Source organism: Brevibacterium sp. LE-L (assembly GCF_050214925.1).
Taxonomy (GTDB): domain Bacteria; phylum Actinomycetota; class Actinomycetes; order Actinomycetales; family Brevibacteriaceae; genus Brevibacterium.
This window is the reverse complement of the sequence record NZ_CP189759.1, coordinates 2,582,438-2,640,108: the sequence shown is the minus strand read 5'-3', so window position 1 is coordinate 2,640,108 and position 57,671 is coordinate 2,582,438. Positions and strand designations below refer to the sequence as shown.

The 57,671-nt window shown below is 65.0% G+C and carries 48 protein-coding genes and 2 tRNA genes (2 of these 50 running past the window's edge); 37 read left to right on the top strand and 13 right to left on the bottom strand.

Translation table 11 applies throughout. The features are described from left to right. The 5 genes from ACQE2J_RS11915 to ettA all read left to right on the top strand — a co-directional run. Positions 1-830, top strand: the 3' portion of a protein-coding gene (locus tag ACQE2J_RS11915; RefSeq protein WP_135538615.1) for a dynamin family protein. Its footprint begins 868 nt before the window's first position; the window shows 830 of its 1,698 coding nt (coding positions 869-1,698); the start codon falls outside the window, past its left edge; it ends in the stop codon at positions 828-830. Beyond that, positions 827-2,407 carry a GTPase gene (locus ACQE2J_RS11910; RefSeq protein ID WP_135538613.1) on the top strand — a complete coding sequence of 527 codons (1,581 nt, stop codon included), beginning with the start codon at positions 827-829 and terminating at the stop codon, positions 2,405-2,407. Before ACQE2J_RS11915 ends, ACQE2J_RS11910 begins: the two co-directional genes overlap by 4 nt. Positions 2,408-2,578: 171 nt before the next feature. Beyond that, positions 2,579-3,250 (top strand): single-stranded DNA-binding protein, encoded by a 672-nt coding sequence (locus ACQE2J_RS11905; protein ID WP_135538611.1) that lies wholly within the window; start codon positions 2,579-2,581, stop codon positions 3,248-3,250. Positions 3,251-3,327: 77 nt separating this feature from the next. After that, positions 3,328-3,936, top strand: a complete 609-nt coding sequence (locus tag ACQE2J_RS11900) for a DUF6993 domain-containing protein (RefSeq protein WP_135538609.1) — start codon at positions 3,328-3,330, stop codon at positions 3,934-3,936. A 47-nt stretch (positions 3,937-3,983) separates the two neighbouring features. Next, a complete protein-coding gene (gene ettA, locus ACQE2J_RS11895; protein ID WP_425119528.1) occupies positions 3,984-5,666 on the top strand; it encodes an energy-dependent translational throttle protein EttA in 1,683 nt (560 codons plus the stop codon). A 161-nt stretch (positions 5,667-5,827) separates the two neighbouring features. Here ettA and ACQE2J_RS11890 read toward each other — a convergent pair whose 3' ends face one another. Together ACQE2J_RS11890 and ACQE2J_RS11885 are read right to left on the bottom strand one after the other, a co-directional pair. After that, positions 5,828-6,076 carry a hypothetical protein gene (locus ACQE2J_RS11890; RefSeq protein WP_135538605.1) on the bottom strand — a complete coding sequence of 83 codons (249 nt, stop codon included), beginning with the start codon at positions 6,074-6,076 and terminating at the stop codon, positions 5,828-5,830. Next, complete coding sequence (locus ACQE2J_RS11885; protein ID WP_135538603.1) at positions 6,073-6,981, bottom strand: acyl-CoA thioesterase; 909 nt, start codon at positions 6,979-6,981, stop codon at positions 6,073-6,075. Before ACQE2J_RS11885 ends, ACQE2J_RS11890 begins: the two co-directional genes overlap by 4 nt. A gap of 83 nt (positions 6,982-7,064) precedes the next feature. Here ACQE2J_RS11885 and ACQE2J_RS11880 point away from each other — a divergent pair, with 83 nt between their 5' ends. After that, positions 7,065-7,619 carry an acyl-CoA thioesterase gene (locus ACQE2J_RS11880; protein WP_425119527.1) on the top strand — a complete coding sequence of 185 codons (555 nt, stop codon included), beginning with the start codon at positions 7,065-7,067 and terminating at the stop codon, positions 7,617-7,619. Continuing rightward, on the top strand, positions 7,616-8,284 hold the full coding sequence (locus ACQE2J_RS11875; RefSeq protein WP_135538601.1) for a hypothetical protein: 669 nt from the start codon (positions 7,616-7,618) through the stop codon (positions 8,282-8,284). Before ACQE2J_RS11880 ends, ACQE2J_RS11875 begins: the two co-directional genes overlap by 4 nt. A 78-nt stretch (positions 8,285-8,362) precedes the next feature. Here ACQE2J_RS11875 and ACQE2J_RS11870 read toward each other — a convergent pair whose 3' ends face one another. From ACQE2J_RS11870 to pepN, 3 genes are read right to left on the bottom strand one after another with little or no spacing between them, the layout of a single operon-like run. Further along, on the bottom strand, positions 8,363-8,767 hold the full coding sequence (locus ACQE2J_RS11870) for a globin (protein WP_135538599.1): 405 nt from the start codon (positions 8,765-8,767) through the stop codon (positions 8,363-8,365). After that, positions 8,751-9,911, bottom strand: a complete 1,161-nt coding sequence (locus ACQE2J_RS11865; RefSeq protein ID WP_426936387.1) for a mechanosensitive ion channel family protein — start codon at positions 9,909-9,911, stop codon at positions 8,751-8,753. The genes ACQE2J_RS11870 and ACQE2J_RS11865 overlap by 17 nt, the downstream gene beginning before the upstream one ends. Before the next feature lie 12 nt (positions 9,912-9,923). Then, positions 9,924-12,590, bottom strand: a complete 2,667-nt coding sequence (pepN, locus tag ACQE2J_RS11860) for an aminopeptidase N (protein ID WP_426936386.1) — start codon at positions 12,588-12,590, stop codon at positions 9,924-9,926. Between the two features lie 194 nt (positions 12,591-12,784). On the opposite strand from pepN, the gene ACQE2J_RS11855 reads away from it, so the two are divergent. The 3 genes from ACQE2J_RS11855 to ACQE2J_RS11845 all read left to right on the top strand — a co-directional run bounded on the left by ACQE2J_RS11855 (position 12,785) and on the right by ACQE2J_RS11845 (position 15,076). Then, on the top strand, positions 12,785-13,390 hold the full coding sequence (locus ACQE2J_RS11855) for a DsbA family protein (RefSeq protein WP_135538593.1): 606 nt from the start codon (positions 12,785-12,787) through the stop codon (positions 13,388-13,390). A gap of 75 nt (positions 13,391-13,465) precedes the next feature. Then, on the top strand, positions 13,466-13,939 hold the full coding sequence (locus ACQE2J_RS11850; protein WP_135538591.1) for a ribose-5-phosphate isomerase: 474 nt from the start codon (positions 13,466-13,468) through the stop codon (positions 13,937-13,939). A 24-nt stretch (positions 13,940-13,963) separates the two neighbouring features. Next, positions 13,964-15,076, top strand: a complete 1,113-nt coding sequence (locus tag ACQE2J_RS11845) for an alcohol dehydrogenase catalytic domain-containing protein (protein WP_425119525.1) — start codon at positions 13,964-13,966, stop codon at positions 15,074-15,076. On the opposite strand, the gene ACQE2J_RS11840 is transcribed toward ACQE2J_RS11845, so the two are convergent. Then, positions 15,057-16,193: a PQQ-dependent sugar dehydrogenase gene (locus ACQE2J_RS11840; RefSeq protein ID WP_167854369.1), complete on the bottom strand. Its 1,137-nt coding sequence runs from the start codon at positions 16,191-16,193 to the stop codon at positions 15,057-15,059. The two genes, ACQE2J_RS11845 and ACQE2J_RS11840, sit on opposite strands and share 20 nt — an antisense overlap. 203 nt (positions 16,194-16,396) lie before the next feature. After that, positions 16,397-16,470: transfer RNA gene (locus ACQE2J_RS11835), tRNA-Pro, on the bottom strand. Positions 16,471-16,634: 164 nt separating this feature from the next. On the opposite strand from ACQE2J_RS11835, the gene ACQE2J_RS11830 reads away from it, so the two are divergent. The 7 genes from ACQE2J_RS11830 to ACQE2J_RS11800 all read left to right on the top strand — a co-directional run bounded on the left by ACQE2J_RS11830 (position 16,635) and on the right by ACQE2J_RS11800 (position 24,061). Then, positions 16,635-16,708 (top strand) — tRNA-Gly (locus ACQE2J_RS11830). A 139-nt stretch (positions 16,709-16,847) separates the two neighbouring features. Beyond that, positions 16,848-18,227, top strand: a complete 1,380-nt coding sequence (locus ACQE2J_RS11825) for a hypothetical protein (protein ID WP_135538585.1) — start codon at positions 16,848-16,850, stop codon at positions 18,225-18,227. A 226-nt stretch (positions 18,228-18,453) separates the two neighbouring features. Further along, positions 18,454-19,809 (top strand): trigger factor, encoded by a 1,356-nt coding sequence (gene tig / locus ACQE2J_RS11820; RefSeq protein ID WP_426936385.1) that lies wholly within the window; start codon positions 18,454-18,456, stop codon positions 19,807-19,809. A gap of 204 nt (positions 19,810-20,013) precedes the next feature. After that, a complete protein-coding gene (locus ACQE2J_RS11815; protein ID WP_135538843.1) occupies positions 20,014-20,610 on the top strand; it encodes an ATP-dependent Clp protease proteolytic subunit in 597 nt (198 codons plus the stop codon). A gap of 26 nt (positions 20,611-20,636) precedes the next feature. After that, a complete protein-coding gene (locus ACQE2J_RS11810) occupies positions 20,637-21,281 on the top strand; it encodes an ATP-dependent Clp protease proteolytic subunit (protein WP_135538581.1) in 645 nt (214 codons plus the stop codon). 198 nt (positions 21,282-21,479) lie between these two features. After that, positions 21,480-22,763, top strand: coding sequence for an ATP-dependent Clp protease ATP-binding subunit ClpX (gene clpX, locus ACQE2J_RS11805; protein ID WP_135538579.1), 1,284 nt, complete (start codon positions 21,480-21,482; stop codon positions 22,761-22,763). 11 nt (positions 22,764-22,774) lie between these two features. Next, positions 22,775-24,061 (top strand): MFS transporter, encoded by a 1,287-nt coding sequence (locus tag ACQE2J_RS11800; protein WP_425119520.1) that lies wholly within the window; start codon positions 22,775-22,777, stop codon positions 24,059-24,061. Positions 24,062-24,374: 313 nt separating this feature from the next. On the opposite strand, the gene ACQE2J_RS11795 is transcribed toward ACQE2J_RS11800, so the two are convergent. The 3 genes from ACQE2J_RS11795 to valS form a co-directional block, all read right to left on the bottom strand. Then, entirely contained in the window at positions 24,375-25,577 is a 1,203-nt protein-coding gene (locus ACQE2J_RS11795) for an IS110 family transposase (RefSeq protein WP_135541428.1), read from the bottom strand. 364 nt (positions 25,578-25,941) lie between these two features. Further along, a complete protein-coding gene (locus tag ACQE2J_RS11790; protein WP_135538575.1) occupies positions 25,942-26,634 on the bottom strand; it encodes an AIM24 family protein in 693 nt (230 codons plus the stop codon). A gap of 278 nt (positions 26,635-26,912) precedes the next feature. Next, positions 26,913-29,558 (bottom strand): valine--tRNA ligase, encoded by a 2,646-nt coding sequence (gene valS, locus ACQE2J_RS11785; RefSeq protein WP_426936384.1) that lies wholly within the window; start codon positions 29,556-29,558, stop codon positions 26,913-26,915. A gap of 254 nt (positions 29,559-29,812) precedes the next feature. Here valS and ACQE2J_RS11780 point away from each other — a divergent pair, with 254 nt between their 5' ends. The 6 genes from ACQE2J_RS11780 (at position 29,813) to ndk (ending at position 37,726) form a co-directional block, all read left to right on the top strand. Next, positions 29,813-31,027, top strand: coding sequence for an acyltransferase (locus ACQE2J_RS11780; RefSeq protein ID WP_426936383.1), 1,215 nt, complete (start codon positions 29,813-29,815; stop codon positions 31,025-31,027). Between the two features lie 62 nt (positions 31,028-31,089). Next, positions 31,090-31,845 carry an SDR family oxidoreductase gene (locus tag ACQE2J_RS11775; protein ID WP_135538570.1) on the top strand — a complete coding sequence of 252 codons (756 nt, stop codon included), beginning with the start codon at positions 31,090-31,092 and terminating at the stop codon, positions 31,843-31,845. A gap of 282 nt (positions 31,846-32,127) precedes the next feature. Further along, complete coding sequence (ileS, locus tag ACQE2J_RS11770) at positions 32,128-35,391, top strand: isoleucine--tRNA ligase (protein WP_426936382.1); 3,264 nt, start codon at positions 32,128-32,130, stop codon at positions 35,389-35,391. Beyond that, entirely contained in the window at positions 35,388-36,863 is a 1,476-nt protein-coding gene (locus ACQE2J_RS11765) for a bifunctional folylpolyglutamate synthase/dihydrofolate synthase (RefSeq protein WP_425119516.1), read from the top strand. Before ileS ends, ACQE2J_RS11765 begins: the two co-directional genes overlap by 4 nt. Further along, positions 36,860-37,225 carry a DUF4233 domain-containing protein gene (locus ACQE2J_RS11760; RefSeq protein WP_425119515.1) on the top strand — a complete coding sequence of 122 codons (366 nt, stop codon included), beginning with the start codon at positions 36,860-36,862 and terminating at the stop codon, positions 37,223-37,225. Before ACQE2J_RS11765 ends, ACQE2J_RS11760 begins: the two co-directional genes overlap by 4 nt. 81 nt (positions 37,226-37,306) lie before the next feature. Further along, positions 37,307-37,726 carry a nucleoside-diphosphate kinase gene (ndk, locus tag ACQE2J_RS11755; RefSeq protein WP_425119514.1) on the top strand — a complete coding sequence of 140 codons (420 nt, stop codon included), beginning with the start codon at positions 37,307-37,309 and terminating at the stop codon, positions 37,724-37,726. A 143-nt stretch (positions 37,727-37,869) separates the two neighbouring features. Here the strand turns inward: ndk and ACQE2J_RS11750 are convergent, their stop codons facing one another. Continuing rightward, positions 37,870-38,517, bottom strand: coding sequence for a vitamin K epoxide reductase family protein (locus ACQE2J_RS11750; protein WP_135538560.1), 648 nt, complete (start codon positions 38,515-38,517; stop codon positions 37,870-37,872). Positions 38,518-38,817: 300 nt separating this feature from the next. On the opposite strand from ACQE2J_RS11750, the gene ACQE2J_RS11745 reads away from it, so the two are divergent. Beyond that, a complete protein-coding gene (locus ACQE2J_RS11745) occupies positions 38,818-41,886 on the top strand; it encodes an Rne/Rng family ribonuclease (protein ID WP_135538558.1) in 3,069 nt (1,022 codons plus the stop codon). Positions 41,887-42,008: 122 nt separating this feature from the next. On the opposite strand, the gene ACQE2J_RS11740 is transcribed toward ACQE2J_RS11745, so the two are convergent. After that, positions 42,009-43,319 carry an SPFH domain-containing protein gene (locus tag ACQE2J_RS11740; protein ID WP_240689658.1) on the bottom strand — a complete coding sequence of 437 codons (1,311 nt, stop codon included), beginning with the start codon at positions 43,317-43,319 and terminating at the stop codon, positions 42,009-42,011. Between the two features lie 142 nt (positions 43,320-43,461). On the opposite strand from ACQE2J_RS11740, the gene ACQE2J_RS11735 reads away from it, so the two are divergent. The 12 genes from ACQE2J_RS11735 (at position 43,462) to ACQE2J_RS11680 (ending at position 53,889) form a co-directional block, all read left to right on the top strand. Beyond that, positions 43,462-44,991: an alanine/glycine:cation symporter family protein gene (locus ACQE2J_RS11735; protein WP_135538556.1), complete on the top strand. Its 1,530-nt coding sequence runs from the start codon at positions 43,462-43,464 to the stop codon at positions 44,989-44,991. Positions 44,992-45,101: 110 nt separating this feature from the next. Beyond that, positions 45,102-45,419 carry a chorismate mutase gene (locus ACQE2J_RS11730; protein ID WP_240689656.1) on the top strand — a complete coding sequence of 106 codons (318 nt, stop codon included), beginning with the start codon at positions 45,102-45,104 and terminating at the stop codon, positions 45,417-45,419. 253 nt (positions 45,420-45,672) lie between these two features. Then, entirely contained in the window at positions 45,673-45,981 is a 309-nt protein-coding gene (rplU, locus tag ACQE2J_RS11725; protein ID WP_135538553.1) for a 50S ribosomal protein L21, read from the top strand. A gap of 15 nt (positions 45,982-45,996) precedes the next feature. Beyond that, positions 45,997-46,248: a 50S ribosomal protein L27 gene (gene rpmA / locus ACQE2J_RS11720; protein ID WP_135538551.1), complete on the top strand. Its 252-nt coding sequence runs from the start codon at positions 45,997-45,999 to the stop codon at positions 46,246-46,248. Positions 46,249-46,348: 100 nt separating this feature from the next. Next, a complete protein-coding gene (gene obgE, locus ACQE2J_RS11715) occupies positions 46,349-47,917 on the top strand; it encodes a GTPase ObgE (RefSeq protein WP_135538549.1) in 1,569 nt (522 codons plus the stop codon). Next, positions 47,914-49,080 (top strand): glutamate 5-kinase, encoded by a 1,167-nt coding sequence (gene proB, locus ACQE2J_RS11710; protein WP_135538547.1) that lies wholly within the window; start codon positions 47,914-47,916, stop codon positions 49,078-49,080. Before obgE ends, proB begins: the two co-directional genes overlap by 4 nt. A gap of 3 nt (positions 49,081-49,083) precedes the next feature. Further along, positions 49,084-50,373, top strand: coding sequence for a glutamate-5-semialdehyde dehydrogenase (locus ACQE2J_RS11705; RefSeq protein WP_135538545.1), 1,290 nt, complete (start codon positions 49,084-49,086; stop codon positions 50,371-50,373). Between the two features lie 175 nt (positions 50,374-50,548). Continuing rightward, on the top strand, positions 50,549-50,710 hold the full coding sequence (locus ACQE2J_RS11700) for a hypothetical protein (RefSeq protein ID WP_167854366.1): 162 nt from the start codon (positions 50,549-50,551) through the stop codon (positions 50,708-50,710). Between the two features lies 1 nt (position 50,711). Continuing rightward, the gene (gene nadD / locus ACQE2J_RS11695) at positions 50,712-51,317 is read left to right on the top strand and encodes a nicotinate-nucleotide adenylyltransferase (RefSeq protein ID WP_135538543.1); all 606 of its coding nucleotides are present in this window, start codon (positions 50,712-50,714) and stop codon (positions 51,315-51,317) included. Next, positions 51,310-52,881: a hypothetical protein gene (locus tag ACQE2J_RS11690; RefSeq protein WP_135538541.1), complete on the top strand. Its 1,572-nt coding sequence runs from the start codon at positions 51,310-51,312 to the stop codon at positions 52,879-52,881. Before nadD ends, ACQE2J_RS11690 begins: the two co-directional genes overlap by 8 nt. Before the next feature lie 37 nt (positions 52,882-52,918). Further along, positions 52,919-53,296: a ribosome silencing factor gene (rsfS, locus tag ACQE2J_RS11685; protein ID WP_240689652.1), complete on the top strand. Its 378-nt coding sequence runs from the start codon at positions 52,919-52,921 to the stop codon at positions 53,294-53,296. Continuing rightward, positions 53,293-53,889: a histidine phosphatase family protein gene (locus ACQE2J_RS11680; RefSeq protein ID WP_135538536.1), complete on the top strand. Its 597-nt coding sequence runs from the start codon at positions 53,293-53,295 to the stop codon at positions 53,887-53,889. The genes rsfS and ACQE2J_RS11680 overlap by 4 nt, the downstream gene beginning before the upstream one ends. Before the next feature lie 47 nt (positions 53,890-53,936). Here ACQE2J_RS11680 and ACQE2J_RS11675 read toward each other — a convergent pair whose 3' ends face one another. Then, positions 53,937-55,118 (bottom strand): glycosyltransferase family 4 protein, encoded by a 1,182-nt coding sequence (locus ACQE2J_RS11675; protein WP_205683317.1) that lies wholly within the window; start codon positions 55,116-55,118, stop codon positions 53,937-53,939. A 122-nt stretch (positions 55,119-55,240) separates the two neighbouring features. Here ACQE2J_RS11675 and ACQE2J_RS11670 point away from each other — a divergent pair, with 122 nt between their 5' ends. Beyond that, a protein-coding gene (locus ACQE2J_RS11670; protein ID WP_135538533.1) for a DUF4040 family protein crosses the window boundary here: on the top strand, positions 55,241-57,671 show its 5' portion. 602 nt of this gene lie beyond the right edge of the window; only the first 2,431 of its 3,033 coding nucleotides appear in the window; it begins with the start codon at positions 55,241-55,243; the stop codon falls past the right edge of the window.

Genomic DNA, 57,671 nt, shown 5'->3' with positions numbered 1-57,671 from the left:
GTGTCCGCGAGCTCGCCGACTTCGCACAGTCGCAGGAACAGGCGCACGCCGCACTGGCGGGATCCCTCGAGGAGAGTTTCCGCTCGGCCGATGCGGGGCTGGCCGAAGTGTTCTCGGACGGCCGTGTGCTCCACGGCGAGGTCAACGCTCGTTGGCAGGACTTCGTGGGTACGGGGCAGCTGTTCCGCGGCCTCGAGCCGACGATGGCGCGGATGCGCGATCGCATCTCGGCGGCCGTGACCGGCAAACACGATGCGGCGACCCCGCTGCATGTCGCGATCCTGCGCAGCGCCGCTGTGTCGCTGCGTGAGCAGGCCATCGCTGTGGTCGACGACGTCAACACCGAATGGCGCAATACCGCGGCAGGTGCGGCCCTCATCGAGGATCAGGCCGAACTGCGGCAGGTCGCCAGCGATCTTGAGGAGTCAGTGAAGGCCGCCGTCAGCGCGTGGTCGGACGACGTCAACGCGCTGGTGCGCGACATCGGGCAGGGAAAGAAGTCCAAGGCCCGGATCCTCTCCTTCGGAGTGGCGGGTGTCTGCGCGGTCGTCGAATATGCGGCGTTCTCGGACCCGCAGCGTCCGCTCGGCAAACAGCAGAGCGAACGCCAGGGTGCAGGAGTCGCCGTCAACTTGGCTGAAACGATCTTCGGCGAATCCGAAGCCGCCGGCATCATCGCCTCGATCCGCCAGCGCTTCTTCGACGCTGCGACTGGAATCGTGAGAGGCTGCCGGACCCCGTTCGACAACGCTCTGAGAATATCCGCGGTACCGGCGCGGCAAGCGGGCGCGCTGCGCGCCTCCGGTGAACGACTTGAGGTGGCATTGTGAACAGTTCTGCACAGACCGAGATCCGACGACTGGCCGAAGGGATCCGGCATTCGCTGTCGCTCAATGAGGACAAACTCGCCGGAGACGTTCGAGCCGATGCCCAAAATCTGCTCGACCGGGCCGAGGACCGATTGGGCCTGGGCGAGGACTTCACCGTTGTCGCCTTCGCGGGATCGACCGGTTCGGGCAAGTCTTCGCTGTTCAACGCGGTGGCAGGTCTCGAGATCGCCCGCGTGGGGGTTCGGAGGCCGACGACGTCACGGCCGACAGCCTGCGTGTGGGGAGACGGCGGAAACGACGTCCTCAACTGGCTGCATGTTCCCGAACGCAGCCGCACCTGGCGCGAATCCGCCCTCGACGGTGACGACCAGCGCCGACTGCACGGACTCATCCTCCTCGACCTGCCCGATCACGATTCGACCGCGGTCGAGCATCGGGTCGAATCCGATCGTCTGGTCGGCCTCGTCGACGTTGTGTTCTGGGTCGTCGATCCGCAGAAGTACGCCGATTTCTCCCTGCACTCGGAGTATCTGACGAAACTCGCCGAGAACAGCGCAAATATGGTCGTCGTCCTCAACCAGATCGACAAGCTCAGTCCGGAAGAGCAGAAGGCGGCGGCCGACCATCTGCGACAGCTGCTCAATGAAGACGGTCTCAGCGAAACGAATGTGCGCGTCTCCTCAGCAGCGACCCGTGAGGGCATTCCCGAGCTGCGCAGCATCCTCGCCGATACCGTCGACTCGAATGAAGCGGCCGCCGAACGACTGCTGGCGGATATGCAGGCCATGGCCAAACGGATCCGGAAGGAACTCGGCGAGCCCGTCGCCCCTCCGGACGAACTGCCAGGAGCTTCCCGCCTCGTCGAGACGATGTCCGATGCCGCCGGCGTCGACGCCGTGGCGCAGACGGTTCACGATGATTACATTCGTCGTGCCTATCGCAAGACCGGGTATCCCGTTCTCGCGTGGATGCAGCGCAATGCTCCGGATCCACTCGGCGCCAAGCACGGACAGGACCGTGACGAACTCGTCCGCGCCTCGGTCCCGGCGACCACCAAGGCGCAGAGTGCGCACGTGCGATTGATGGCCCACGAACTGATCACCGAATCGGTGTCCACGATGCCCCGAGCGTGGCAGAACGACGCCGCCGAAGCGGAGAAGAGAAGCACAGACGAGCTCTCCGACAACCTCGACTCGGCCATCACCGCTGTGGAGATCACCCGGCGTCGTCCCGGTTGGTGGTCGCTTGCACACACCCTGCAGATCGTCTTCTTCATCGCCACGATCATCGGAATCGTCGGTGTCGTCGCCTCCGCCCTGGCCGCGGCGATCGGTTCCGGAACGCTGCCGGCTTGGTGCTGGGTGGTGAGCATCGGACTGCTCGTGATCGGTGTGATCGGCTCCGTGATCACCTCGCTGATGGCGAAATCGGCGCGGAACAGAGGGGCCAGCGAAGCGGGTGCCGAAGTCGACGCCAGACTGCGGGACGCGGTCGGTCAGGTTGCGCAGAGCTCCTACCTCGAACCGGTGAAGGCTGTCATCGGTGAGCATCGGCGGGCATACGAAATGCTCACCTGAGACTTCAGCGCACAATGAGTGCGACTCGGTCTCCTGTGCCCTGTGGATGGAAAAGCGTCATCCACAGGGCATTTTCAATCTCTGGACGGGGGAGGACGGTTCCGGGCTGACTGGAGGACCACGCGACCGCCGAGGATCGCGTGCCGCCATCCAGTCGAAGAGGAGACACCGATGTCCGCCATTCCAATCACCGTCACCGGCACCATCGCCACCGAACCCACTGCTCGCACGCTGCCGTCCGGGCGGGCCTGTGCGTCCTTCCGCCTTGCCGTCAATCACTGGAGAGTCGACAGAGGCACCGGGGAATTCATCAACGACGGCACCTCCTGGTTCGGCATCGACTGCTACGGAGATCTGGCCAGCAATTCCTCCATGTCGCTGGGCAAAGGCACCGCGGTCATCGTCACCGGCAGTCTGCGCAACCGCGAGTGGGAAACCGAAGAGCGAAGCGGCGTCGCCCCGACCGTCGTCGCCGACCACATCGGTCCCGACCTGCGCTACGGAACCGCGCACTACCGGAGGGCCAAGGGACAGGACCGGACAGAGAATCAGCCGTCGAAAGCGCCGGAGGACACCGGCACGGCTGAGAGCGATGGCTGGGAGGGCCTCGGTTCTCCTTCTGCAGCCGAGGTGGCGACTGCTGCTCGCACGACCGGTGCCGGTGAGCGCCCATCGTCCGATGCCGACACCTCGGTCGCTGAGGGGGAGGCGTCGGCGGCTGAAAGCGATGGAGCCGACCAAGAGGGAACGGGCAGCAGCGCTGCGACGGGCGACAACGACGGGCCCAGCGCGGACGATACCGCGATCGCGGCAGTGACCGCTGCCGCGGCGGCGCCGTTCTGATCGATTCGCTGCCACCGCCAGCCGCCTCGATCGGTTAAAGTGAGACTGTCAATCGTCCCCTCTCGCCGAGGTTTCAGATGCGTCTTGTTCCTGTGCTGGGTGCCGCAGCACTGACTCTGGCATTGTCGGGCTGCTCCCTTCTGGGCTTCGGCGGCGACGACGCCAAACCCGAACCGAAGACGACTCACGCTGCTCCCGTGGCCGAGGTGGACAAGGTGCTCAAGGCACTCAAACCGATCACGGGGGACAAGGACTCGGTCCCGTCGACGAAGAAGTTCTTCACCACGATGCTCGACGCCGGTTACGAGCCCGATCAGCTCGAAGCCACACTCGACGCCTCGCCATTGGGCAACGATGTCCCATCGAAGATGTTTGGAGTCAAGACCGACAAGGGCTGTGTCGTCGGAGAGATCCGGTCGGGGAAGGCGACGGCAGAACTCGTGGAGCCCACAGAGTCGACGGGTTCCTGCCTGTTCGGCGAGGTCGACAGGCCGAAGGGGGTCAAGGCTCCGAAGGGGGAGAAGCGGGACGAAGAAGGTGACTCCAACGGCAAGGGCCACCTGCCGGGGGAGGATATCAACGGCAAGGACGAGCAGACAGAGACTCCGCAGCCGAGCGAGGACTCTCCAAGCTCCGACGGCAGTTCCGGTTCCTCGGACGAGGCCCCTTCGCTCGGCGGCGGCTGAACGCCAATTAACGCTTGAGCGCGCGGAAACGATAGCCTGAGGACACTATGGCCGAATTCATCTACACCATGCACAAAGCGCGCAAAGCGCACGGTGACAAAGTCATCCTCGACGATGTATCGATGTCGTTCTACCCAGGAGCGAAGATCGGTATGGTCGGCCCCAACGGCGCCGGCAAATCGACGATCCTCAAGATCATGGCGGGACTCGAGCAGCCCTCGAACGGCGAAGCTCGACTCAGCCCCGGTTATTCCGTGGGCATCCTTCTGCAGGAACCGCCCCTGAACGAAGAGAAGACAGTCCTCGGCAACGTCGAAGAAGGCGTCGGCGAGATCAAGGCGAAGGTCGACCGCTTCAATGCGATCTCCGAGGAGATGGCCAGTCCCGATGCGGACTTCGACGCCCTCATGGAAGAGATGGGCAAGCTCCAGGAAGCCATCGACGCGGCCGACGCGTGGGATCTCGACTCGCAGCTCGAACAGGCGATGGACGCTCTGCGCTGCCCGCCGCCGGATGCCGAGGTCTCGGTGCTCTCCGGCGGTGAGCGCCGCCGCGTGGCCCTGTGCAAGCTCCTCCTCGAGAAGCCGGACCTGCTGCTTCTCGACGAGCCGACGAACCACCTCGATGCCGAATCCGTGCTGTGGCTCGAGCAGCACCTGAAGACCTACCCGGGAGCGGTCATCGCGATCACTCACGATAGGTACTTCCTCGATCATGTCGCCGAATGGATCGCCGAGATCGACCGCGGTCACCTCTACCCCTATGAGGGCAACTACTCGACCTACCTGGAGAAGAAGCAGGAGCGCCTCCAGGTCCAGGGCAAGAAGGACGCCAAACTCTCCAAGCGGCTGAAGGACGAACTCGAGTGGGTGCGTTCGAATCCGAAGGCGAAGCAGACGAAGTCCAAGGCACGTCTGGCCCGCTATGAGGAGATGGCCGCAGAAGCGGAGAAGACCCGCAAGCTCGACTTCGAAGAGATCCAGATCCCTGCCGGTCCCCGCCTCGGAGATGTCGTCATCGAGGCCGAAAACCTGCAGAAGGGCTTCGACGGTCGTCAGCTCATCGATGGTCTGAGCTTCTCGCTGCCGCGCAACGGCATCGTCGGTGTCATCGGCCCCAATGGCGTCGGTAAGACGACGCTGTTCAAGACGATCGTCGGGATTGAAGAGCTCGACGGCGGCGATCTCAAAGTCGGCGACACCGTCAAGCTCTCCTATGTCGACCAGTCGCGCGGCGGAATCGACCCGGACAAGAGCCTGTGGGAAGTCGTCTCCGATGGACTCGACTTCATTCAGGTCGGTGCGGTGGAGATGCCTTCGCGTGCCTATGTCTCAGCGTTCGGATTCAAAGGTCCGGACCAGCAGAAGAAGGCCGGCGTCCTCTCCGGCGGTGAGCGCAACCGTCTCAACCTCGCACTCACCCTCAAACAGGGCGGAAACCTCCTTCTCCTCGATGAGCCGACTAACGACCTCGACGTCGAAACCCTGGGTTCCTTGGAGAACGCGCTTCTCGAGTTCCCGGGCTGTGCCGTGGTGGTCTCCCACGACCGGTGGTTCCTCGACCGTGTGGCCACACACATTCTGGCGTGGGAAGGCACCGAGGAGAATCCGGCGAACTGGTACTGGTTCGAAGGCAACTTCGAGTCGTACGAGAAGAACAAGGTCGAACGCCTCGGTGAGGATGCGGCGCGACCGCATCGGGTCACGCACCGTCGTCTCACCCGCGACTGAGCCTCACCGGCCGCAGCCGCCGATTCTCCACAGAAGTGCCTCCGCCCGGTGGCGGGGGCACTTCTGTGTCCGGTCAGCGCTGATCGAATGATTCTGCTGCTCTGTTCGGCTCTCAACCGGCGTGCGCAGATCGTCGACTGGCCGCTGACCGAGTGTACGGTTCAGCGTTCGGATGGGCGCAGAAGCGCTCCGAGACCCTTGAACAGGAGGCGGATGAGAACTGTGCCGATGACCCCGCTGATGACCGACAGGATCGCGCAGACCCCGATAGGCAGATCGGTTCTGCCGTTGAGCGCGGCGAGGGTGAGGAGCGCGATGACGATGAACAGGGCCACGTTCACCAGGCGGCTGAGGATCGTGCCGATGACGTCCATCATCGTCGGGTCGCTCGGCATCGGATCGTTCTTCACCGGCTCTCCTTGACCCGGACCATGCCCTCCTGCGCCACCGTGGCCAGCAGCGTCCCGTCCTGGGAGAAGATCCGTCCGTAACCGAGACCCCGTCCGCCCTGTGCCGCCGGTGACTCCTGAACGTAGAGCATCCACTCGTCGACCTTGACCCGACGATGCCACCACATGGCGTGGTCGAGGCTGGCGACCCGCAGACCGGGGCTCCTCCACGTCAGCCGGTGATGACGGAGAACAGGTTCGAGGAGGTTGAAGTCGCTGGCATAGGCCAAAGCTGCGGCATTGAGGACGGGGTCGTCGCCGAAGGGGGCACTGGCCCGGAACCATGAATGCTGCTCGGTGATCGAAGGATCGGAGACCCCTGAGGTGTGCAGGGACGGTTCGACCGGGCGGACTTCGAAGGGACGTTTGCGCAGCCAGTCGGTGACGACCGCCGAATCCTCGTCGCCGATGTAGTCGAGCAGCTCCGGGCAGTCCTCGGGAGCCGGCAGACCTGTGGGCATCAGCTCGGCGTGGTCGAGACCGGGCTGTTCGTCCTGGAACGAGGCGCTCAGCGAAAGGATCGGCGCGCCCTTCTGATAGGCGTGGACGCGCCGGGCCGAGAACGAACGGCCGTCGCGCAGGCGCTCGACACCGAATTCGATCGGTTCGCTGACATCCCCGGCACGGAGGAAATAGCCGTGCAGGGAATGGATGAGCCGGTCGGAGGGCAGAGTCGCTGCCGCCGCGATGACGCACTGGGCCAGCACCTGACCGCCGTAGACACGACCATCGGGTTTGTACTGGCTGTGGCCGATGAAGAAGTCCGTTTCGCTCGACGCCGAGGTGAACTCGAGCCGCTGCAGATCGAGGATGTCATGCAGCGTCGCCACGTTGGTCTCTGCTTCGGTGGATGCTTCTTCGGTCATAGCTCTCTCCCTGCAACGCCGGTGACTTTTTCGCGTACGGTCCACGATCCTATCGCGTGGGACACCGAGTCGATAAAGGTGGCATGATGGGAAGCATGCACTCAGGCGCCACCGATCCACTGCTCGATGACTTCACCCGTGTACTGCTGGAGCTGAGATGGGGCGATATGGATGCCTACGGGCATGTCAACAATGTCACCCAGCTCAGGCTGCTCGAAGAGGCTCGTGTACGCGCGCTGGGATCGCCGACCCACAGCTCCGATGCTCCGACGACGCCCGGCCGGCACGGAGTGTCCGATGCTGTCAGCGGGGTGAAGATCCCGACGATCTTCGCTGACGCATCGGCGACGACCGAGCTGCTTGTGGCCTCCCACGCGATCGAATACCGCGCACCGATGCCCTACCGCACCGGACCCGTCGCGGTCGATCTGGTCATCAGCGAAGTCAGGGCCGCCTCGGTGACGGTCGGCTACACCATCTGCGAACCCGACGGTTCGCAGGTCTACACGGTCGCCGAGACCGTCATCGTCTTCATCGACATCGCCAGCGGCCGACCGCGTCGCCTCAACGAAGCCGAGACCGCAGCGATGGAATCCGTCCTCGGCACCGCCGTTCCGCTGCGGAGGGCACGCCGATGACCACATTGCAGATCGCCGACCCGCTGGCGATGCGGGATCTCGCCTCTTTCACCACCCTGGCCCACCGTGCCGATTCCGACGGTGCGATGCGGCTGCAGGTCGTCTCCAACGTCCTCGCCGCCTCCGTGGCGCCGCTGTTCCCCCACGGATTGGGCGATTCGACGCCCCTGGTCCTGGCCATGCGGACTCTGCGCCTGCATGATTCCGAGCTCGACGGACTGGACGAAGCAGTGCCGCTGTCGAACCTGCTCGACCGCTTCGCTCGGGAGGAGAACGGCACGGCTCTGCCCGTGCCCCCGAACTCCGTGCTCGTCTCGTGGACGGGCATCGCGCCTCCGCGCGGAGGATGGCAGACAACGGACACGATTTCGGTGGGCGGTCTGCACGAGACCGCAGCACAGGGTGTGGCCGAGATCAGCAGCGGAGCGCCGGAAGGTTCAGGGGCTCACGCGGTCAAGGCGCTGCGCTCCCGAATCTGGTCGCGCGAAATGTTCGGCGACCAGGGTACGGCCGTGCCCAGCGGGCTCGCCTTCGCGGCCACGGCCCTGCGTTTCATTCCTGCGGCAGGACGCGATGATGACCGCGAACTGACCATCATGGAATCCGCGGGATGGCTGCGTCTCGTCACTCCGGGCGGGCACCTGCTCACTCGGATCCGCGGCTGAGCCGAATCGTGCCCACCCGCCTTCGACGCTGAGCCGGCGCTCGCTGAGCGGCGCCTTCGACGCTGAGTCGGAGCTCGCTCAGCGGATGTTCGGATTGGCCGTATTCACCATCGCCGTCGCGGCTCGCTGGAAGTAGTCCCAGAAGATCTCGTCGTAGAGCGGGGCCAGAGCGACATCGTCGAGTGCCGCACGCATGCAGCGCAGCCACCGGTCACGGGCATCGAAGTCGATCGGATAGTCGAAATGACGCATCCGCAGCCGCGGATGCCCCCGTTCCTCCTGATACGTCGAAGGACCCCCGAAGTACTGTTCGAGGAAGGTCTGCAGGCGATGCTTCGCGCCCTCGAGCTCGTGGCCGTCAGGGTACATGGCGATGAGCTGAGCATCCGCGTCGACGTGCTGGTAGAACACATCGACGAGACGGCTGAAGGTTTCGTGGCCTCCGACGGCGGCGAACACCGAATCGTCAGTCGTCTGCGTCATCGTTCGATCCTTCGCTCGGGGAGTCTTCCTGGACGGTGCTGCGGATCTCCTGGTCGCTGGGCAGCGCCGAGGGCTTGTCCTCGGCGGTCGCAGTCGACTTCGTCGGTGCGGCACCGACGGTGCTCTGCGCACGCTGGGCAGATGAGTCCGCGCCGGTCGTGGAAGCAGCGGTGGTGGCGGCATCCTCGGTGGTCGGCAGTGTGCGCAGGACCGTCTCCTGCATCATACCGATCTGTCCGCCGCGCTCGGCCAGCTGGGTCATGAGTTCGGCGCGGAATGCGCGTTCGACCATCCACTGCAGGTTCGGTTTGGTTTTGACCATTGTGCGGATGACTCGGTACGAACCGGACAGGGACTGGACACCGGCGATCTCCGGGTCTTCGAGCATCGCCTTGGCGATCTCGGGGTCCTGCTTCAGCTTGTGGGTGATCTGTGCGGCCATCTCGCGGAAGTCGTCCATCGAGGTCCGGTAGTCGATGGGGATGTCGAGGACCGCGCGAGCCCAGCCCTGCGACAGGTTGCCCACGCGCAGGATCTCACCATTGCGCACATGCCACAGGGTGCCGGTGAGGTCACGGACCTGAGTGCGGCGCAGACCGACGTCCTCGACCTCGCCGACGGCCTCACCGAGGTCAACGGTGTCACCGATGCCGTACTGGTCCTCGATGACGATGAAGAACCCGGAGAGGTAGTCGCGGACGAGCTCCTGGGCACCGAAGGCGATGGCGACACCTGCGATACCGGCAGAGGCGAGGATCGGGGCGATGTTGAAGCTGAGCGCGTCGAGGATCATCAGCGCAGCGATCACACTGATGAGGATCGTCGTCACCGACGACAGCATCCGTCCCACGGTCCTCGCCCGCTGCGCACGGCGCTGCTTGATCGTCTGCTGATCGATCCCGGTGTGCTGCGCTTCCATCGCCGTGGCCGAGAACTTCGCGAGACCGGCACCTTCGGCCTTCTCGCTGCCGACCGTGCCCTTGGCCACCGCCGTCGTGAAACGACGGATGAAGAGACGCACGATGAGATTGACGATGATGGCACCGACGATGATGACGGTGATCCGCAGCGGGGCTCCGAGGAGGAAGGACCAATCGAAGTCACCTGCGGCTTGAACTGTGGATTCCAATGGATCAGAAGTCATGGTGCCCCGAGACTAACGCGCGAGGTTCAACGATCCCTTGGAAGCGCTGGACACCCGCTGAACCCGCAGCGCCCTCTCGGCATCGGCGAGGTTCTCTCGCATCAGCCTCAGCAGGCCCTTCGGAGCCGAAGGGTGGTCATCGAGCCAGCGTCGGGTCGCCTCGACTGTGTCGGAACTCACCGGCGGGAACAGACGCACTGTCATCGTCTGAGCCATCTCCAGGGTTCGAGTCTCCCACCAGCCTGCGACGCGGGCGAAGTACTCGTCTGCGAAGGGACCCAGCGGAGCCGCCGCGGCGATGCTCTCACCCGACGACGTCTGCAGACCCGTGGCGAATCCCAAAGCGAGCGCGCTGAGTTCGGAGTTCGGCAGATCCGCCTCCTCGACGAGGCGGGTGAACGCCCACGATTTCGCCTCCGTCGTCGGCCGGGAGGCACGAGCGGTTGCGGCCCGCCGGACTCCGGTGGCGCTGGGATCCTTGCGGCTCATCGCCTCGAGCGCAGCCTCATCTGCGCCGTCATGGGCGCAGAGGGCGACGAGAATGTCCCAGGACAGGTCCGTGTCGATGGCGATCCCGTGAACCCTCTCGGTCTCAGGCAGCAACCAGGACCGCAGCCGGTCGAGCTGGCCGGTCGTGGTTGCGTGCTTGACGAAGCCCTGGACGAACTGGAACGCCTGATCGGTGCCTTCGTCCACGGTTTCGAGGAGTTCGAAGAAGCGATCGGCCAGCCGGGCGTGCATCGCCTCGCGCTGCTGCGGAGGCAGATACGCCGAGACCGCGGTCTCGAGCTGGCGCATCTGCGTGAGCAGACCAGAGGAATGCGTGATCGCCCCCAGATGGGCGGTGATGGTGTCGATGTAGTCATGGACGGGCCGTTCACCGTCGCGGACCTCATCCCAGAGAGTGGCGAGGATGAGCAGCTGGGTGAGCGAATCGTCGAAGTCACTCAGACGCTTGGCAGCGGTGTCCATGCTGTGGGCGTCGAAGCGGACCTTCGCGTAGCTGAGGTCGGCGTCATTGACGACGATGACGTCGGGACGGGCCAGCCCCTCGGCCTCGACCACCTCGGCGGATTCGGAATCGATGTCGAGGGAGAAGGAATGGGTGCGCACCATGCGGCCGGTCTCGGACTCGGAATAGAAGCCGATGGCAAGACGGTGGGGCCGCAGCGACGGGGTGGGCTGTCCTGCGATCTCCCACGGACGCTGTGTCACCTGCAGACGCGTGATGACTTCGCTGTTGCCTTCAGCCGCGGGGTCGGACTCGGTCTCGACGGCAGCTTCGAGGAGGTTGACGCCGGATTCCTCGAGCCACAGCTTCGACCAGCTGGCCAGATCCCGCCCCGAGGTGGCCTCGAGCTCGTCGAGGAGGTCGGAGAGTTCCGTGTTCGACCACGCATGTTTGTCGAAGTAGCGTCTGAGTCCGGCGAAGAACTCCTCCCGCCCGACCCAGGCCACCAGCTGCTTGAGCACCGAAGCGCCCTTGGCGTAGGTGATGCCGTCGAAGTTGACCTCGACATCGGCGAGGTCTTCGATGGGCGCGACGATCGGGTGGGTGCTCGGCAGCTGATCCTGTCGGTACGCCCACGACTTCTCGATCGTGGCGAAGGTCGTCCATGCGTCGGCGAACTCCGTCGCCTCGGCGGTGGCCAGCGTCGACATGAATTCGGCGAAGGACTCGTTGAGCCACAGATCGTTCCACCAGCGCATGGTCACGAGGTCGCCGAACCACATGTGGGCGAGTTCATGGAGGATGGTCACCGTGCGTCGTTCGACCAATGCCTCGGTCGGCCGCGACCGGAAGACGTAGTTCTCCAGGATCGTCACGGCCCCGGCGTTCTCCATCGCTCCGGCATTGAACTCCGGCACGAAGAGCTGGTCGTACTTCTCGAACGGGTAGGCGATCCCGAACTCCCGTTCGAAGAACTCGAAGCCGGCCTTTGTGATGCGGAACAGTTTGGCCGAGTCGAGGTGCTCGAGCAGCGAAGCCCGGCAGTACAGGCCCAAGGGCACGATCGAACCGTCCGAGGACGTCAGCTTCGAATGCACGGACCGGTAGGGGCCGGCGATGATGGCAGTGATGTAGGACGAGATCGGCGTGGTGGGAGCGAACTGCCACACGGCCGTCCCCTCGATGGGCTCCTCGTCGAGCTCGGCGAAGGTCTCCTTCGGGCTGCTCGGCGTGGGGGTGGGGGAGTTCGAGACGACCGTCCACTTCTCGGGAGCGATGACGGTGAAGGAGTACGGGGATTTGATGTCGGGCTGCTCGAAGACGGGGAAGACGCGGCGGGCGTCGGGGACTTCGAATTGGGAGTACAGGTAGACCTCGTCGTCGATCGGGTCGACGAAGCGGTGCAGGCCCTCACCGGTATTCATGTAGTAGAAGCGGGCATCGACGATGAGTTCGTTCTCAGCGGCCAGGCCGGGCAGAGTGATGCGCGCCGGTCCGACCACCTCGGCGAGGTCGAGGTCGACGTCGTTGAGACGCACGCGCTCGACACTGGCGGTGATGGCGTCGATGAACGTCGACGAGTCCGGCACCGCGGTGAAGCGGATCCGCGAGCGGACGCGGAAGCTCTCACCGACTCCCGTGAGGATCAGGGTGTGATCGTAGCTCGTGACGTCCACGAGGGCGGAACGTTCGCGGGCTTCATCGCGGGTGAGGTTGTATTGCGGCACAGTGTGGCGACCTTCGCTTCGGGAACCGGGTGTACTGGGTCATTCTTTCATGGACACGTCATCGGGCAAGGACCTCGGCTCCGATGCCCGTGATTCGATCGCGTTCCCCGTACCCGCTCGGCCTTGATAGATTGAACAGCGCAACGTCGGGTGGCCGGCTTCGGTGCCCACGACCGAATGGAAGAGGAGAGACAGTGAGCAAGGAAACACTCGATCTGTGGTTCGATACGGCCTGCCCCTGGGCCTGGATGACCTCCCGCTGGGGCCTCGAAGTGGCCAAGGTGCGCGATGTCGAGGTGAGGTTCCGGCCCATGAGCCTCAACTTCCTCAACCGCGACAAGGACATCGACGCTGACTACCGGGCACTGATGGACCGGGCGCTGGCGCCGATGCGCATCGTCACCGCCGCGATCGCCGAACACGGAGAAGAGGTGGCCGAGCCCCTCTACACCGCCATCGGCACCCGTATCCATCCGGGTGGGGAGAAGGACTTCGAGCAGGCCGTCTCCGAGGCCCTCACCGAGGTGGGGCTGCCCGCCGAGCTCATGAAATACGGCGAGACCGACGACTATGACGCGGCTCTCCAGACATCCCACGATGAAGCGCTGGCTCTTGTCGGCGATGATGTCGGAACGCCGATCTGCCGTGTGGCCGGCACCGCGTTCTTCGGACCGGTCGTCACCCCGGCACCGAAGGGCGAGGACGCAGGCCGACTCTTCGACGGTGTCCTCGCGGTCGCTTCGACGCCCGGATTCTTCGAACTCAAACGCACCCGCGACCAGGGTCCGAACTTCGACTGAAGATCCAGCACCACCCGTTCCCGCGCGGATAAAGCGGATAAGACAGCTCCGCAGAGTTCATCGAAAGGCACGCACATGAAGGTTCACCTCGGCACAGATCACGCCGGATTCGATTTCAAACAGGTTCTCAAAGCCCACCTCGCAGAGGCGGGGCACGAGGTCGTCGACCACGGCGCACTCGAATACGACGCCCTCGACGACTATCCGGCGTTCTGCATCGCCGCCGCCCAAGCCGTGGTCGATGACCAGTCCGCCGGAATCGAGGCCCTCGGCGTCGTCATCGGCGGTTCGGGCAACGGCGAGCAGATGGCGGCGAACCTCGTCACGGGCGCACGCACCGCTCTGGCGTGGAACCCGGAGATCTCGAAGCTGGCACGTCAGCACAACAATGCGCAGATCGTCGCCGTCGGCGCCCGCCAGCACCCCGAGGACGAGGCGATCGCCATCGTCGATGCCTTCCTCGCCGAACCGTTCTCCGGCGACGAACGTCACCAGCGCCGGATCTCCATCATGGCCGATTATGAAGAGCAGGGCGCCCAGGCGCTGTGAGACGAACAGTCTGAGGAGGACGCTGTGAAGATCAGAGGTGCGGTGCTGCGTGAGATGGAGCGGCCTCGTCCGTTCGCGACGTCGCGGCCGATGACGATCGAGGACCTCGACCTCGATGACCCGGGACCCGGTGAGGTGCTCATTCGGATGGAGGCCGCCGGAGTCTGCCATTCCGACCTCTCCGTCGTCGACGGCAACCGACCCCGGCCTCTGCCGATGCTGCTCGGCCACGAGGGAGCCGGAGTCGTCGAGAAGCTCGGTGACGGTGTCGATGACCTCGAGGTTGGCCAGCAGGTCGTCACCGTGTTCCTGCCCCGGTGCGGTGAATGCCCGAACTGCCGCACCGACGGCAAACTTCCGTGCACGCCCGGCAGCGTGACCAACGGCGCCGGGACCCTGCCGTTCGACGGTCACCGGGTGCGCCTGCACGATGACACCGGTGCCGAGGTCCTCCACCACCTCGGCGCGTCCGTGTTCGGCACGCATGCGGTGCTCAACCGGGCATCCGTCGTCCCCGTCGCCGACGATGTTCCCGCACCCATCGCCGCTGTGCTCGGCTGCGCCGTGCTCACCGGCGGGGGAGCGGTGCTCAACGCCGGTCGCCCCGGACCGGACGACGAAGTGATGGTCGTCGGCCTCGGCGGGGTCGGCATGGCAGCGCTCATCACGGCACTGTCGCTCGACACCGCAGGAGTCATCGGCGTCGATGCGAACCCGGACAAACTCGTGCGGGCGAAAGAACTCGGCGCCGCCGAAGTCTTCACCCCCGAACAGCTCGGGGACCGGAAGGCTCCCATCGTCATCGAATGCGTCGGGCACCCGCGCGCCTTCGAAACCGCGTTCGAAGCCACCGCCGTGGGCGGAACGACGGTGACCGTGGGCCTTCCCGCACCGGATGCGCAGTCGCATATCACTCCGGTGACCTTGACCGCCGAGGCTCGCACCGTCGTCGGCTCCTACCTCGGTTCGGCCGTGCCGAGTCGCGACATCCCCGTCTACGCCCAGCTGTGGCGGGAGGGGAAGCTGCCGGTCGAAGAGCTCATCTCCGACACGATCGGCCTCGACGACCTCAACTCCGCGTTCGACGCCTTGGCCGACGGCACGGTGGTGCGACAGATCATCGACTTCGCACGCTGAGGATCCGGTCGTCGCCGTCGGACGGGTCGCCGCGTCCGTCGGTGTTGTTCGTCATCAGCCACAGTTCTCCGCCCGGGGCGGAGACGACATCTCGCAGCCGTCCGTACTCGCCGACGAACTGCGTCTCCTGCCTTGCGGTGTCCGCGAGGGGGACCCAGCGGAGTCGTTGACCGCGCAGGTTGGCAATGGCGATCGAATCCTCGGTCACGGCGATTCCGCTCGGGCTCGCTTCCTCGGTGCTCCACTGATGAACCGGAGCGACGAAGTCGCCGGCCGACCCCGAACCCGTGCTGCCGCTGGAGGCTGGGATCCCTTCGACCTCCGGCCAGCCGTAGTTGCGCCCGGCTTCGATGATGTTGAGTTCGTCCCAGGTGTCCTGACCGAACTCGCTGGCGTACATCGTTCCTTCAGCGTCCCAGCCGAGCCCCTGTGCGTTGCGGTGTCCGTAGGTGTAGACAGGGGAGTCCGGATCCGGGTTGTCCGCGGGCACGGTTCCATCGAAGTTGAGCCGCAGAATCGAACCGTTGAGAGACTCGGGGTCCTGCGCATCCGCGGGGTTCCCGGCATCGCCGGCCGTCGCATAGAGCTTGCCATCGGGTCCGATCGCCAGCCGACCCCCATTGTGGAAGCTCGCCTTGGCGATCCCGTCGAGGATCGTCTCCGGCTCACCGAGCTCGAGCCTGCCCGGCTCTCCCGAGAGCGGAAACCGCTGGATGCGGTTGTCCTCGGCCGAAGTGAAATAGGCGAAGAGACTCTCATCGGCCACTGCCAGCCCGAGCAGCCCGCCCTCACCCTCGGCGACGACTGATTCGACAGTCGCGACTTCGCGGGACTGCGCGGGCCGGTCCTCGCTGAGTTCGAGGATCCGCCCGGAATCGCGTTCGCTGACCAGCGGAGTTCCCTTGAAGAAGGCGATCGACCACGGGGTGTTAAGATCCTCTGCCACCAGCTGTGGTGCACCGTCCTCGGAACCGGTGTCGGCAGCTCCATCCGACTGCGCGGCGGTCGGATCCGCGGTGTCGTCGGCCGACGCGGGAGATTCGGACCCCTCGGGACTGGGCGGTTGATGGGTGCAGCCCGAGAGCAGCAGGGCAAGCGCAGCGATCACGGCAGCCATGCGGACCGGTCCCTGCTTCGATGGCTCGCTTCGGATCGGTCGGTTTCGGCCCAGCATCGTGAGCACCTCTCGGGGTCGTTCGCTCGAACAGCTCGTGCGCCCATTGTTCCCGATGCGGTCGACTGCCGCCAGAATCAGGCCCCGCAGAGCCTGAGAATGCGAAAGAGCCGCCCGGACCGATTGGTCCGAACGGCTGCTGATCGTCGGGATGACAGGATTTGAACCTGCGACCCTCTGTTCCCAAAACAGATGCGCTACCAAGCTGCGCCACATCCCGCGACGACACCCATCTAACCACAGGCCAGGACCCAGATGCACGCCGGAATCGACCAGTCGCGGTAATGCGATGCAGTTCACACGACGACCGCGCCTGTGGTGCAGCTCACGAACCCTCGATTTGGTGAGCGGAGAGGAACTCGACTATAGTCGATCTCGCACCGCGGGGATGTAGCTCAATGGTAGAGCCTCAGTCTTCCAAACTGATGGTGCGGGTTCGATTCCCGTCATCCCCTCCAGCTACCGGTCTGGCCTTCGGGCCAGGCCGGTTTTCTCATGCCCGCACGTGCCTGTGTGGGTAGAATTCGTCCATACCGTCATCGCCGCCCCGCGACATCGCAGTCCGGTGTCGGCTCCGCACAGCAGGAAGTCCCACTCATGTCCTCCGCCCGGCCCCGCCGTCAACGTGCCGGGTTCGCGCTGTCGCGTCGACGGCTGATCGCCGGAGGGGTCGGTCTCGGCCTCATCGGGCTCGGGGCGACGGCGGCGACCCGGGAACTCGCCGAGGCGGCCCAACCCGATCCCGTCCGTTCGGTGACCGTGGCCTACACGCGGTCGGGACGCAGAGAGGGCCTCGATGCCGAGGCGGCGCGGAGTCTGCCCGACGGGTCGAGGGTGGTGCCCGGGGCCGCGGTTGCGGCGCCTGCACGGCGGCAGCGGGAATTCCTGACTCAGAGGGCGGCATGGTTGGAACATGTGCCCGAAGCCCGGCGGGGCCTCGCGACCTCGGCGCTGCTGGATCTGTGGGTGCTCAGTGACGGACTGCCGGCCACCGTGGCCGGCTGGGTCGGCCCGTGGAGGTACATCTGGCCTCGTGACACGGCCTTCGCCGCTGTAGCTCTGGCCCGCGTCGGCGCTGTCAGACAGGCCTGGAGCCAACTGCTCTACCTGCAGAGCATCCAGGCCGTCGATGGGTCATTCGCCGCCAGGGTGGTCCCCGAGACAGGGATGTCGCCGGACGACCGGGAATCGCAGTTCGACGCTCTCGGACTGGTGCTCTGGGCCGTTGCCGACGTCCTTGCTGCGGCGGAACGGGCCGCTGTCCGACTCGACCTCGACGAGTTGGCCGACCTGCTGCGAAGAACCACCCGGAGACTGCTCGACCACACCGCCCGCGGACAGCATCTGCCGCCGGTGGGCCCGGACTATTGGGAGGTCGGAGAATCACAGGTCACCCTCGGTCTGGCCGGCCCGACTCTGATCGGAATGGACTCGTTGGCCGCGCTGACCGCGGCGGATCCGGAACTGTGGGGCCGCCTCGGCGGGGGAGTCGGGAACGTCCTGCCGGCCGTCGACGCCTATTCCGCGACCTTCGCTCGCACCTTCGGCGCCAACGGGCTGCAGCGCTATCCGACCTCGGGCGGGTGTGATTCGGCTGCTGCCTATCTGCCCGCCGCCGGGCTCGTCCCCACCGACGGTTCCGGCGCCCGCATCTACGCGATCGAAGCCGAAGCCCTCGTGACCGTATGGGACCGTCTCGAGCAGCCGGGCGGCGGCATCAAGCCGGGTCACGGATGGATCATCGACCGCTCCAGCTGGAGCCCATCGACCTCGCTCATGGCGCTGGGATTCGCGCGTCTGGGGCAGCGCGGTCGGGCCGAGGCGATCCTCGATTGGCTGGCCGAGCATCGTACCTTCGCGGGTTCCCTGCCGGAGAAGATCAGTGCCGACGGGCAACCGGTCTCGGTGGCGCCGCTGGCATGGACGGCAGCCAATGTCATCATCACCTTCGACGAGCTCTACGTTCGGCGCGGATAGGCCGCCCCATGAAATAGCGCCGGTTTCGCGTATCGAGAGGGGTTTCGCGTAATATGGGTGATTGCGTCTTGCGGACGTGCGCGAAACATTCGTGGACTTTCGCTCCCCCTTAAGGTCACGGGTTGGCCGATCAGGCTGCGAGATGGTCGACAACGACCACGAGCTGAGCCGGTCAGGTCGGTTGATGGCCGCAAATGCATGACTGTCGAAATTGAAAGGTCGCACTGTGAAGAGCTCCGTCGAGCAACTCGACCCCACCCGGGTCAAGATCAGCGTGGAAGTCCCTTACGCCGAACTCAAACCGAGTGTCGACGAGGCATACACGACTATCGGTGCTCAGGTCACCGTTCCCGGCTTCCGCAAGGGAAAGGTCCCCGCGCGCATCATCGATCAGCGGATCGGTCGTCCGGCAGTCATTCAGGAGGCCATCAACAACGGCCTCGATGACTTCTACCGCAGCGCCGTGGAAGAGAACGAGCTCAAGCCGATGGGTCAGCCCGAGGTTGAGATCTCCGAGGTCCCCGGACTCGACGGCACCGAAGACGGTGACCTCAACTTCACCGTCGAGGTCGACGTCCGCCCCGAGATCGAACTGCCTGCCTACGACTCCATCGCCATCGAGGTCGACCCCGTCGAGGTCACCGACGCCGATGTCGATGCCGAGCTCGAGCAGCTGCGCACCCGCTTCGGAACCCTCGTCTCCGTCGACCGCCCGGCCGCCAAGGACGACTTCGTCACCCTCGACCTCATCGCCACGATCGGCGACGAAGAGATCGACACCGCCTCCGACATCTCCTATCAGGTCGGTGCCGGCACGATGCTCGAAGGCATGGACGAAGCCCTCGACGGACTCTCCGCCGGTGAGACCACGACCTTCGAGACGACTTTCGCCGGCGGCGAGCACGCCGGCGAGCAGGGCACCGTGAAGATCACCCTCGGTGCTGTGAAGGAACGCGAACTGCCCGAGGCCGATGATGACTTCGCCCAGCTGGCCAGCGAATTCGACACGATCGCCGAACTGCGTGATGACCTGCGCGAGCAGGCCGGCAAGCAGAAGGAGACCGATCAGGGCGTCCAGGCACGCGACAAGGTGCTCGAGCACCTCATCGAGACCCTCGAGGTCCCCGTCCCGGCCAAGGTCGTCGCCGACGAGGTCGAGCGTCACCTCGAGTCCGAGAACCGTGTCGACGATGACGAGCACCGCAAGGAGGTCACCGAGGAGACCGAGCGCAACCTGCGCACCCAGTTCATCCTCGACGCCGTCTCCGAAGCCGAGAACGTCGAAGTCAGCCAGCCCGAACTCATCGAGTACCTGATCTCCGCATCGCAGCAGTACGGGATGAACCCGAATGAGTTCGCCCAGATGCTCGACAGCTCCGGACAGGTCAACGCCCTGGTCGGAGAGGTCTCGCGCCGCAAGGCCCTGGCTGCCGTCCTCGCCGGTGCCACGGTGAAGGACACCGAGGGCAACGTCGTCGACATGGAGGCCTTCACCTCCGCCGGAGAAGACGAAGAAGGAGCCGAGGCTGAGGCCGAGGGCGCCGCTGACGAAGCACCCGCAGAGGCCGCTGAAGAGAACTGAGCAACGGCCGCCTCGGCGGTGGACTCCCGATGAGACGGTGGGGTCGGATGATCATCCGACCCCACCGTCTCGCCGTATCCGGACTCGACGATCACGCTGAGGGCGAACACAGGCCTCGCCGCGGACTAAAACCCGGTGGTCAGAGGTTAGAGTCCATAACAAGCCATCCACAGAACACAGGAGTGAAACGTGAGCGCACACGACATGACAGCTCCCGTCGGCCTCGACGCCGGTGGGGGAATGGGCCTGGACGACCATATCTTCAATCGTCTTCTCAAGGAGCGCATCATCTGGCTCGGTTCAGAGGTGCGCGACGACAACGCCAACGCGATCTGTGCGCAGATGATGCTGCTGGCCGCTGAGGACCCGGACGCCGATATCTCGCTCTACATCAACTCACCCGGCGGTTCGGTCACTGCCGGCATGGCCATCTACGACACCATGCAGTACATCAAGCCCGACGTGTCGACCGTGGCGATGGGCATGGCCGCCTCCATGGGACAGTTCCTTCTGTCCTCGGGAACCCCGGGCAAGCGCTTCGCGACCCCGCACGCTCGCATCCTCATGCACCAGCCGCTCGGCGGAATCGGCGGCACCGCCACCGATATCAAGATCCAGGCCGAGCTCATCCTGCACATGAAGAAGCAGATGGCCGAACTGACTGCCGAGCAGACCGGAAAGTCGCTCGAGCAGATCCTCAAGGACAATGATCGCGACCACTGGTTCACCGCCGAGGAGGCCCTCGAGTACGGCTTCATCGACAAGATGGTCACCCGCGCGTCCGACGTCGAGAACAACTGAGCAGGAGTGAGGGAAGAATGAATTCAATGAACTTTATGCCGGGTTCGACGGCGTCGAACATGCCGCAGTCACGTTACGTCATGCCGCAGTTCGAGGAGCGCACCCCTTACGGCTTCAAGCGCCAGGATCCGTACACGAAGCTCTTCGACGACCGTGTCGTCTTCCTCGGTGCGCAGGTCGATGACACCAGCGCCGACGATGTCATGGCTCAGCTGCTCGTCCTCGAGTCGCAGGATCCCGACCGGGACATCACCCTCTACATCAACTCGCCCGGTGGTTCGTTCACTGCGATGACAGCGATCTACGACACGATGCAGTACATCAAGCCGGAGATCCAGACCGTCTGCCTCGGCCAGGCCGCTTCTGCCGCCGCCGTGCTGCTCGCCGCCGGCTCTCCCGGCAAGCGACTGGCCCTGCCGAACGCGCGTGTGCTCATCCACCAGCCGGCCATGCAGGGGCAGGGGCAGGGCCAGGCGTCCGACCTGGAGATCCAGGCCGCTGAAGTGCTGCGGATGCGCGAATGGCTCGAGGGGACTCTGGCCAAGCACTCGAACAAGGAAGCCTCGCAGGTCTCGAACGACATCGAACGCGACCTCTTCCTCACGGCCGAGCAGGCCAAGGACTACGGCCTCGTCGATCAGGTGCTCTCCTCGCGCAAGAACGCGAGCTGAGCCCTTCGGGGACCGAACGATTCCGGTGTCAACGGGCCCGTACGGCGATGACCGTGCGGGCCCGTTTTCGGCTTCGCCGGCCGACACACCGAATGACGTTGCTGGCGGCTCGCGTCAGCCACGTATGGGAAGCTATTGAGGTACAGGAAACACGAGCGGTAGAGTTGGGGCCAAGCGTCCTGGCGAAAGGTTGTGACAGTGGCTCGCAGTGCGGACGGAGCAGACCTGCTCAAATGCAACTTCTGTGGGAAGTCCCAGAAGCAGGTTCGGAAACTCATCGCCGGACCTGGTGTTTACATCTGCGATGAATGCATCGGGCTCTGCAACGAGATCATCGAAGAGGAACTCAGCGAATCCACTCCTGATCAGGCGGAACTCGAGCTGCCCAAGCCGCGTGAGATCTTCGACTTCCTGCAGGAGTACGTCGTCGGTCAGGAACCGGCGAAGAAGGCTCTGTCCGTGGCCGTCTACAACCATTACAAGCGTATCCGCTCCCTGCAGTCCGGGGAGGACACGAAGACACTCGGCGGCGAGAACGAAGTGGAGATCGCGAAGTCGAACATTCTCCTCGTCGGTCCCACCGGGTCCGGTAAGACCTATCTGGCGCAGTCTCTGGCGAGGCGCCTGAACGTGCCCTTCGCCGTCGCCGATGCCACCGCTCTGACCGAGGCCGGCTATGTCGGCGAAGACGTCGAGAACATCCTGCTCAAGCTCATCCAGGCCGCCGACTTCGACATCCAGCGCGCCGAACACGGCATCATCTACATCGACGAGATCGATAAGATCGCCCGCAAGTCGGAGAACCCGTCGATCACCCGAGACGTCTCCGGTGAAGGGGTGCAGCAGGCACTGCTGAAGATCCTCGAAGGCACGCAGGCCTCGGTGCCTCCGCAGGGTGGTCGCAAACACCCTCATCAGGACTTCCTGCAGATCGACACGACCAATGTGCTCTTCATCGTCGCCGGCGCATTCGCCGGGATGGAAGAGATCGTCGCCGGTCGCAAGGGCAAGCACGGAATCGGCTTCGGGGCCCTGCTGCAGTCGAAGAACGACGAAGAGGACCTCTACGCCGACATCCTGCCCGAAGATCTGCTCAAGTTCGGTCTCATTCCCGAGTTCATCGGCCGCCTGCCCGTGCTCGCCACGGTGTCCAACCTCGATCGCGCGGCGCTCATGTCGATCCTCACCGAACCGAAGAACGCCCTGGTCAAGCAGTATCAGCGCATGTTCGAGTTCGACAATGTCTCGCTGACCTTCGAAACCGACGCCCTCGAGTCCATCGCCGATCTCGCGCTGCTGCGCGGCACGGGTGCTCGCGGACTGCGGTCGATTTTGGAAGAGGTCCTGCAGCCTGTCATGTTCGATGTGCCCTCGCGAGAGGACATCGCCGAGGTGGTCGTGACCAAGGAGGTCGTCGACAGCAATGTCGCACCGACGCTCGTGCCGAAGTCGCGGAACAGGACGAACAAGAAATCTGCCTGAGCCTCTGACACATGAGGCTCTTCGCTGATACCCGACCGCTGAAGTACGCCGCTTTTAGGCGGCTGTGGTTGGCCAATATCGTCACCGTCATCGGTGCGCAGATGACGGTCGTGGCCATTCCTGCACAGATCTTCCACATCACCGGGTCCTCGGCGTATGTCGGACTGGCCGGAGCCTTCGGCTTCGTTCCACTCGTCGTCTTCGGACTGTGGGGCGGTTCACTGGCTGATGTCGTCGATCGCCGCAGACTTCTCGTCATCTCGACGATCGGCCTCATCGTCACCAGCGCGCTGCTGGCGCTCTGGGCTCTCCTGGGATTGGAGAACGTGTGGCTGCTGCTGTGCACATTCTCCCTGCAGCAGGCATTCTTCGGTCTCAACCAACCCGCAAAAGGGGCGCTGCTGCCGACGATCGTGCCGCTGAGACTGCTGCCCGCCGCGAACTCGCTGAACATGACGGTGATGACCTTGGGCGCGGTCATCGGTCCGGTCATCGGCGGAGCCCTCATCCCGCTCTTCGGGTATCAGCTGCTGTATGTCCTCGACGCGGTGTTCCTCTTCGCGACCCTCTACGCCGTCGTCAGACTCCCGTCCCTCCCGCCGAAGAAGCAGCCCGATACCCGTTCGGGATTCAAAGGCATCATCGACGGATTCCGGTATCTCAAGACGAACACCGTCGTCATGGTGTCTCTGCTCGTCGATGTCATCGCCATGGTCTTCGGAATGCCTCGGGCTCTGTTTCCGCAGATCGCCACCGAGACCTTCGACGGACCTGACGAAGGCGGCATCGTCTTCTCGCTGCTCTTTGCCGCTTTGGCCGCCGGCAGCGCCTTGGCCGGTATCTTCTCCGGCTGGGTGTCCCGCGTCGAACGGCAGGGTCTGGCGGTGATCATCGCGATCGTCGTGTGGGGTTCGGCGATGACGATCTTCGGTCTCAGCCTCGAACTCGTGTCGAATCTCTGGCTCGTCGCACTCGTCGTCGCCTTGAGCGCACTGGCCGTGGGCGGGGGAGCGGACATCATCTCCTCCGCATTCAGGTCCACGATGCTTCAGGAGGCCGCGACCGATGACATGCGCGGTCGGATGCAGGGTGTCTTCATCGTCGTGGTCGCCGGAGGGCCGCGCGTCGCCGATCTGCTCCACGGTTCGGCGGCCGCGGTGACGAACACGACGGTCGCCTCGGCCGGAGGCGGCATCGCTGTCATCGTGCTCGTGCTCGCCTGCGCTTTCATCTTCCCAGCCTTCAGGAGATACCGGGTCGACCGCGGCGACTCCGAGCACTCCGTCACCGTCGACTGACTCACCGACGCCGCTGCGCCGGGCAGAACCGCGCGCCCGCAGCCCTCACCGGTTTCCGCACTGCGCACCGCAGACCGTACGTCCTCGCGCACCCGACTGTCTGCACCGATAGTTTCGGCATCAGTCACCGTCGGCGGCAGCACCCACCGGTGCACCGGGGTGGTGTGAAGCTGCTGGTGGGGGGTGCCCCTATGTTTTAAGTCAAGGGGCAGATACGAGTTTCTTCAAGAATATCTGGTGGGCCCGAAACGGCAGGGATGATCGGTCCGGGAACCGTCTCCCGAACTGGTCAGGCACTTCGTGACCGGTCGGTTCAGGCGGCGGTCGCCGCCTCGGGTGCGTGGAAGTAGGCACCGTCGCGAAGCATCGCGTACAGGACGTTGCAACGACGGCGAGCCAACGCGATCAACGCCTGATTGTGCTTCTTATGCTCGGCGCGCTTCTTGTCGTAATACGCCCTCGACAATGGGTCCTTCAACGCCGCGAAGGCCGACAAGAACAGAGCCCGCTTGAGGATCTTGTTCCCCCGCCGCGACGAGTGGTCTCCCCGAATCGATGTCCCTGACCGCCAGGTCACTGGTGCCAGTCCGGCATAGGATGCGAGGTGTCCGGCGGATTCGAAGTCCTTACCCACGACCTCGGTCAGGATCCTCGCCGCGGTCCTGACGCCGACTGCCGGCATCGACGTCAGGAGCCCGAAAAGCGGATGCGTTTTCACCAGTTCCTCGATGCGCACCAACACCTCATCCCGCGACGCACGTATCTGCGCCAACGAGTTCGCCAACTGCGGCAGCACGAGTCCCGCCGCGTCCGTGCCCGACACCACCACGGTCTGCCCGTCCAAGGCGGTGAAGATCGCCGCGGCCCACCGCTTCCACGCCCTGGGCGCCTGTCTACGCAGCAGAGTCTCGACGCGGTGTTTGCCGGCATGCCGTAGCGCTTTCGGTGTCGGGTACTTCGCCAACACGGCCAGCATGGCGGGATGATCCAAGTGCGGGCCGATGACGGTCTCCAACCCGGGGTGGATCTGGGTGAGCAGTCCGCGGATCCGGTTCGACGTGGCCGTTGCCTGTTTGGCGAGGTCATCGTCGTAGCCACACAGCATCGACAACTCGGCGACGTTCTCATCCGCCACCCGGATACCCCGCAGAGTGTGGGGCATCGTCCTGGCGGCTTCAGCGATGATCGCGGCATCGCGTGCATCCGTTTTCGCCTCACCCGGGTGTAGGTCGGCGATGCGGCGCATCGCCAACCCAGGCAGATAGGCGACCGTGATGGACTCGGCTTGGGCGACCGCGACCGGCAAGGCGCCGATAGTGGCGGGCTGGTCGACGACCACCAGCAGAGTTCCGTGCTTGCGCAGCCGGCCAAGCAAAGCCCGGAGTTTCGTTTCGTTCTGCGGCAGAGCTTTTGACAGTAACTGTTTGCCGTCGCGGTCGAGTGCGACGGCGTGGTGGTTGTGTTTGCCGACATCGATGCCGATGAATACGTCGATGTCAGCGTGGTTGGTGATCATGTCACTCATCTTCTTCGACTCATGTGACCGAATATTTGGTTGTGGTTCGGCTGGCCGGTACTGCTGGATGGCTCCTGGGCTCGGCATCCACGTTACGGTCGGGCTCAAGGCATGTGTTCTGCCAGTGGTTCTGGCCCCTATCAGCGATTTCCCTGGTGCCTTCGAACCCCGGTGACTACACCCCCCGGATCATGATGACTGGGGGCATCAATCATGCCGGGGTCCTCAGGCCAGCGACCCCTTTCTATCCTGACGGATGAAGGGGCTACTTAAAAGGTAACGGGGGGGGGGGGGGGGGGGGGGGGGGATGGTGCTCGCAACTGCCGCGCGGCAAGAGACTGCCGCGCGGATCAGTGCGGCCGGGTCAGTTAGAAGTCGCCGAATAGACGGCATTCTCCGCGGGCTGGACGACGACGAAGCCGGGTCCGTGGAAGGCCAGCTGCACGGATTCGCCGGAGCCGCGGCCGAAGAACGTGCCGACGCTGACATCGGTCTTGATCTGTGGCGCCAGAGCCGAGGACCAGCACACTGCGGCCTGCGGATCGACGAAGGTCGGCTGCTGCGAGCAGTCGAGAACCATCGGATCTCCCTTGCAGCAGATGGCCGCGGTACCCTGCCCGGCGAGTTCGAGGTTGAACAGTCCCGAGCCGCTGACCATGGCACCGACACCGCCCTTGATGCGCTTGATCTCCCAGTTGAGCGCGTCGTCGAAGGCCAGCAGGTTCGAGGTGTTGACGGTCAGAGCGTCCTGGGGCCCTTCGAGAGCCATCATGAAGATGTTCGACGCTTCGCGGGCGAAGAACACTTCGCCGTGACCTTCGACGCGCATGACATTGCCGCCCTCGCCGGTGGCTGCCTTCTTCATGAACTGCCCGACCGACTTCGAGCCCTGGTGGGTGAAGCGGACGTCGCCCTGGTAGGCGACCATGGCGCCCTTGGTGGCGATCATCGGTGCGTTCGGCGTGACCACCGTGCGCAGCATCTTCTTCGACTGGAGGGTCCAGCGATCCTGATTCTGGATCTCGGCATTGCGCTGGGAAAAGAGTTCGCTTCTCACGTTCCGTGGGCCTTTCTTCAGGCAGGAGGTCCTGACTGGTTATGGTGTCGAAACCATAGTACGTGGGCGAGGCCGTCGTCCCCGGCCAGCCGTGTGCCCATTCGGGAACACTCGAGATGCTCCGCCGTGACAGAAACAGGGGCCCGCGCAGTCTCGGCCGCATCCCGGGGCTGTCGTCGGAAGAGTCGAAGAAACCCCATGGCATCCGCCGCCGGCGATGAGACGTCGTGGTGGGTGCCATGGGGTCCGATGCTGCGGACCGGGCAAGAGCTCTCCGGTCAGGCTTGGTCGACGAAGGTGATCTCGTCGACGCTGATCTCCTCGCCGGCTTCGACGGTGGTCAGCGATTCGACGCGGCCGGCGGCCTTGAGATCGCCTTCGGCGGACTTGATCGCAGCGACGACTGCAGCCGGTGCCTGGATCGTCACCGAGGCGACGCCGGTCTTCTGCGAGACCTTCGCTTCGGTCTTCGTGCGGCGGATCTCGGTCAGGGCCGCAGCCACCGACGCCAACAGCTCCGGATCCACGCTCGACTCCGGGTGGCTCAGCGACTCATCCGCCGGCCACGGCGCACGGTGGATCGAACCGGTGCGCCACCAGGACCAGACCTCTTCGGTCACGAAGGGCATGAATGGAGCGAACAGGCGCAGCAGCACATCGAGCGCTGTGGCGAGCGTGACATGGGCAGACAGCTGATCGTCCTCGCCTGTCGAACCGTATGAACGATCCTTGACGAGCTCGACGTAATCGTCGGTGAACTCCCAGAAGAAGCTCTCGGCCACACGCAGAGCATGGGCGTAGTCGTAGTCGGCCATATGCGCTCCGGCCTGGTCGACGACCGCGGACAGCCGCGTGAGCAGTGCACGGTCGAGATCGTGGGTGACCGCACCGAGCGCACCGATGAGACCGGAGTGCACGCCCTGCGCCAGTGCGAACTTCGAGGCGTTGAGCAGCTTCATGGCCAGACGGCGCCCGATCTGCATCTGAGTGACGTCATAGGCGGTATCGGCACCGAGCTTCGCACTCGCAGCCCAATATCGCACCGCATCGGGGCCGAACCCGGGCTTGGCCTCGCCGAGGATGTCCGAGGGCACGACGACGTTGCCCTTCGATTTCGACATCTTCTTCCGGTCCGGATCGAGGATCCAGCCCGAGAGTCCCGCGTGCTTCCACGGAGCCGCATCATTGAGCGAATTCGCGCGCACCACGGTGGAGAACAGCCACGTGCGGATGATGTCGTGTCCCTGGGGGCGCAGGTCGAAGGGGAAGACTTTGCCGAAGAACTCCTCGTCGCGTGACCAGCCGCCGAGCAGCTGCGGAGTCAGCGACGACGTCGCCCAGGTATCGAGGACATCGGGATCGGCGGTGAACCCGCCGGGTACGTCACGCTGGTCATCGGTGAAGCCGGCGGGCACCTCGGCGATGGGATCGACGGGAAGCGATTCGGGAACGATCGGATCCTCGTAGTCGGGCTGCCCATCGGCATCGAGGCGGTACCACAGCGGAATCGGCACACCGAAGTAGCGCTGACGGGAGACCAGCCAATCGCCGTGCAGATTCTCCACCCAGTTCTCATAGCGTGAGCGCATGAACGTCGGGTGCCATTCGATCTCGCGTCCGCGGGCGATGAGCGCATCGCGCAGTTCGGCGGAGCGACCGCCGTTGCGGATGTACCACTGGCGGCTGGTGACGACCTCGAGCGGCTTGTCGCCCTTCTCATAGAACGGAACCGGGTGCGTGATCGGTTCGATCTCTCCGATGAGATCACCGGAATCGATGAGCATCTGCGCGATCTCCTTGCGTGCGGAGAACGTCGTCTTGCCCGCCAGAGCTTCGTAGTTGGCCACGGCGTCGGACTTCGGCGAGGACGCGATCCACTCGGGAACCTCGAGGTTGAGGCGGCCGCCGCGGTTGATCACCGCACGTGTGGGCAGATCGAGTTCACGCCACCAGGTGACGTCGGTGAGGTCGCCGAAGGTGCAGACCATGGCGATGCCGGTTCCCTTGTCGGACTTCGCGAGCTCATGGGCACGCACCTCGACGCTGACGCCGAAGAGGGGTGAGACGACGTTCGTGCCGAACCGGGAGGCGTAGCGTTCGTCATCGGGGTGAGCGACGAGGGCGACGACGGCCGGGATGAGCTCGGGGCGGGAGGTGAGGATGATGATCGGTTCGGCCGAGGTGTCGGCGAGTCCGTCGGCACCTTCGGGGAAGAACTTCACCTTGTGGTAAGCGCCGTCCTTCTCCCGGTCTTCGAGCTCGGCCTGGGCCACGGCGGTTCCGAAGGTCACATCCCACATCGTCGGGGCGTCCTGGGAGTAGGCGTGGCCGCCCTCGAGGTCTTTGAGGAAGGCGCGCTGGCTCACGGCGCGGGAGTCGTCGTCGATCGTGCGATACGTGTACTTCCAGTCCACGGACAGGCCGGTGGACCGGAACAGGTCCTCGAAGACGTGCTCGTCCTCGGCCGAGAGCTTCTCACACAGCTCGATGAAGTTCTGGCGTGAGATCTTCACGAAGTCACGAGAATTCTTCGGCGCCTTCTCCGGCGGCTGGAAATTCGGGTCGTAGCTTTCGCTGGGGTCGCAGGTGACTCCGTAGTAGTTCTGCACCCGGCGTTCGGTGGGCAGTCCGTTGTCATCCCAGCCGAGCGGGTAGAACACATTCTTGCCGGTCATGCGCTGGTAGCGGGCGATGATGTCGGTCTGCGTGTAGGAGAACACGTGCCCGACGTGCAGGGACCCCGAAGCCGTGGGCGGGGGAGTGTCGATCGAGTAGACCTGCTCACGATCGGTCTCGACGTCGAAGGCGTAGACGTTCTGCTCGCTCCACGCGGCGTCCCATTTGTCCCGCAGACCCTCAAGGGCGGGTTTGTCAGGCAGGTTCACTGACTCGTGCGTCGAGTCCGAAAAGGCAGGTGTGTTCATAATTGCTGATTTTCTCACCCGGTTCGCTTCTGGCCAAACCGGTTCCCGCCCCGGCCGCGCCGGAACACAGGCGAAATTCGTCGACCGTGTCGAAACCGATCGGCGAGGCGGCTGCACGCCCCCAAAGGAGCCGCACCGAGGAGGTGGCCCGGAAGACCGGGAAGCCGTTCGTCAGGACAGAGGAGGAACGTCAGGGCTCATACTCTGAATGCGAGTTGAGACGCGAGCGCGGCGGTCAATGAGAATATGGACGCATGGCGCCCTTGGACAGAATTCCGACAGAGAATCCGCCTGCCACCTCGACGGCGTGGATGAACCCGGCTCGGGCGATCGCGATCGTCGCCGTCGTCGCCATCCACTCCCTGGGCACCGTGGTCGAACAGAATTTCGCGGACATGGGCCCCGACTGGTGGCTGGCCAATCTCATCGACTCCGCCTGCCGGTGGTCGGTGCCGGTGTTCATCATGATCTCCGGTGCCTTGGCGCTCGACCCCGTGCGTGGGAGCAAACCTCGGAAGTTCCTCAGCAAGCGTGTGTGGCGCATCGGCATCCCGCTCGTGTTCTGGACGGCCGTCTACGTTCTGTTCCGCCGTTACTATCTCCAGCCTGACGATGAGAGCTGGAGCCCGGGGATCGCCATCCTCACCGGTTCGCCGTTCGTTCAGCTCTACTTCCTCTACGTCCTCGCGGGCCTGACCCTGCTCACCCCGTTCTTCCGTCTCCTCAGCGTCCACGGCTCCCGCCGCCTGCAATGGGGCACGGGCCTGATCTTCCTGGGCATCGGCATGCTCGACCAGTGGGTGTCGATGATCTTCGACGTCGGCGAGGCCAATATCGCCACCCGCTTCCTGCCCATGGCCGGCTTCTACATCCTCGGCTGGGTGCTGCGCGACATCGTGCTGAGCAGAAGGGCCGTCGTGCTCGCCTGGGTCAGCCTCATCGGATCGATCGCCGTGACCGCTCTGTGGGCAGGCTTCGGCTCGGGCGAGAAACCGTGGATGTTTCCCTACGAGTACCTGTCTCCGGGCGTCGTCATCGCCTCGCTGTCGGCCTATCTGCTCTTCCACCACCACCTGCGCACCGGTTTCGGCTTCCTCCACTGGTTCTACCCGTATTCCTTCGGCGTCTTCCTCCTCCACCCGCTCGTCCTCTACCCGGTGCGCAATGAGATGGGACTGCCGACGACTGTTGCCGGAGTCCTGCTGCACGCCTTCGTCATGCCGCTTGCCTACACCGTGATCTGCGCCGCCGTCACCTGGTTGGCCGTGAAGATCCCCGGAGTCCGCGCGGTCTTCGGCGAGGGCGGGCCACGCAACCCGCACTCGCGGCCCACAGCGAAGGAGCAGCGTGAGTCGAAGGCCGAAGGCGCACACGAACATCCTCAGCCGCCGGGCCAAGCGGGGACATCGGTTGAGCCGTTGTCCCCGCACGCCTCGGATCCCGACCCGCTGGAGCCGGAGAGTCCGTAGACTGGGCTCGAAACAGGTGATCGTGCCCACGATCACCGGAACCGAGACCAGGGAGTACGGAGATGGAAACACTGAGAGCAGTGGTGACGGGCGCGAGCTCGGGCATCGGCGCCGCCACCGTTCGGCAGCTGCGCGACCAGGGCTGGGATGTTGTCGCCGTGGCCCGCCGTGAGGACAAGCTCAAGGCTCTCGCCGAGGAGACCGGAGCCAGCTACATCGTCGCCGACCTCACCGATGACGCCGCCGTCGAGTCCATGGCCGCCGAGGTGCTCGCCGGTGGAGCCGTGCACTCGCTCGTCGCGAATGCCGGAGCCGCATTCGGCGTCGACACCATCGCCGACTCCGATGTCGAGGGCTGGAAGAAGATGTTCGACATCAACGTCCTCGGTGTCCTCCGCGTCGTCAAAGCACTCCTGCCCGGGCTCATCGACTCCGGTCGCGGAGACATCGCCGTGATGTCCTCGACCGCCGGGCACCAGGCGTATGAGAAGGGCGGCGGCTATGTGGCGACGAAGCACGGCTCGCATACGATTGCGGCCACCCTGCGACTCGAGCTGCTCGGCCAGCCGGTGCGGGTCATCGAGATCGCTCCGGGCATGGTCGCGACCGAGGAGTTCAGCGTCAAACGGCTCGGGGGAGACGAGGAGGGTGCGGCGAAGGTCTACGAAGGCGTCGAGAATCCGCTGACCGCCGAGGATGTCGCCGACGCGGTGGTCTACGCGCTCACCCGTCCGCATCACTTCAACGTCGATCTCATGGTCATTCGTCCCATCGCGCAGGCCGAGCAGTACAAGGTGGCCAGGCACAAGGGGCTGTGATCATCACCCCTTGGCTGCGCCGAAGCGAAGTTTCCGGGCGCGGCCATGGGGTATACGATGGGATGTGCGTTGATCCGGCCATCACCGGGGAGCATCCGGAAGAACGGACCCTGCGAGCCATCGCGGGGATCTCAGTAGAACCGGACGGGTGGATCCGTCACAGTCCTGACAATGAGCGATCCGCGGCCCGGCCCCATCGGGACCGACTGCGGATAAGCGAGGTGGTACCGCGGCAGACTGTCGTCCTCGTGTCAGTGACCGCAGTGACCCAGAAGGACGCTCATGACTCAGCCTCTCTACCCCAAGGTATCGACTTCGACCTTCGGCCTCTCCACCTCTCCGAACTTTCCGGAGATCGAAGACGCTGTGCTCCGCTATTGGCAGGAGGACAACACATTCAAAGCGTCGATCGAACAGCGGGATGCCGGCGTCAACGGTGAGAATGAGTTCGTCTTCTACGACGGTCCACCCTTCGCCAATGGTCTGCCCCACTACGGTCACCTGCTCACCGGCTACGTCAAGGACGTGGTCCCGCGCTTCCAGACGATGCGCGGGAAGAAGGTCGAGCGTCGCTTCGGTTGGGACACCCACGGCCTGCCCGCCGAACTCGAGGCAGAACGCCAGCTGGGAATCACGGACAAGTCCGAGATCGGCCGGATGGGGCTGGCCGCCTTCAACGACGCCTGCCGCTCCTCCGTCCTTCGGTACACGAAGGAGTGGGAGGAGTATGTCACCCGACAGGGACGCTGGGTCGACTTCGAGAACGACTACAAGACGCTGGGCGTCGACTACATGGAAAGCGTCATCTGGGCGTTCAAGCAGCTGTGGGACAAGGGCCTCGTCTACGAGGGCTACCGGGTCCTGCCGTACTGCTGGAAGGACGAGACACCGCTGTCGAACCATGAGCTGCGCATGGACGACGATGTCTACAAGATGCGCCAGGACCCGGCGGTGACGATCGGGTACAAACTCAAGGACTCCGAAGAGTGGGTCCTCATCTGGACCACGACCCCGTGGACCGTGCCGTCGAACCAGGCGGTGGCCGTCAACCCCGAGATCCCGCTCGTCGCAGTGATCCCCGGCACCGACGGAGCCGAGGAGCTGCAGGGCAGAACCCTCATCCTCGCCGAGGCGCGACTGGGCGCGTACGCCCGAGAGCTCGGTGAGGACCCGCAGATCGTGCGCACCTTCGCCGGCAGCGAACTCGTCGGCGCCGCCTACGAGCCTCCGTTCCCGTACTTCGAGGGCCGCCAGGAGGAATTCGGTGAGAACATGCACACCATCCTCGCCGCGGACTTCGTCACCGTCGAAGACGGCACCGGCATCGTCCACCAGTCGCCGGCTTTCGGTGAAGAGGACAAGGAGCTCACCGACTCCTACGGCATCACCGCCGCCCGCCCCGTCGACGACGCCGGTCGTTTCGAATCGACCGTGGCCGACTACGCCGGCCAACTGGTCTTCGATGCGAACAAGGCCATCATCAAGGACCTGCGCAATCACACCGGCCCGATGGAATCGCGCCATGCTCTGCTGGTCCGTCACGAGTCCTACGAGCACTCGTACCCGCACTGCTGGCGCTGCCGGAACCCGCTGATCTACCGTGCGGTGTCGTCTTGGTTCGTCCGCGTCACCGAGTTCAAGGATCGTATGGTCGAACTCAACGAGCAGATCACCTGGGTGCCCGAGAACGTCAAGCACGGCCAATTCGGCAAATGGCTGGAGAACGCCCGCGACTGGTCGATCTCGCGCAACCGCTTCTGGGGGTCGCCCATCCCGGTGTGGATCTCCTCTGATCCCTCCTATCCTCGCACCGACGTCTACGGCTCTCTGGCCGAGATCGAAGCCGACTTCGGACGCCTTCCGGTCAATGACTCCGGCGAAGTGGACCTGCACCGCCCGTGGGTCGACGACCTGACCCGTCCGAACCCGGACGACCCGACCGGCAAGTCGGTGATGCGCCGCATTCCTGAGATCTTCGACGTCTGGTTCGACTCCGGGTCGATGAGCTATGCCCAGGTGCACTACCCGTTCGAGAACTCCGAATGGTTCGACAACCATTTCCCGGCAGACTTCATCGTCGAATACGTGGGCCAGACCCGCGGTTGGTTCTACCTGCTGCACGTGCTCGCCACCGCGATCTTCGACCGTCCGGCGTTCACGAACTGCATCTCCCACGGCATCGTCCTCGGCTCGGACGGACAGAAGATGTCGAAGTCGCTGCGCAACTACCCCGATGTCAACGAGGTCTTCAACCGCGACGGCTCGGACGCGATGCGCTGGTTCCTCATGGCCTCCTCGATTCTGCGCGGCGGCAACCTCGTCGTCACCGAGCAGGGCATCCGCGACGGAGTCCGCCAGGTCGTGCTCCCGCTGTGGAACACCTGGCAGTTCTTCGCCACCTACTCCAATGCCGCCGACGGGGTCGACGGGGGGCAGACCGGCTATCAGTCGCAGACCCGATACAACTCCTCCCAGGTCCTCGACCGGTACCTGCTGGCCAAGACCCATGACCTCATCGTCGAATTCGCCGAGGCGATGGACGGACTCGACATCTGGTCCGCCTGCGATCTCGTGCGAAGCTACCTCGATATGCTCACGAACTGGTACGTGCGGCGATCGCGCCGCCGTTTCTGGGACGGCGGCGTCGACACGCACGAGTCCTTCGACGTGTTCTCCACCTGCCTCGAAGCCTTCTGCCGGGTCGCGGCCCCGCTGCTGCCGTTCACGGTCGAAGAGATCTACCGCGGACTCACCGGCGAACGGTCGGTGCACCTGGCCGACTACCCCGACGCCGCGGCGTTCCCCGCCGATGCCGACCTGGTGGCGGCGATGGATCTCACTCGCGATATCTGCTCGACCGCGTCCTCGGTGCGCAAGGCCCACCATCTGCGTGTGCGGCTGCCGCTGTCGCAGATGACGGTGGCCACGGACACCGAGCTCGGCAGCGACTTCACCGACATCATCGCCGATGAGCTCAACGTCCGCACCGTATCGGTCCTCGACGTCGACGAGGCGGAGGCGGCCGGGTTCTCCCTGTCGCAGAACCTCGTCGTCAACGCCCGGGCGGCGGGCCCGCGCCTGGGCAAGCAGGTCCAGCAGGTCATCAAGGCGTCGAAGACCGGCGACTGGTCGGTCACCGACGGCACCGTCATCAGCGGCGGCATCGAACTCGTCGAAGGCGAATACACCTTGGACTCGGTGGCCGAATCCGGCACCGAGGGCATGGAGCTCGCGGCACTGGACTCCGGCTTCATCGCCCTCGACACCCGGGTCACCCCGGAGCTCGAAGCCGAAGGCATGGCGCGTGACACCGTCCGCGCCATCCAAGGCATCCGCAAGCAGCTCGACCTGCACATCTCCGACCGGATCGCCGTGACGATCGAAGCGAACGCCGAAATGGCAGCCGCCCTCGAGCCCCACTCGGGCCTCATCGCGGGAGAGACCCTGGCCTCTTCGCTGACCTTCGGCCAGTCCGCCGACGGCGGTGAGGTCTTCACCCCCGAAGAGCTGCCGGAAGGCACCCGTCTGGCGGTGAGCCCGGTATGAGCAACGACGATAGCCGCGTCGCGGACACCACGACCGGGAACGACAGCACCCAGGGCCCCGGTCAGGACTCCGCGGCCGCGATCGACCCGCAGGCCCAGGAAGCCTCCCGGGCCGAACTCGCTCGGGTCTACGCCCTGCTGCTCGCTCGAGCGGGAGAGACCCAGGTCGAGCTGCGTCTCGACGCGACGTCGCGGGCCTGTGAGCTCCTCGGCGATATCCACACCGCCGCCCCGACGATCACGGTGACGGGCACGAACGGGAAGACATCCACGGCACGGATGATCGACTCGCTCATCACCGCGCACGAACTGCGGGTCGGCCGGTTCACAAGCCCGCACCTGCATTCGGTGACCGAGCGGATCTCCGTCGACGGCGCGCCCGTGTCGGCGGAGACATTCGTGCGGATCTTCGATGAGATCGCCCCCTACCTCGAGATCGTCGACGCCCAGCTCGGGGCCGAAGGCCGCGCGAAGCTCACCTACTTCGAGGCGCTGACCGTGCTCGCCTTCGCCGTGTTCGCCGATGCTCCCGTCGATGTCGTCATCACCGAGGTCGGCATGGGCGGGCAGTGGGATTCGACGAACGTCGCCGACGCTCAGGTGTGCGTGTTCACAAAGATCGGACTCGACCATCAGGCATTCCTCGGCGACTCGATCGAGGAGATCGCCACCACGAAGTCGGGCATCCTCGACCGCACTGTCGAGCCGAGCCCGGCACCGACCCCGGTCGCCGTCAGCGCAGTTCAGGACGAAACCGCGCAGGTCGTGCTCGATGCCGAAGCAGCCCGTCGTGAGGTCCCGCTGGTGACCGAGGACAGGGACTTCCGCCTCCTCGACCGGCAGCGTGCCGTCGACGGACAGCTCATCACCGTGCAGGGCCGACGGGACGTCTACTCGGATGTCTTCGTACCGCTGCACGGTGTCCACCAGGCGCACAATGCCGCCGTCGCGCTCGTCGCCGTCGAAGCGTTCCTCGGCGCCGACGACAAGCCCTTGGACCTGGAGACCGTGGCCGAGGGCTTGGCGAGGGTGACCTCGCCGGGGCGCGCCGAACTCGTCCGCACCGGGCCCAGCGTCGTCGTCGACGGGGCACACAATCCCGATGCCGCCCATGTCCTCGCCGACACCCTCGCCGAGGCGTTCGACTTCGACTACGTGGTCATGGTGCTCGCAATGCTTGAGGACAAAGACATCGACGGGGTGCTCGAAGAGCTTCACCGCAGCGCGGACGTGTTCGTCGTCAGCGAGATGCTCAGCGCCCGTGCACTGCCGGCCGAAGACCTCGCCGAGGCGGCCCGCGAATGGGTCGATGAGGACGACGTCTTCGTCGCCTCCGACCTCAACGCCGCGCTGATGAAGGCCATCGACTTGGCCAACGGCGTCGACGCGAAGAGCCCCGGCATCGTCGTCACCGGGTCGCTCTACACCGTCGCCGAGGCCCGGCTGCTGCTGGGCAGGGGAGATGATCTGTGAAATCCAAGTATCCCGTCCTGTGCGGGTCGATCCTCATCTGCGAGCTCCTCGTCGTCTACTTCGCCGTGCTCACGACCTTCGGTCTGTCCGTGAAGTCGGCGCAGACCCTGACTCTGGGACAGCTGCTCATCGGAGCGTCGATCATCGCCGTGTTCGCGGTTGTCGCGGTGATCCTGCTGCCGCGTCGCATCGGTGAGAAACGACCCGGTGTGATCCTCGGCTGGATCGTCCAGGTGCTGCTGCTGGCCTCCGGATTCGTGCTCAGCTCGATGTTCTTCGTCGGTGCTCTGTTCCTCGCCCTGTGGGCGGCGGCAGTGTACTGGTCGGCCCGCATCGACCGTGAGGTCGCCGCTCGCTCCTGAGCCCCAACACTTCCGGGCAGAACCGCGGTTGCGCCCGGGTAGACTGTTCACCGACGTCCACTCGAACTTGGAAGGACCAGAATGGAACGTACCCTCATCCTCATCAAACCCGACGGAGTCGCACGCGGCCTCGTCGGACAGATCGTCGCACGCATCGAAGCCAAGGGCTACGCGATCGATGCGCTCGACCTGCGTACGGCCACGGCCGAGGAACTGGCCGCGCACTATGCCGAACACGAAGGCAAGCCCTTCTACCAGCCGCTCGTCGACTTCATGTCCGAAGGCCCGATCGTGTCGATCATCGCCTCCGGCCAGGGTGTCATTCCCGGCTTCCGGTCTCAGGCCGGTGCCACCGATCCGACGAGCGCGGCTCCTGGCACGATCCGCGGTGACCTCGGCCGCGACTGGGGTGAGAAGGTGCAGAAGAACCTCGTCCACGGATCCGACTCCACCGAATCGGCCGAACGCGAGATCGGCATCTGGTACCCGGCTGAAGCCTGACCAGACCACGGCCCGCGAGCACAGATCGATCGTGCCGGTGCAGGCCGAACCTGCAGGCGCAGGTCGCGGATGACCAGTGAGGGCGCCCCACTGCTGCGGTGGGGCGCCCTCACTGCAGCTCAGGGTCTGAGGACTGCAGAACCTCAGAACAGGTTGGAGAAGTACGCCCAGAACTGGACGACGATGCAGGCGAAGATGATGAGCATCCAGAGCACGGACAAGGCGATGTTCTCCTTGGCGGCGACCCGGGCGAACGCGTTGCCTGCGACACCGCGGCCGAAGTGGCCGGAGAGCACATTGCGGGCGGTGACCGCCAGGAACATCGGAATCGTCACGGTCCACACGACGATGCACCAGGGACAGCCGACGCCGATCTTGTAGATCGAGATGTAGAACAGGAACATGACCAGGACCACGCCGAGGCCGAGCCCGAGGTTGAGTCCGATCATCACCCAACCGGGCAGTCTGGTGCCGGAGAGGATGAGGACACCGATGAGCAGCGGGATGATGAACGCGGCGATGCCCAGAAGCTGATTCGGGAACCCGAACAGCTCCGACTCCGCATGCTCCATGACCGAACCGCAGGAGAAGAAGGGGTTGAGGTCGCAGGAGAGCACGACATCCGGATTCGCCAGCTTCTCGTACTTCTCTGCTGACAGGGAGAAGGAAGCGAGGAAGCCGATCACCGAGCCGACGATGAGGAAGATCCCGAACGGGCCGGATCTCAGCACCCACGAAGAGACGGTCGGAGTGGCATCGATGTCATCGGAGAGGCTCTGTGCACTGTTCACCCTTCAAGAATGCCTGGCCGACCTCACCGCGGCAAACCCCGAGGGCCGAAACCTCAGCTCAGACGGACATCTGTGACATAATGGCATGACGGATACCTGTTCTCACACCGAGCAGGAGAAGGGCCTCCACCGAGTCGAGGGTATGACCTCGCAGGTCGACAACAAGATGAGGCTGCACCGAAGGCCTACGCGCTGAGCGCGAGCCGGAACGTGCCATCCACAAGTTTCGGTCCACTGGGGACCATGTAAGGATCCGAAGATCCGTTTGGTGTGGACGGCGTCTTCGGACTGGGAGAACTGATGAACGATATGTCGAACGACGGTACAGAGTCGACAGATCCAACCGAAGGCATCCTCGCCGATCTGGCGAATCTGGAGCAGTCGGTCAACGCCAAGAGCAATTCCTCCGACGACGTCGACGACAGTGTGCGTGCACGTCTCGATGACATCGCCGAGGCGGCCGAATCGCTGCGGATCGGTGACGAGGTCGACGGTGACGGCGATGATGAGGAACCGGAGCCGGCTCCCCGCCGGGGCCGGCCCAAGTCCGCCCGTGAGGCCGTCGCCAATCGAGGACTCGTCTTCGAGGAGTTCATCCGCGGGGACGCGGACGCTGAGAGCTCCGACGACGAGGGCTCCGATGACGACGAAGACGACGAGGAGAACTCGGCGGAGGACTCCTCTCCGCGTGAGCCGGCCGTGAGCTTCGATCCGCGCAATCCCTTCGCCGCTCCCGCCCCGGCGGCAGCGGAGCCGGCCGAACCCCGCCCCGCGCCGTCCGTTCCGCACGACGGCGGCCTGATCTTCCAGGTGCCGAAGGCAGAACACGCTCAGGTCGTGAACATCGACGACGAAGGCTCTGACGATGACTGGGACGATTCCCAGGACTCCGACGAGGACTCCTCGCCCTCTCGCCGAGGCGACCATGACGAAGACGAGAACTCCAATGGTCCGCGTCGCCGTCGAGGAGGCCGCGGACGCCGCTCGCGCAACCGCGACGACTCCCACGACGACGCCGACGAGGCTTCCGGGAAGTCGGAGAAGCCCCAGGACTCCGAGGACGACGACTCCGATTCGGAGAACTCGCGGTCGTCTCGTCGCGGCTCCCGGTCGAACAATCGCGGTGGGAAGCAGAAGTCCGATTCGGACTCACACGATTCGCACTCGAAGTCCGATCACGGTTCCGACGACAACTCCGATGCCAGCAGCTCCGATGACTCCCACTCGGATGAGCATGACGAAGACGACGACTCCGACGGCGGCTCACGTCGGCGCCGCCGTCGTCGCTCCCGCACACGCAGCTCCGAGCGCGACGAGGTCACGTCCCTGAAGGGATCGACGCGACTCGAAGCGAAACGTCAGCGTCGCAAGGAGGGCCGTGAGGCCGGGCGCCGTCGCCCGATCATCACCGAGGCCGAGTTCCTCGCCCGCCGCGAATCCGTCGAACGTACGATGCTCGTGCGCGAAAGCGGTGACCAGACCCAGCTCGTCGTCGTCGAAGACGGAATCGCCGTCGAACACTATCTCAAAGAGAACCGCCAGCAGTCCTCGCTCATCGGCAACGTCTACCTCGGCAAGGTGCAGAACGTGCTGCCGAGCATGGAAGCGGCGTTCATCGACATCGGCAAGGGCCGCAACGCCGTGCTCTACGCCGGTGAGGTCAACTGGGACGCTCTCGGCATGGACGGCAAAGCCCGTCGCATCGAAACCGCGCTGAGCCCCGGCGACCCCGTGCTCGTGCAGGTGACGAAGGACCCGATCGGGCACAAGGGTGCTCGACTGACCAGCCAGATCTCCCTGCCCGGCCGGTTCCTCGTCTATGTGCCCGGCAATTCGATGACCGGCATCTCGCGGAAGCTGCCGGACAACGAACGTGCCCGACTGAAGAAGCTGCTCAAAGAGCTCGTCGGCGATTCGAACGGCGTCATCGTGCGCACCGCCGCCGAGGGAGCCACCGATTCGGATCTCTCCCGTGACGTCGAACGCCTCGCCAAGCGCTGGGAGACGATCGAGAAGAAGTCCAAGTCGACGAAGGTGCTCGCCCCGCAGCTGCTCTACAGCGAGCCTGACATGATCGTGCGCATCATCCGCGACGTGTTCAACGAAGACTTCAACTCGCTCGTCATCGACGGCGACGGAGCCTGGAACACGATCCACGAATACGTCGAATCCGTGGCCCCCGACCTGCTCGAACGCGTCCACAGCTACAGCGAAGACGAAGACATCTTCGACCACTACCGGATCGAAGAGCAGATCCAGAAGGCTCTGCAGCGCACCGTGAACCTGCCATCGGGCGGTTCGCTGGTCATCGACCGGACCGAAGCGATGACGGTCGTCGACGTCAATACCGGCAAATTCACCGGTTCCGGAGGCAACCTCGAGGAGACGGTGACTCGCAACAACCTCGAAGCTGCCGAGGAGGTCATCCGTCAGCTGCGTCTGCGTGACATCGGCGGCATCATCGTCGTCGACTTCATCGACATGGTGCTCGAGTCCAACCGCGACCTCGTCGTGCGCCGCCTCGTCGAATGCCTCGGGCGTGATAGGACGAAGCACCAGGTCGCCGAGGTGACCTCGCTGGGTCTCGTCCAGATGACCCGCAAGCGCATCGGCACCGGCCTGGCCGAATCCCTCGTCAGCGCCGGAGAGGACCTCAGCGGTCGCGGCCTGCTGCTGCCGGGCTCCGAAGAGGACGGATCGAAGTCGCACCGCGGCAACCGATCATCGAACAACGACAACCGTCGCGACCGCAAGCGCCGCGGAGATTCGGGATCGAAGTCGAAGCAGAGCGAACCGGAGACGCAGGAGGAGCCGGTCTCGTCCGATGCCTCCCGCTCTGCAGTCGCTGCGATTGCGAAGGCGACGCTGAAGAAGGACGAAACGGACTCCGCAGAAGCGAAGTCTGAGAGCGGGCACGAGGAGAAGTCGGGCGCCGAGGACACCGGCAAGTCCCGTTCGCGTTCGCGCAACGGGCGTCGCCGCTCGAACTCCCGGTCCGGCCAGTCCGACACCGCGGACGCGAAGGACTCTGCGGACGGTTCCGCAGACAAGCCGAAGGACGCGGGCTCGAAGGCGGAGCCCGAAACCGCGGCCGCGACGCCCGAGTCCAAGGACTCGGGAGCGAAGAAGCCCGCGGCCGAGGTCTCATCGGCAAAGCGTGCGCAGAAGAGTGAGGACTCAGCGCCCGCTCCCGCACCGGAGCCGAAGGATCTGCCGCTGATGATCGGTGCTGACACCGAGACGAAGGTGGCCGCCGTCGCGCCCGTCCGGAAGGCCGCTGCGAAGAAGTCCCCGGCACCTGCGAAGAAGACGAGTGAGAAGGTCCAGGAAGAGCTGCCGACCTCATTCGTCATCATCGGCGAGAACTGAGCCTCGAGGCGGTGCGCGACACCGCCGCCGCGCTGAGCAGACAGTCTGCTGAGCGGACAGTCAAGCGCCCCGCCGACGGAGTTCCGTCGGCGGGGCGCTTGACGCTCTGAGAGAGGCGGTGCTCAGCCCGCCGACTGCTGATTGCGGGTGGTGCTGATCGTCGGCTGCGCCGCCTGATCACCGCAGAGGACGATCATGAGGTTCGAGACGAGATCGCTGCGTTCGGCCTGACCCAGCCGCACGATCTGTCGTCCCTCGATCTCCTCGATGGCCGTCTCGACCATGCCGACCGCGCCCTCGACGATGAGCTGACGCGCCGCAACGACCGCGGTCGCCTGCTGGCGCTGGAGCATCGCGCGGGCGATCTCGGGAGCGTAGGCCAACTGGGTGATGCGGGACTCGATGACCGTCACTCCGGCCGCCATCACTCTGGCGGCCACCTCGTCGGAGAGCTTCGAGGTGATCTCATCGGCATTGTCACGCAGCGACATCCGCTGTGGATCAGACGAGTCATAGGCATAGGAGTTCGCGATGTGCCTGACCGCGGTCTCGGCCTGGATCGCGACGAACTCCTCGAAGTCGTCGACTTCGAACATCGCCTGCGCAGTGTCTTTGACCTGCCAGACGACGACGGCACCGATCTCGATCGGGTTGCCGTCGAGATCGTTGACCTTCAGCGTCGAGGTCTCATGATTGCGGATGCGCGTGGAGACCTGATCCTTCGTGTAGAAGGGGTTGACGAAGCGCAGGCCCGACTGGCGGACCGTGCCGACGTACTTGCCGTAGAGCTGGAGGACGACGGCATGACCGGGTGCCACCGAAGTGCAGCCCTTGAAGAGGAACATCGATGCGATGAAGCTGAGGACACCGAAGACGATGAGGATGACGCCGATTGCGACCTGAACGAACGTCATGATGAAGCCGAAGACACCAAGGATGAGGGCGAGCAGAAGCAGACCGATGGCTCCGACGATTGCGAAGTAGCCGGAGACTCCTCCCGCAGGCTTCTCGCGCACCCGTTCTCCCTCGGGAGAGACGATTCGGGCCGGGGTCGGCCCATTCGCCGAGGTGGGCTGCTGTGGAGAGTCGGTGGGCCGGTTCGAGGTCGGGTTCGGCCCCGAACGTCGACGACGAGCCTCCTGGGGGATCGGAGAGGCGGGGCCGGGACCATGATGCTGGGGTGCGCCCGTGTTCGCCTGCGCACCGCCGGGCGGACCATAAGCGGGCCCCGAATCCGACATGCCCGAAGAGCTTGCCTGAGACCCCTGTGAACCGTAATGCCCGTTCGGGTTGGTCACGGGTTCGGCTCCCGGATACGCGGCCGGCTGCGTGTGCCCGGCCTGGTAGTGCGGGGCCGGATCACCGCTGGGCACGGGACCATGACCGGGTGGCTGATTCCGTCGGGGAGCTGGCTGCTGAGGGTTCTGAGTCATGCCTCCAGTCTAGGCCACAGAATGAGACGCGGGTCTCAGGAGCAGCCGCGTGCGGGCGGTTCGGTAACGGTTTGATAACTGAACCGGCTCCGCGGGTCGGAGCGCTTGAATGTGATGTGCGTCTCAGGGAGGTTGACAGATCATGAACACCATTCATATCTCAGCAGCGCCGGTCTCTCCGGTCGACGATGCCATCGACTCATGGTTCGATCCGATCGCCACGTGGTTCGGCAATATCATCTTCTTTCCGATCACCCTCGGAGACTTCTCCTTTCCGTTCGTCGTCCTGTGGCTGATCTTCGCGGCCCTGGCCTTCACCGTCTACTTCGGCTTCATCCAAGCGCGCGGAGCGAAACTCGCTCTCGAGATCATCCGCGGGAAGTACTCGTCGAAGGACGACCCCGGCGAGGTCACTCACTTCCAGGCTCTCGCCTCGGCGCTGTCCGGCACTGTCGGCCTCGGCAATATCGCCGGTGTCGGCGTGGCCATCGCGCTCGGCGGTCCGGGCGCCACCTTCTGGATGATCATCGCGGGCCTCCTGGGCATGTGCACGAAATTCGTCGAATGCACTCTCGGTGTGAAGTATCGCGAGATCGACGAGAACGGCGTGGTCCACGGTGGTCCGTTCAAGTACCTGCCCGTGGCCTTCCGCCGCTTCAGCAAGCCGGTGGCGACGACGCTCACCGGTCTCTTCGCGATCGCCATCCTCATCTTCGGCGTGGTCGGCGGCGGCATGTTCCAGGCCAACCAGACCTTCGCTCAGGTGCGCACGGCCACCGGCGGGGACGACGGACTCCTCGCCGGACCCTTCGCCTCGCTCGTCTTCGGCATCATCTTCGCCGTCCTCGTGGCCCTCGTCATCCTCGGCGGCATCCGCTCCATCGCGAAGGTCACCGACAAGCTCGTTCCCGGCATGGCGATCTTCTACGTCGTCTCCTGTCTGCTCGTGCTCGGGCTCAACTACGCGAACATCCCGAACGCCATCGGCGAGATCTTCGCCGGCGCCTTCAACCCGCAGGGCATCGCCGGCGGCGTCGTCGGCGTGATGATCATCGGCTTCCAGCGTTCGGCCTTCTCCAATGAGGCCGGCATCGGCTCCGCCCCGATCGCACACTCCGCAGTCAAGACCCGACGTCCGATCTCCGAAGGATTCGTCGCGCTCCTCGAGCCCTTCATCGACACCGTCATCGTGTGCACGATGACGGCGCTGACGATCATCGTGGCCAATCAGGCCTCCTACCGTGAGGACCTCGGCGCAGGAGAGATCGGGGGAGTGGCCCTGACCTCGGACGCCTTCTCCACCGTCGCGTCCTGGTATCCGGTGCTGCTGGCGATCGCTGTCGCGCTCTTCGCCTTCTCCACGCTCATCACCTGGGCCTACTACGGAGAGCAGGCCTGGGGCTTCCTGTTCGGCAAGGCGAAGGGCAGCGTCACCGTGTTCCGCGCCCTCGTGTGCATCTTCGTCGTCATCGGCTGCGTGGCCACCTTCTCGAAGGTCGTCGAATTCGCCGATGCGGCCCTGTTCATGTGTGCCTTCATCAACATTCTCGGCCTCTACCTGCTCATGCCGGTGGTGAAGAAGGAGATGAAGAAGTACCTGGCCGACCGCAGGGCCGGCACGCTCGGCGACCCGGACACCGTCGACGCCGTCCCTGTCGAACGGCCTGCCTGAGCGACTGAGACTCCCGCATTCCCGGGCATGTCTGCCGAACTGCGATGATTGTGCGCCGCGCGCCCGGACGCGGCGCACAATCATGCCCGGGCATCGTTAGACTGGGATGCGTGGAGCAGAACAGAGACGACAACACATACGCATTTCAGCGGCTGCGGGAGCTGCGGGGAAGCATCGACAACATCGACGCCTCTCTCGTCCATCTCCTGGCCGAGAGATTCAAGCTCACCGAACGCGTCGGCGAGCTCAAGGCCGACCACGGACTGCCGCCGGCCGACGAATCCCGTGAAACCGAGCAGGTCGCCCGACTGCGGGTGCTGGCCGAGGACTCACACCTCGATCCCGCCTTCGCCGAGAAGTTCCTCGCCTTCATCGTCGCCGAGGTGATCCGCCGGCACGAACGCATCGCGGAGTCGCGCGACAGCTGAAGAGACAGAGGCGTCTGCGGAGATGAGGCAGACTCATGAAGCTGTGAGAGATGTCTCACAGTCAGCATCTCAGTCGTCGACCGATGTCGAACGGGTTTGCCGATGTCGCGCAGTCTCGATTAGAATTGAGCGTCGGTGCGTGTGACGCACCACGGCTGGTGATTCCTCTCAATGGGAAGCCTGCGAAGACTCTTCGCGGCAGCCAAGGGACAACCGCCGTTCGTTTGAGAATTAGCAGAAAGAGGGTTCGACCATGGTCTATGCCATCGTCCGCGCCGGAGGCCACCAGGAAAAGGTGAGCGTCGGCGACATCATCACAGTCAACCGAATGAAGGCGAAGGCTGGAGACAGCGTCGAACTCGATGCCGTGCTTCTTGTCGACGGTGAGACGGTCACGACCGATGCCGATGCCCTGTCGAAGGTCTCGGTCTCCGCTGAGGTCACCGGCGAGCTCCGCGGGCCCAAGATTGTGATCCAGAAGTACAAGAACAAGACGGGATACAAGAAGCGTCAGGGCCACCGCCAGGACCTCACCCGCCTGAAGATCACGAACATCAAGTAAGAGGAGACTTCTCACATGGCAAGCAAAAAGGGAGTCAGCTCGACCCGCAACGGTCGCGACTCGAACCCACAGTACCTCGGTGTCAAGCGCTTCGGCGGTCAGACCGTCAAGGCCGGCGAGATCATCGTCCGCCAGCGCGGAACCAAGTTCCACCCCGGTTCCAACGTCGGCCGCGGCGGAGACGATACCCTCTTCGCACTGAGTGCAGGCGCCGTGGAATTCGGCACCCGCAACGGTCGCAAGATCGTCAACATCGTCGGAGCCTGATCCTTTAGGATCCGTTCCGTCGTCAATAGGATTTCTCCCCTGTGAGGGGACCATGAAGGGTGAGTCGAACGACTCACCCTTCATCTGATATAAGGACATTATGGCCACCGAGTTCGTAGATCGTGTCACTGTTCACCTCGCCGCCGGCGACGGTGGGAACGGGTGCGCCTCGATCAGGCGCGAGAAGTTCAAACCGCTCGGCGGCCCCGACGGCGCCGACGGCGGCAATGGCGGAAACATCATCTTCCGAGTCGACCGTCAGTCCACGACTCTTCTGCCGCTCCACCATCGACCGCACCTGCGCGCTGACGGCGGGGGGATCGGCAAGGGCGACCTGCGTCATGGAGCCGACGGCAAGAACCTTGTCATCGATGTGCCCGAAGGCACAGTGGTCAAGGACACCAACGGCAGCATCATCATCGACCTCGTCGAAGACGGCACCGAGTTCACCGCGGCCGCAGGCGGACGCGGGGGACTCGGCAACGCCGCCCTGGCCTCGACGAAGCGCAAGGCTCCCGGCTTCGCTCTGCTCGGTGAGCCCGGAGAGACGCTGAGCCTCGTCCTCGAGCTCAAGACGATCGCCGACATCGCTTTCGTCGGGTACCCCTCCGCGGGCAAATCGAGCCTCATCGCTGCGCTGTCTGCGGCGAAGCCGAAGATCGCCGACTACCCCTTCACCACCTTGGTGCCCAACCTCGGTGTGGTCCAGGCCGGCGACACCCGCTACACCGTCGCTGACGTGCCGGGTCTCATCCCCGGGGCCTCGGAGGGCAAGGGTCTGGGGCTCGAGTTCCTCCGCCACGTCGAACGCTGTGCCGGCCTCGTCCACGTCATCGATATGGCCACGTGGGAGCCCGGACGCGACCCGGTCTCCGATCTCACGATCATCGAATCCGAACTCGCCGCCTACGCCGTCGACCTCGACGACGGCAGCGGACTGCTGCCGCTGTCGGAACGACCGAAGCTCGTGGCACTGAACAAGGTCGACATCCCCGACGGACGCGATCTCGCCGACATCGTGCGCCCCGACCTCGAAGCCGCGGGGTACCGAGTCTTCGAGATCTCCGCGGTCAGCCACGCCGGACTGCGCGAGCTGTCCTTCGCCATGGCCGAACTCGTGCTGGCCGAACGCGAACGTCGCGCCGAGATCGAAGCCACCCCGCAGCGTGTGGTCATCCGCCCGAAGGCCGTCGACGATCGCGGTTTCGAGATCCGCGTCGAACACGACGCCGAAGGACCGCTGTTCCGCGTCCTCGGCGACAAACCGCGCCGCTGGGTGCAGCAGACGGACTTCGGCAACGACGAAGCCGTCGGCTATCTGGCCGACCGACTCGAACACCTCGGCGTCGAAGATGCCTTGTTCAAGGCCGGCGCCAAACCCGGGGACACGATCGTCGTCGGCGGCGATGACGGAGTGGTCTTCGACTGGGACCCCACGACCATCGGCGGAGCCGAACTGCTCGGCTCCCGCGGCTCCGACGCCCGACTCGAGGACGAGGCTCGCGCCACCCGCAAGGAGCGCAAGGCCGCCTACCACGACAGAATGGACGCGAAGGCCGCTGTGCGCGCCGAGTTCGAACAGGAACGCCTCGCCGAGCGTGCTCGGCGTCAGGGCAGCGCCGCCTCCGAGCCGTCGGCAGCCACTGAGTCGGGGACCGACGAGGAGTGAGCGCCTCTTCGCACGGGAGAACTGCAGCGCCGGCCGTCCGCGAGGACATCGCCACCGCGCGTCGTGTCGTGGTCAAGGTCGGTTCGTCTTCTCTGACCACCATCGACGGTGGCCTCGACGAAGCCAAGCTCATTGCGCTCACCGATGTCATCGGTGCTCATCGCGCCGCCGGGCATGAGGTGATCCTCGTGTCCTCCGGCGCGATCGCGGCCGGCCTCGACCCGATGGGCCTGAACAGACGGCCCCGCGATCTCGCCACTCAGCAGGCCGCGGCCGGCGTCGGCCAGGGACTGCTCATGGCCGCCTACACCCGTGCTCTGGGACGCTACGATCTCGTGCCCGGTCAGGTGCTGCTCACCGCCGACGACCTCATCCGTCGGACACAGTACAAGAACGCCCAGCGGGCCATCGACAAACTCCTCGCCCTGGGCACTCTGCCCATCGTCAACGAGAACGATGCCGTGGCCACCGAGGAGATCCGCTTCGGTGACAACGACCGGCTCGCAGCCCTCGTCGCACACCTGTCCCACGCGGATGCACTCGTCCTCCTCTCCGACGTCGACGCCCTCTACTCGGGGCCCCCGGACCGGCCCGGCTCGCGCCTCATCGATCATGTGCACGGTCCGAGCGATCTCGAGACCATCGCCATCGGCGGGGTCGGCTCCGCCGGGACGGGCACCGGCGGGATGGCCACGAAGGTCGACGCCGCGATCATGGTCGCCGATTCCGGTATCCCCGCGGTGCTGACATCGGCGCCCCAGGTCGACTCGGTGCTGGCCGGGGACGAAGTGGGCACGTACTTCGCGGTCACCCACCGACGTCGCGGCACGCGTCTGCTGTGGCTGCGGCACCTTGCGCGGACCTTCGGGTCGGTGACCATCGACAGGGGGGCCGAGCAGGCGGTGCTCTCCCGAGGCACTTCTCTGCTCGCGGCGGGCGTGACCGCGGCCGACGGAGACTTCGAGGCCGGCGACCCGGTCGAGATCCGCAGCATCGACGGCGAGGTCATCGCCCGGGGGATGACGAACTTCTCGTCCGAGGAGCTGCCGCTGATGTTCGGGTCCACGACCGAGGAACTTGGCACCCGTCTGGGAAATGATTACCGTAAAGAGGTCATCCATCGTAACGATCTCGTTCTCACACATGTGAGCGGGGGGAGATAGCACATGAGCGCTGCAGCCGAGATCCACCCCAAGACTGTGCGCGGCGTGACCCGGATCGCGCGCAATGCCAAAACCGCATCGAGCCTGCTGGCCACGACCTCGACGGCCGACAAGAATGCCGCCCTGCACGCCATCGCCGAGGCGCTGCGGACCCATACCGACCGCATCGTCAAGGCCAATGACGCCGACATCGCCGCCGGCACCGAGAACGGAATGAGCGAAGCGCTGCTCGACCGCCTCCGTCTTGACGCCGGTCGCATCGCCGCGATCGCGGATTCGGTCGAAGCCGTCATCGACCTCTCCGACCCCGTCGGCGACGTCGTCCTCGGCCGAACCCTGCCCAACGGCATCAAGCTCACCCAGACGCGAGTGCCGATGGGCGTCATCGGAGCCATCTACGAAGCCCGCCCGAACGTCACCGTCGACATCGCCGTGCTCGCCCTGAAATCGGGCAACGCCTCGGTGCTGCGCGGAGGTTCGGCAGCGCAGAACTCGAACGCGGAGATCATCTCCGTCCTCCGCGGCGCCGTCGAATCGGCAGGGCTGCCCGCCGACACGATCAACGGCATCGACCAGTACGGCCGTGAGGGAGCGAACGTGCTCATGAACGCCCGTGACTTCGTCGACCTGCTCATTCCCCGAGGCGGCGCCGAACTCATCAATATGGTCGTGCAGGAATCGATCGTGCCCGTGATCGAGACCGGGGTCGGCAACGTCCACATGTTCGTCGACTCCACGGCCACGGTGAAGACCGCCGTCGACCTCGTGCTGAATTCGAAGACGCACCGGCCCAGCGTCTGCAACTCCCTCGAGACGCTGCTCGTCCATGAGAAAGCGTCCAAACGGGTGCTGCCGAAGATCCTCGAACGCCTCGATCAGGCCGGCGTCATCGTCCACGCCGACTCCGATGTCTCTGCCCTGGCCCCCTCGACGATGAAGGTCCGCCGGGTCTCACGGCGCGACTGGGCCAAGGAATACCTCGGTCTGGAGATCGCGATCAAGCTCGTCACCGGGATCGAAGAGGCCATCGACCACATCCGCGCCTACAGCTCCGGGCATACCGAAGTCATCGTCACGAAGGACCTCGACAATGCCGACACCTTCGTCGCCGCGATCGACGCCGCGGCCGTCGGGGTCAACGTCTCCACCCGATTCACCGATGGGGGAGAGCTCGGCTTCGGAGCCGAGGTCGGCATCTCCACGCAGAAGCTGCACGCTCGCGGTCCGATGGGCCTCGAGCAGCTGACGACGACGAAGTGGGTGATGATGGGCAACGGACAGATCCGTTCCTGATCCCCAACCGGGGCGAAACCGTCACGATCGGAGCCTCCCCGGCCCCGCCTCGGCGGATTCGAAACCGATCGAAGTCATGTCGATGCCGAATAACGGGGTCGTTCATGAGAAAATGAGAGAACAGTGAAACCGGCGCGCACTTTCCGCGTCGGAGGAAATGAGAAGGAGTAATCACGTGAACGCAGCCATCTTGGCAGCCGCGGCCGAAGGTGCTGAGCATGCAGCCCACACCGAGCTGCCGATGGATCCGATCTGGTTCGGACTCACCACCCTGGCGATCTTCCTCACGATCGGCATTGTGACTCGGTCGTGGAAGGGCATCTCGCACCGCCACTGATATGGCAGAGCACAGACGCAGAGTCGGTGTCATGGGCGGCACCTTCGACCCCGTCCACCACGGCCACCTCGTCGCGGCAAGTGAGGTCCAAGCGACCTTCGACCTCGACGAGGTGGTTTTCGTCCCCACCGGACGGCCGTATCAGAAGGACGTCGAAGAGGTCACCAGCGCCGAACACCGGTACCTGATGACCGTCGTCGCCACCGCATCGAATCCACGTTTCACCGTCTCTCGCGCGGACGTCGACCGCCCGGGTCCGACCTACACCATCGATACGCTGCGGGATCTGGCCCGCAGCTACGGTTCGGACACAGAGTTGTTCTTCATCACCGGCGCGGACGCTTTGGCTCAGATCCTGACGTGGAAGAATGTGGATGAGCTGTTTTCCTTGGCACACTTCGTCGGGGTCAGCCGCCCCGGGCACGAACTCCATGGTGAGGGACTCCCGGTGGATCGGCTGAGTCTCGTGCAGATTCCGGCGCTGGCGATATCGTCCACGGATTGCAGACAACGGGTGATGGACGGCGCGCCTGTCTGGTATCTCGTACCGGACGGCGTCGTGCAATACATCGCGAAATACGAGTTGTACAGGAGTGAGAATGGCTGAGGAGCAGTTCACGTCACGTCGAGCCCGGCGCGAAGCCGAACGGCAGGCGGCGGAACAGGCGTTCGAGGCACGAGCGGTTCCTGAGCAGCCGCAAGAGGCCCCGAACTCTCGCGCCGATCTCCTCACCCCGGCGTCGCCGAAGAAGCCCGAGACCCCGCCGGCACCCCGTGAGGAAGCCGGCGATGCAGGCACGTCCGACACGGGTGCACCCGAGGCTGAGGGCGACCACGCCGCGAGCTCCCGCATCGATCCCGCCCCTGCGCCGCGAACCAGCCACGAACGCGGAGCCCTGGCTTCGGACCACCCGCAGGAGTCGCGGCCCCCGGTGCATGCCGAGGATCGTCTCGATCCGCAACGGGCCCCGCTGCCGCATTTCCAGTCCCGAGCCGAGAAGAAGCGCTACCTGCGCGAACACGGCCTCTCGCACTATGGCGATCTGTCGACCGGTGCCCTGCCCGTCGTCGCCGATGAGACGGAACTGGCCGAACGTCAGGCCGCCTCCGAGGGTCGACTGACCGGTCCGCTGCCCGAGATCGCCGAGGCCGGCGAGGACGCGCCTGCCGAGAGCACCCCTGCGAAGTCTTCGCCCACTGTGACAGAGTCCGCCGCGGCAGCGGCCGACGACGACGCATCCGGCGAGACGACGACCGCGGACTCCGACGCCTCCGACCCCGCCTTCGGCGAAAGCTCGGAGAGCGAGCCCCTGGCCGAACACGAATCCTACGATGCCGCCGGGTTCGGCGGAGCCACCGAGGAAGTCGCCGCACGCGACTTCGAAGCCCCGGTGACCGCCGACTCCGCCCCGCGGCCGACGACCCGTGAGAGCGAACCCTACGATGCGCTCTCGATGCCGTTCTCCGCTCTCGACGAGGACGCCGTCGACGAGTCCCCGACGACGCCGGGTACCGACGCACCGGCCGCGGGCTCGACCGAGACACCGGCTCCGGGCTCGACCGATGCCGCGGCGTCGGGCGAGACGGACGCTGCTGATTCGGCTGCCGAAGCACTGGGGAGTGAAGAACCTGCTGCGAAGGACGAACCCACTGAGAAGACCGAGGCTGGACAGTCCGAACAGGACGGGCCGGAACCGGCCTCCCGTTCGCGCCGGATGCCGATCGTCCAGCCGCCGTCGACCTCGGGCGTGCGTGTCGTCACCGCGGCCTCGGCGCAGATCCCCACGACCGACGAACCCGGCACCGCTGAGGAACCGACCGCAGCGTCGGCCGGCACCGAAACGGCGTCGGCAGACGATGCGACGAACCGTGAGGCGAACACCCCAGCTCACGAGCCCGGATCCGATGATGCGGCACGGGCACTGGCTGCGAACCCGGAGACCCGTCCCATGGACGCCGTCCCCGAAGCCTGGGCTCTGCCGAACAGCGACTACGAAGACGAGGAGACGGAGAACCCACCGGGAACCCGCATCCCCGCCAGGTCGGTGACCGGACACGACGGGCAGATCCTCATGGGGGAAGAGCCCTCGAAGATGCCCTACATCATCCTCGGGATCGCCGCTTTCTTCGCGCTGGCCCTCATCGTCGTCGCCTTCATCATGTTCCAGTGACACCACCTGCATTCCTGCATCCATGCGAAAGGATCTTGTGAGCGAGATCGCCGATTCCACTCAGCTGCTTCAGACCGCCGCGAAAGCCGCGGACGAGAAGCTCGGCACCGACATCATCGGCCTCGATGTGAGTTCCACGCTCTACATCACCGATGCCTTCCTCATCATCTCCGCCGACAACGAACGCCAGATCGATGCGATCATCGACTCCGTCGAAGAGGCCGTCCAACGCGAACACGACCGCACACCGCTGCGGCGTGAGGGACGCGGGGGCGACTGGGTCCTGCTCGACTTCGGAGAGATCGTCGTCCACGTCTTCTCCGCCGAACAGCGCGAGTACTATGCGCTGGAGCGACTGTGGAAGGACGTGCCGGTCATCGACCTGAACCTGCCCGAGCCCGACGCAGACGAATGACGAAGACCGTCCTGTTCTGGCGCCATGGTCAGACCGATTTCAATGTCGAGGGGCGATTCCAGGGGCAATCCGATGTGCCGCTGAACGACACCGGTCGCGCTCAGGCCGCTGAGGCCGCCCGCAGGCTCGCCGAGTTCGCCCCGGAGCACATCGTTTCCTCAGACCTCTCCCGGGCCGCGGAGACCGCTGACATCCTCGCCTCGTTCGTCGGCCTCACAGCGGCCCGTGACGCTCGCCTGCGCGAAGCCGCCTTCGGCGAGTGGGAAGGATCGACCCGCGCCGAGGTGGGACTGACCTGGCCGTCCGAACTCGCCGACTGGGTCTCCGGTGCCGATGTCGCACCCCCGGGAGGAGAATCCCGGTCGCGATCGGGCAACCGTGTCGCCGCAGCCATCACCGACATCGTCGGATCGGCGACCGCCGAGACGATCGCCATCGTCGCCCACGGTGCCGTGCTCCGCGGGGCCGCGGAGATCCTCCTCGACATGACCGGCACCGGTCGCATAGGCGTGCTCGGCAACTGCGGGCACGGAGAGTTCGGCTGGTCCGAACGCGGGTGGGTGCTGCGCAGCTGGGGCACGAACATCCGCTGAGTCCGCTCCCTGCCTCCGACCGACGGACCGACTGGCACCCCCGGGCCTCAGCTCCTCGATTCCCGCTCGTCGGCACCGCCGATGCGCCTCGTCGCACCCGTTGCCGGTTCGGCAGCGACCGAACGGATGAGCTCGACGAGAGCCGCAGCCGAGTCGGCCCAATCGAATTTCTGCGACTGGACCAGGCCCGCCTGTGACTTCTTCTCCCAAGTACCCGCGTTGGTGAGCCGGGTGATCGCCTCCGCAATCGAGCGCGGATCCTCCTGGTCGAAGTACAACGCCGCCGCTCCGGCGATCTCATTGAAGATCGGTATGTCCGAGACCGCGACCGGGACCCCCTGCGCCATCGCCTCGATGACAGGCAGACCGAAGCCCTCCTCTCGGGAAGCCGTGACGAGTGCTGTCGCCTCGTCGAGGAGTCGAGCATAGTCCTCTTCGCTGATCCCGCGATGGAACACGACCTTCGCCCGGTCGGGGATGAGTGACCGCAGCTGCGCCTCTCGGCGTCCCTCGATTCTGCTGGCGATGTGCAGGGTCCATCCCGGCAGGTGTTCGAGTGAGCGGATGAGTGCTTCGACGTTCTTGTACGGCAGGAAGGCGCCCATATAGATGAGCGTCTTCGCATCGCTGCGGTTCACGGTCCGCGTGCCCGCCGCGGACACCTCCGCTGCGTTCGAAACCACAGCCACCGGTTTGGTGGTCAGGCGGTGGGCGGCGATGAGGTCCTTCGTCGTCTCGGACACGGCCGCGACGGCATCGGCCCGGTTGAGCAGAAGCCGCTGCGGAGCGTAGCTGAGGTGGTAGGCCCGCCACAGCAGACGGATCGGCAGCGGGAGATCGCCCGGCGGCTGCGGATGCGAATAGTAGATGAGGTCGTGGATGGTGAGGATGAGGCCGTAGCGACGTCCGAAGGAGCCCATCGTCTGCATTGTGGAGAACACGACATCGGCTCCGAGGGCGTTGAGCCTGCCGGCGACGGCGACCTCGGCGGGGGAGGTGGGGTCGTTGAGTTCGACCCATCGACATTCCGGCAGCAGGGCCAGCTGCGCCCGATCGCTGATGATGGCGGTGACGTCGATATCCGTGTCCTCGACGGCTTCGAGGAGAGCCGCGAGGAGGCACGCGCCGTAGCGGGAGATTCCGTCATGATGCGTTGTGCGGGTGAAGCGCGCGTCGAAGAACACCGACAGCCGCGACTCGGGCCGAGGGGTCATTGTGCTTTTGCTCATGGAACTCCGAGTCGATAGTCTGATTCTTCGTAAGTCTACGATAATCAGTATTCGCACATCGCGATGAAGGATCAGTGAGTGAAGGAACCATCACCTGCGTCTGCGGCCGCTGAGGGCCGGTCATGATCCTCACTCTCATCGCACTCGCCGCGCTCGTCGTCATCACCCCGGGCATCACTCGGTTCGCCGGCCGGGCGAGCGGCTGGCCGCTGGCGGTCGCCTATCTGGGCGTCGCCGCACTGTTCACACCCACCGCCGCCGAGGTGATGGCCGGGAACACCCCGGAAGCGGCCTACCCGTGGATTCCCCGGTTCGGCGTGGACCTCGCCCTGCGAGCCGACGGGCTCGGCGTCGTCTTCACCTACATCGCGCTCATCATCGGGGCGGTCGTCTTCGCCTATTCGACGAAGTACCTCCCGCACGGACGGAATACGAGCTTCTACTGGCTGATGGTGATCTTCACCTTCTCCATGGTCGCGCTCGTGCTCAGCAATGATGTGCTCGTGCTCTTCGTCTGCTGGGAACTGACGTCACTGGCCTCGTTCTTCCTCATCGCTCGCTCCAGCTCCCCCGGACAGGCACCGGCGCTGCGGACGATGTTCTTCACCTTCATCGGCGGACTCAGTCTGCTGGTGGCCACCGGAGTCATCATCGCGGTGACCGGCACGACGCATCTGAGCGAGGCGATCGGTTCCCCGGTGTGGGCGGGCCAGCCTGAGGTGACGACCGCTGTCGCCGTGCTCATCGGCATCGCCGCTATGACGAAGTCCGCACAGTTCCCCTTCCATTCCTGGCTGCCCGATGCCATGGCCGCAGCCACGCCGGTCTCGGCATATCTGCACGCCGCAGCGGTGGTCAAGGCCGGAATCTTCCTCATGCTGCGGTTCTCGCCGACCTTCCACGCCACCCCGGCCTGGAACATCCTGCTCATCACCGCTGGTCTCTTCACCGCCTGCCTGGGCGGGTGGTTCGCCCTCAACCAGCACGACGTGAAGAAGCTCATGGCCTATTCGACGGTCTCGCAGCTCGGCCTCATCACCGCCGTCATCGGCGTCGGCACCGAAGCCGCGATCGCCGCAGCCACCCTGCACGTCATCGCCCACGCCCTGTTCAAATCCGGTCTGTTCATGATGGTCGGCGTCGTCGACCACCTCGCAGGCACCCGCGACCTCGCGCGGATCCCGAAGCTCAGACGCAGCGCTCCGGCCGCGTTCGTCGTGCTCATCATCGGCTGCGGCTCGATGGCCGGGATTCCGCCGCTGCTCGGCTTCGTCTCCAAGGAATCCCTGTTCACCGCCCTCGGCGAGGCGCCGGGCGGTCCATGGGCCGGCTGGTTGGCTCTGCTCATCGCAGCGGGCGCCTCAGTGCTCACCTTCGCCTACTGTGCGAAGACAGTGTGGGGCAGCTTCATCGACGGTAGCGAACCCGAACCGCGGCAGATCCACCGGGGGTCGGCGGTCATGCTCACGGCCGCCGCAGTGCCGATCCTCGCTTCGATTCCGCTGAGCTTCGTCCTCTTCGTCTTCGACAACCCGCTCGACCAAGTGGTGCGGGCGGCGATGCCCGAATCCGCGGGATCGGTGCATCTGGCTCTGTGGCACGGTTTCACCGCCGAACTCCTCGCCTCGGGCCTCATCATCGCCATCGGCGTCGTCATCATCCTCCGCCGCTCCCGCGTGTTCGCGTTCTTCCACCGGGCCACACCGCCCTTCGACGGAGCGAACGTCATCGACGGCCTCAACGCGGGCCTGCGCCGTGTCGGTCACGGTCTCGGTGTGTTCGTCCGCCCGATGAACTCCGGACCCTACCTGGCGATCTCCCTGGGCGGACTGAGCCTGCTGGCCATCTGCGCGATCCCCCTCGTGTATCCGAGTCTGCCGCCGCTCGAGCAGGGACTGAGCCGACCGGTGGACATCATCCTGCTGATCCTCATCACCATCGCGGTGCTCGTCCTGTGCACCTCCCATTCCCGTCTGACGACCGTCGTCGCGCTCTCGGCCATCGGGATCCTCGCCACCGTGCAGATCCTCGCCCTCGGTGCTCCCGACGTCACGCTGACCCAGCTCCTCGTCGAAGCGATGACGATCATCGTCATCATGCTCGTGCTGCAGAAGCTGCCTCGCTCGTTCTGGCGCTACCCGAAGCGCAAGCAGTCCCCGCGTCTGATCCTGGCGATCATCGTCGGCGCGGCGATGACTGCTCTCACCCTCGTCCTCAACGGGCGCCGGGAACGCTCCGATCTGGGCCGGTACTACCTCGACCATGCCCCCGACATCAGCGGCGGGAAGAACATCGTCAACACTATCCTCGTCGAATTCCGTGCCCTCGATACCCTGGGAGAGCTGACGGTGCTCGGCATGGCCGGCATCGCCATCGTCGCCGTGATGTCTACAGTCAAGGACAAGTTCATCGATCCGCCGGCCGAGAACATTCCCGAGCCGCCGCGGCCGCCCTGGGTGTCGATCCGCCCGAAGGGCACCACCGCCTATCGCGCCGTGCACGAGGCCTGGCCGAACGTCATCCCGCTGCAGCTGACGATCAAGGTCCTCGGCC

Excerpts from the sequence above, each read along its gene's own strand:
- ACQE2J_RS11905 (WP_135538611.1), top strand. The coding sequence starts at position 2,579 with ATGTCCGCCATTCCAATCACCGTCACCGGCACCATCGCCACCGAACCC.
- ACQE2J_RS11900 (WP_135538609.1), top strand. The coding sequence starts at position 3,328 with ATGCGTCTTGTTCCTGTGCTGGGTGCCGCAGCACTGACTCTGGCATTG.
- ettA (WP_425119528.1), top strand. The coding sequence starts at position 3,984 with ATGGCCGAATTCATCTACACCATGCACAAAGCGCGCAAAGCGCACGGT.
- ACQE2J_RS11885 (WP_135538603.1), bottom strand. The coding sequence starts at position 6,981 with ATGACCGAAGAAGCATCCACCGAAGCAGAGACCAACGTGGCGACGCTG.
- ACQE2J_RS11880 (WP_425119527.1), top strand. The coding sequence starts at position 7,065 with ATGATGGGAAGCATGCACTCAGGCGCCACCGATCCACTGCTCGATGAC.
- ACQE2J_RS11875 (WP_135538601.1), top strand. The coding sequence starts at position 7,616 with ATGACCACATTGCAGATCGCCGACCCGCTGGCGATGCGGGATCTCGCC.
- ACQE2J_RS11870 (WP_135538599.1), bottom strand. The coding sequence starts at position 8,767 with ATGACGCAGACGACTGACGATTCGGTGTTCGCCGCCGTCGGAGGCCAC.
- ACQE2J_RS11865 (WP_426936387.1), bottom strand. The coding sequence starts at position 9,911 with ATGACTTCTGATCCATTGGAATCCACAGTTCAAGCCGCAGGTGACTTC.
- ACQE2J_RS11850 (WP_135538591.1), top strand. The coding sequence starts at position 13,466 with ATGAAGGTTCACCTCGGCACAGATCACGCCGGATTCGATTTCAAACAG.
- ACQE2J_RS11840 (WP_167854369.1), bottom strand. The coding sequence starts at position 16,193 with ATGGCTGCCGTGATCGCTGCGCTTGCCCTGCTGCTCTCGGGCTGCACC.
- ACQE2J_RS11825 (WP_135538585.1), top strand. The coding sequence starts at position 16,848 with ATGTCCTCCGCCCGGCCCCGCCGTCAACGTGCCGGGTTCGCGCTGTCG.
- ACQE2J_RS11815 (WP_135538843.1), top strand. The coding sequence starts at position 20,014 with ATGACAGCTCCCGTCGGCCTCGACGCCGGTGGGGGAATGGGCCTGGAC.
- ACQE2J_RS11810 (WP_135538581.1), top strand. The coding sequence starts at position 20,637 with ATGAACTTTATGCCGGGTTCGACGGCGTCGAACATGCCGCAGTCACGT.
- ACQE2J_RS11800 (WP_425119520.1), top strand. The coding sequence starts at position 22,775 with ATGAGGCTCTTCGCTGATACCCGACCGCTGAAGTACGCCGCTTTTAGG.
- ACQE2J_RS11795 (WP_135541428.1), bottom strand. The coding sequence starts at position 25,577 with ATGATCACCAACCACGCTGACATCGACGTATTCATCGGCATCGATGTC.
- valS (WP_426936384.1), bottom strand. The coding sequence starts at position 29,558 with ATGAACACACCTGCCTTTTCGGACTCGACGCACGAGTCAGTGAACCTG.
- ACQE2J_RS11780 (WP_426936383.1), top strand. The coding sequence starts at position 29,813 with ATGGCGCCCTTGGACAGAATTCCGACAGAGAATCCGCCTGCCACCTCG.
- ACQE2J_RS11775 (WP_135538570.1), top strand. The coding sequence starts at position 31,090 with ATGGAAACACTGAGAGCAGTGGTGACGGGCGCGAGCTCGGGCATCGGC.
- ileS (WP_426936382.1), top strand. The coding sequence starts at position 32,128 with ATGACTCAGCCTCTCTACCCCAAGGTATCGACTTCGACCTTCGGCCTC.
- ACQE2J_RS11765 (WP_425119516.1), top strand. The coding sequence starts at position 35,388 with ATGAGCAACGACGATAGCCGCGTCGCGGACACCACGACCGGGAACGAC.
- ndk (WP_425119514.1), top strand. The coding sequence starts at position 37,307 with ATGGAACGTACCCTCATCCTCATCAAACCCGACGGAGTCGCACGCGGC.
- ACQE2J_RS11745 (WP_135538558.1), top strand. The coding sequence starts at position 38,818 with ATGAACGATATGTCGAACGACGGTACAGAGTCGACAGATCCAACCGAA.
- ACQE2J_RS11740 (WP_240689658.1), bottom strand. The coding sequence starts at position 43,319 with ATGACTCAGAACCCTCAGCAGCCAGCTCCCCGACGGAATCAGCCACCC.
- ACQE2J_RS11735 (WP_135538556.1), top strand. The coding sequence starts at position 43,462 with ATGAACACCATTCATATCTCAGCAGCGCCGGTCTCTCCGGTCGACGAT.
- rplU (WP_135538553.1), top strand. The coding sequence starts at position 45,673 with ATGGTCTATGCCATCGTCCGCGCCGGAGGCCACCAGGAAAAGGTGAGC.
- rpmA (WP_135538551.1), top strand. The coding sequence starts at position 45,997 with ATGGCAAGCAAAAAGGGAGTCAGCTCGACCCGCAACGGTCGCGACTCG.
- obgE (WP_135538549.1), top strand. The coding sequence starts at position 46,349 with ATGGCCACCGAGTTCGTAGATCGTGTCACTGTTCACCTCGCCGCCGGC.
- ACQE2J_RS11705 (WP_135538545.1), top strand. The coding sequence starts at position 49,084 with ATGAGCGCTGCAGCCGAGATCCACCCCAAGACTGTGCGCGGCGTGACC.
- nadD (WP_135538543.1), top strand. The coding sequence starts at position 50,712 with ATGGCAGAGCACAGACGCAGAGTCGGTGTCATGGGCGGCACCTTCGAC.
- ACQE2J_RS11690 (WP_135538541.1), top strand. The coding sequence starts at position 51,310 with ATGGCTGAGGAGCAGTTCACGTCACGTCGAGCCCGGCGCGAAGCCGAA.
- ACQE2J_RS11680 (WP_135538536.1), top strand. The coding sequence starts at position 53,293 with ATGACGAAGACCGTCCTGTTCTGGCGCCATGGTCAGACCGATTTCAAT.
- ACQE2J_RS11675 (WP_205683317.1), bottom strand. The coding sequence starts at position 55,118 with ATGAGCAAAAGCACAATGACCCCTCGGCCCGAGTCGCGGCTGTCGGTG.